The sequence below is a fragment of the Leucobacter edaphi genome (assembly GCF_016522535.1).
Taxonomy (GTDB): domain Bacteria; phylum Actinomycetota; class Actinomycetes; order Actinomycetales; family Microbacteriaceae; genus Leucobacter; species Leucobacter edaphi.
Genome location: NZ_JAEHOI010000002.1, coordinates 453512 through 511182, shown reverse-complemented (window position 1 = coordinate 511182; position 57671 = coordinate 453512). Strand labels below are relative to the sequence as shown.

Below are 57671 nucleotides of genomic sequence, written 5' to 3'. Positions count from 1 at the left end.
CCTCGCGCACAGTGCACCCGGCGTCCATCGTGATCATGTCGATCCGGGGCACCATGACCTCGCGAATCGCGGTGTCGCCGAACTCGACGATCGAGTGGATGTACTCGCGATCGTCGTCCTCGAGCAGGGACTGCTCGGCCGCCTGATCGACCATCGACAGGAGCTGCTGCTCGTCTCGGATCCTGGCGCGCCCGGTGCCGCGTCCCGGCGTCACACGATCGCCGAAGCGCATGAGCCCGGTCGCGATCGGGCCGAGGAGGAAGCGGATCGCGCGGATCGTCGGAGCCGCGAAACGGATCACCCCGGCGGGATGGTGGGCGCCGACGGTGCGCGGGCTCGATCCCACGAGAACGAACGAGGTCGCCGTCATCACGAGCGTCGCGATGAGGAGCGTCAGCCAGATCGGCTCGAGCGAGTAGGAGAGCACGAGCGTGATGAGCACCGCAGACAGCGTCTCGCCGAAGACGCGGGCGAAGCCGAGCGCGTCGACGTGCCTGGCCTCGTCCTCCGCGATCGCGCGGATCGCCTTGCCCGTGCGCGGCGACTCCTCCGCGAGCGCGAGGAGTTCGGCCCGCGACATGACGCCGAGCGCCGCGTCAGCGGCGGCGAGCAATCCGCCGATCCCGAGGAGCACCGCCGCGGAGGCGAGCAGCAGGATGGCAACGGGAAGGCTCATCGGCCGCGCTCGCGCACGCTGAACGACAGGATCAGGTCGCGCTGGAGCCCGAACATCTCGGCCTCCTCGTCGGGGGCCGCGTGATCAAAGCCGAGCAGGTGCAGCATCCCGTGGGTGAGCAGAATCGCGATCTCCTGCTGCAGGTCGTGCCCGGCCGCGTCGGCCTGCACCTGCGCGACCTGCGGACAGATCACCAGATCACCGAGCAAACCGGCGGGCGTTTGCGCGTCAACTCGACCGGGTCGCAGCTCATCCATCGGGAAGCTCAGGACGTCGGTGGGCCCGGGAAGGTCCATCCACTGCACGTGGAGCCGCTCGATCGCGGCCTCGTCGACCAGCAGGACCCCCAGGTCCGTTTCCGGGTGAACGTGCAGCGACTCGAGCACGAAGGAGGCGAGCCGCTGCAGGCGCGCCTCATCGACCGCCCCGTCGAATCCGGACTCGTTGTTGATCTCGACGCTCATGCTTCGCTCCCCTGTGCTGCATTTCGTTGCTCGGCCCCGCCGCGCGCCTCGTGCGCGCCCGCGTGCGCGCGCTCGTCGTACTCGGCGTACGCGTCGACGATCCTGCCGACGAGCGAATGGCGGACGATGTCGTCTGCCGTGAGATCCGCGAAGTGGATGTCCTCAACGCCGCGGAGGATCCGATTGACCACGCGTAGACCGCTCGCGGCCTGCGGCAGATCAACCTGCGTAATATCCCCGGTCACGACCATCTTCGAGCCGTAGCCGAGGCGGGTGAGGAACATCTTCATCTGCTCGGGGGTGGTGTTCTGCGCCTCGTCGAGGATCACGAACGACTCGTTGAGCGTGCGTCCGCGCATGTACGCGAGCGGCGCGACCTCGATCGTGCCGTTTGCGAGCAGCTTGGGGACGACGTCGGGATCCATCATGGAGCCCACCGCGTCGAACAGCGGCCTCAGGTAGGGGTCGATCTTGTCCTCGAGCGATCCGGGGAGATAGCCGAGCCGTTCGCCGGCCTCGACGGCCGGTCGCGTGAGGATGATCTTCGCGACCTCGCGGCGCTGCAGCGCCTGCACGGCCTTCGCCATCGCGAGATAGGTCTTGCCGGTGCCAGCCGGGCCGATCCCGAACACGATCGTGTTCGCGTCGATCGCATCGACGTAGGCGCGCTGACCCGCCGTCTGCGGGCGAACCGAGTTCCCGCGCACGGTCAGGATCGGCTCGCTCAGCATGCGCGAGGCTCCTGCGCCATCGCCCTCCTGGATCATGCGGGTGACCTCTCTCACTTCGTTCCGGCTCACGCCGCCTCCCTGCTTGGCATGCTGCAGCAGCTCCTGCACGACGGACTCCGCCGCGAGCACGTCCCGCGCGGGGCCGCGCAGGGTGAGGACTTCATCGCGCGCGTGGAACTCGACGCCGGGATGGGCGCCCTCGAGTTCGGTGATCAGGCGGTCCCGATGCCCGAGAAACGCGCCGACGTCGACGCCCGAGAGAAGAACCGTGCGCTGCAGGGGTGGATCGGACGGGGCTGTCGACGCCTCGTCTGCGGAGTGTTCACGCACCAACGAGCGATCGCTCCTCCAGGTCGCCAGCGAGCACGTGCGCGTGCACGTGGAAGACCGTCTGGCCCACCGAGGCTCCCGTGTTGAAGATGAGCCTGAAGTCGCCGTTCGCGTGCTCTGCCGCGAGCCGCTTCGCGACCTCGACCATTTCCGCGAGCGTCTCCGGCTCCGCCGCGGCGAGTTCCGCGACGTTCTCGTACTCCGTGGACTTCGGGATCACGAGAATATGCACGGGGGCCTGGGGATTCATATCGGGGAAAGCGATCACACGATCGGTTTCGGCGAGGAGTTCGACCGGGATCTCACCCGAAACGATTTTCCCGAACACGGTCTCTGCTGCCATGTCTCCAGTCTACGTCAGACGGCTCGAGCGGTTCGCGCCGCGCGAGATGAACCGCCGTTTTCTCAGTGACCACGAATCGCTCGCGGTAGGCACCGACGAGCAGCCGGCACTGCGAGGTCACGGCGCTCGCCGAGGAGTAGCAGAACAGCGTGACCGGGAGCAGCACCCACTGTAAGAGCATGCCGAGCCACCGATGCGGGGGGACGCCCTCGGGCCGCTCGGGAAGCAGCAGGATCGTGAGCGGGATCGCGGCGAGCAGCCCGACGAGCGCCACCCGCTGGGTCGCGGTGGAGGCCTCGGGGACCAACGTGATCACCCGCTCGGCATGGATGGCGGCGGCGCCGATCGGTTCGGAGAGCTTGACGACGAGCACCGGGAGCCAGACGCCGAAGGCCAGCATCGGGGCGAGCACCGCGAGCGTGACGTGCGATTCGAGCAGCTGCAGGAATCGCAGCAGCGTCGCTCCGCGCGGGGCGAGGCGCTCGCGCGAGAGCAGCCGGACGCCGACGTAGGGGACGTCCGACGCGCCGTACGCCCACCTGCAGAGCTGGTTGAACTGCACCACGAGCGTGCGCGGGAGCGAGTTCGCGAGCACAGCGTCCTGCGTGATCGACAGGTGGATCGGCACGACCCGGTAGTTCCCGCCGAAGTGGAAGTAGCTGCGCCAGTACTGGTGGCCGTCCTCGACGATCGTGCGGCGGCTCCAGAAGTCCATCTCGATGAGCGCCGAGAGCGGCTGCGAGTGGGAGGCGAAGTTGCGCAGGGCGATGGGCCGGACCGTGGAGATCAGGTTCCAGATCGAGTTGCTCGCGGCGACGAGCCGCGCGGGTGCTGGCGCGTGCCAGACGTTGCCGACGAACAGGGAAATCGGCTGGAAGGAGACGCGCAGCGGATCCTCGGCCCGGACGAATTCGTAGCTGACGGCGTCGAGATATCCCTGCGAGACTTTGTTGTCGCAGTCGAGCGTCGTCACGATCACGTGGTCGGGCCGGATCCCCTCGGAGGTGCACCACTCGAGCAGGTGCTCACCCGCCCAGCTGATATTCGCGCCCTTGCCGGGGATCTCCTCGACGAGGTCGGCGGGATGCTCCACCGTGAGGAAGGCGTGGAAACGCGATCCGTATTCGCGCTCGAGATCGCGGGCGACGCGCCGCATCTCCGCGCCGCCCCGCTCCTCATGGGCGAGGACGACGACGATGCGTTCCGCGCCGTGCGCGGTCCGCAGCAGCGAACGGACGGAGGCCTCGACGATCTCGCGCGGCTCGTTGTAGGCGGCGATGATGACCGCGTGCAGCACCTCGGACGGGGCGAGCACCCGCCACGGATCGGCGTCGATGCGGTCGAGGAGTTCGTCGAGCCCTTTTGCGTAGGGCGCAGGGAGCCGCAGCGAACGCTCCTGCGGGCGTTCCTCTCCGCTTCGCGCCAGCTCGATGTGCTCCTCGAGCTGGCGGAGCACGCCCCGCCAGTCGATGCTCTCGGCCAGGCGGAGCCTGCGGTAGCCCCGCACGGAATCCACTCCTCCGCGGATCGCCCGGAAGAAACCGATCGCGACGAACGCGAGCACGAATGCGCCACCCCAGGCCGGATCGATCGCCGAGAGCACGACGGCGATGATCGGGATCCCGAAGGTGACGAGTGCCGGGAGCATCTCGAGGAACCGGTACAGCCGGCGTCTCGGTCCCAGCGGTAGCTCAATGTCGTGCACGCCCTCTTGCCAACCCTTCGTAGCCCGGGCCGGCGGGCGTTGTCTCCCGGCGGCTTGAAGCATCTTTCACGCTAGGGATGCAGAGCGACGGCAGGGTGAACGCCAGGTAGCAAGGGGCTGAGAGGTCGCCGTGTGGCTGCGGGGCGAATCCCCCGGGTGGGCGGGAGCGGACCCGCGGTTCTACCAGCGGCCGAGCGCGGAGTTGAGGACCGCGAGGGCCGCTGGACCGGCTGAGGAGGTGCGCAGCACGGTGTCGCCGAGCACGAGCACCTCGGCCCCGGCGCTCTCGAGCGCATCGAGCTCCTCATCAGCGAATCCGCCCTCGGGACCCACCACCAGATAGACCGCGCCGATCGCGGCATCGAGGCCGCGTGCGAGGCGCTCGGTCAGGCGCTTTCCCCGCCGGGGATGGAGCGCGATAACGAGCGCGTCACCGCCTGAAGCGATCGCCTCAAGCTCCGCGATGCCGACCGGGGCAGACACGCTGGGAATTTGGTAACGAATGGACTGCTTCGCCGCCTCACGAGCGATTCGCGCCCACTTCGCGACCCCGCGCTCCACCTTCTCCTGGCCGCCGCCGCGACCGGACCAGCGTGAGACCGACCGAGAGGCCTCCCACGGGATGATCCGGTCCACCCCGAACTCGGTTGCCTGTTCGACGGCGCGCTCGTCGCGATCGCCCTTCGCGAGCGCCTGCACGAGCACGAGTTCCACCCCGGGAGGCCGGGACTCCTCCACGCCGTCGAGCTCGACCACGAAGCGGTCCTTCGCCACGGAGGTGACCGGACCCGCCCCGATGATCCCCGCGCCATTCCCGACGAGGATCCGCTCCCCCTCGCGGAGGCGACTCACGCGAACCGCGTGCCGCGCTTCCTCGCCGAGCACCTCGACGCGGGATCCCGGCCGAAACGCGTCGAGCGGAAGATCCTCGCGGTAGTAGAGGTTCGCCACGGCTCGACTAGCCCTGGCGGAAGAAGCGGTCGCGGATCTTCCCGAAGAATCCCTGGTGGAACTCGCCCAGATGCGGCGGCTCGTCCTTGCGCAGCGCGGCGAGCTGGCGCACCAGGTCCTTCTCGCGACCCGAGAGCTTCGTCGGGGTGACCACCTGGACCGCGATCTTCAGGTCGCCCCGCGTCGTGGTCCGGAGACCCTGGATGCCGCGCCCGCGCACCGTGATCATGTCGCCCGACTGCGTGCCGGGCTCCACCTCGACGACCGCCTCGCCGTCCAGCGCGGCCAGCTTCGCCTCGGTGCCGAGAATCGCGTCTGCCATGGACACCTGCATGGTCGCGAGGAGGTCGTTGCCATCGCGGCTGAACGTGTCGTGGTGCATGACGCGGAACTCGATGAAGAGGTCGCCGTTCGGCCCGCCACCGGGCCCGACCTCGCCGCCGCCGCGCATCTGCAGGCGCGTGCCCGTGTCGATCCCGGACGGGATGTCGATGAGCATGGAGCGGCGCTCGCGCACCCGTCCCTTCCCACCGCACTCCACGCACGGGTGCTCGATGATCGTCCCGTACCCCTGGCAGCTGCCGCACGGGTGCATGGTGAGCACGTTGCCGAACAGCGAGCGCACCTGGCGCTGCACCTGGCCCTGCCCCTGGCAGACGTCACAGGTGACCGGGTGCGTTCCCGGCTGGCAGCAGCTGCCCTCGCACACGCTGCAAAGCACCGCCGTGTTCACGGTGATCTCGCGCTGCACGCCGAAGATGACCTCATTGAGCTCGACATCGACGCGGATCATCGCGTCGTCGCCGCGCTCCGAGCGGGACCGCGGGCCCCGCTGGCCACCCCCGCCGCCGAATCCGGCGCCGAAGAACGTCTCGAAGATGTCGCCGAAGCCGGCGGCTCCGCCCTGGCCGCCGCCCATGTCGTAGCGCTGCCGCTGCTCGGGATCGCTCAGCACGTCATAGGCGTGAGTGACCGACTTAAACTGCTCGGCCGCCTCCTCGCTCGGATTGACGTCGGGGTGGAGTTGGCGCGCCAGGCGCCGGTAGGCCTTCTTGATTTCCTCGGGCGTCGCCTCGCGCGAAACGCCCAGGGTCTCGTAGTGATCGGCCAAGTCGGGGCTCCTCAGATGTTCGTCGTGTGGTGAAGGTGGTGCGGCGTGCCGGTCTGCCGGCGCCGTGGTCAGTGGTCCGCGTCGAGTACGCGGTTGAGATATCGCGCGACCGCGCGAACGGCGGCGATGTTGCCGGCGTAGTCCATTCGGATCGGGCCGAGAACGCCGACCTTCGAGGCGAAGCTGCCGGCTTCCTCGTAGTTCGAGGCCAGCACCGCCGTGGTCGGCAGGCCGTACGCCTCATTCTCACGGCCGATCGATGCCGTAACGTCACGGCCGTCCTGAACGAGCTCGTCGAAGAGCTTCAGGAGGGTGACCTGCTCCTCGATCGCCTCGAGCACAACGGGCAGGGAGGTCACGAACCCGCCGGGGCGCGAGAGATTGGCGGCGCCCGCCACCGCGATACGATCGCCGCGGTTGGCCTGGAGCTGTGCGATGACCACCTCGATGACGCGACCGACGAGCTCCGCCTCATCGGGTTCGACGTGGTCCCCGATCTCGCCCGCGAGCTCGCCGAGCCTCGCGACTGCGCCCTCGACGTCCACGCCGACGGTGGCCTCCGCGATCCGTTGCTTGAGCCCGTGCACCCACGCCTCCGTGACGCGGGCAGCGGGGAGCTGCGCGAACTGCTGCTCGACGACGCCGTTGCCGAGGATCAGCACGCTGAGCACGCGATCCTCGGTGATGGGCACTAGCTCGATGCTGCGCACGACCGTGCGGCGCATCGACGGATACTGGGCGACCGCCACCTGGTTCGTGAGCTGCGAGAGCATCCGGACCGTACGTCCCATCACGTCATCAAGGTCGCTGGACTCGCCGAGAAAGCGCTCGATCGCTGCGCGCTGCGCAGAGGTGAGCGGGCGCGCCCTCGCGAGCGTATCGACGTACAGCCGGTACCCCTTGTCGGTCGGAACACGACCCGAAGAGGTGTGGGGCTGCGCGATCAGCTCGTCCTCCTCGAGCAGCGCCATGTCGTTGCGGATCGTTGCGGCGGAAACGCCGAATCGGTGGCGCTCGACGATGGCCTTCGACCCCACGGGTTCGTTCGACGAGACGAAGTCGTTGACGATCGCGTGCAGAACGGCAAGACTGCGTTCAGAAACCATCGATCCTCTCCGTTCTCGCGAATTGCATGGGCCACACGACTGGCACTCTCGAATCCCGAGTGCCAAGTCTAGCGCAGGCGGCATGCCCCGCCCTGTGCGTTTTCGGCGCGCCGCGGCCGGGTCAACCCAGCAGCGAGTGCACGACCGTGTCAGCGAGCAGCCGCCCGCGCAGCGTCGGCACCAGCCGACCCCTGATCGCGGCGCGCCCGTCGAGGAGCCCGTCGGCGATCAGATTCGGGATCGCACGGCGCTCCTCGGCCGTGAGGACGTCCGCTGACAATCCGTCCGCGATCCTGGTCTCGAGGAGCACACGCTCCTCCCGGCGCTGTTCCGGGGTCAGGATCTCCCTGGCGTGAGCCGGGGAGATCCCCCGCGCGATCCGCTGAGCGTACGCCCCGGGGTGCTTGACGTTCCACCAGCGCACCCCACCGACGTGGCTGTGCGCGCCAGGCCCGGCTCCCCACCAGTCCTCGCCGGTCCAGTAGGCGAGATTGTGCCGGGACCGCGTCTCCGGCGTGCGTGACCAGTTGCTGATCTCGTACCAGCGGAGTCCGGCCTCAGCGAACTTTCGTTCAGCGAGCTCATACATCTCCGCGTGCAGATCGTCGTCGGGCGCCGCCACCTCACCGCGCCTGATCTGCGCCGCCAGCTTGGTGCCCTGCTCGATGATGAGGGCGTACGCGGAGATGTGATCGGGGTCGCACGCGAGGGCGGCGTCGACCGAGCGCTCCCAGTCTGCGAGAGACTCCCCCGGTGTCCCGTAGATCAGGTCGACGCTCACCTGGAGGCCCGCCTCGCGTGCCCACTCGACGACCTGCGGGACGCGCGACGGCTCGTGCGTGCGATCCAGCGTCCGGAGCACGTGAGGAACCGCAGATTGCATGCCGAAACTCACCCGAGTGAACCCGGCCGCAGCCAGGGCGCGCAGGTACTCGGCGTCGACCGAGTCCGGATTCGCCTCAGTGGTCACTTCCGCGCCGGGCGCCAGCTCCCACTGCTCGCGGATCCCGTCGAGCATCCACGCCAGGTCGGAGGCCGGCAGCAGCGTCGGCGTGCCTCCCCCGAAGAACACGGTGGAAACGGGCCGATCAGGGACTCCGGACTCGGTGAGCACGCGGCCGCCGAGCTCGAGTTCGCGACGGAGCTGCCCGGCGAAGTCCTCGCGCCGGGTCCCGCCGAGCTCACTCGCGGTGTAGGTGTTGAAGTCGCAGTACCCGCAGCGGACCCGGCAGTATGGCACGTGAACATACACGCAGAAGTCGCGATCAGCGGCCCCTTCCGCGGCGGTCGCCGGGAGGGTTCCGTCCTCGGGTGCCGGCTCGCCCTCAGGCAGGACGCTCGGCACGGCAACCTCCTGAACTCACGGACGCTTCTTCGAGGGGCGACGCTGGTGGGCCTGCGGGATCGGCCTCGCGGTTTCCTGGGCAGCAGGCGGCGTCGCAGGCTCGGCCGGCTCCGGCTCGGAGACGCCAGCGGGCTCGTCCGATCCGGCCGGCTCATCGCGCGCGGGCTCGTCCGCAGGAGCGGATTCGTCGACGGGAGCGGAGTCGGCAGACGCTTCCGGCTCGGTCTCAGATTCCGGCTCCGGCTCAGACACTGCCTCAGACGCCGACTCGGGCTCCGGCTCAGACTCCGGCTCCGAGGCGACCTCGGTCTCCTCGGTCGTTCCCGCTTCGAATTCCTCGGTCGACCCGGAAACAGTCTCGCGCTCGCCGTCGTCCGCGGCGGCGGAATCAACGACCGCCGCTGGCTCGGCCTCAGACGCATCGGCTTCCGCCTCGTCGACCGCCTCATCGGGTGCGGCGCCTTCGGCTTCCGCGGGATCGTCCTCCGCGAGATCGTCCGCCGCGAGGTCCGCCTCCGCGTCGCTCGGGCTGTCCTCCGGCACCGGTGCGGGCGACTCGGAAAGGTCAGCCTCCTGGTGTTCGTCCTCGACCGTGCTCGAGGCGTCCGCCTCGATCGGGCAGTCGGCGGCGTCGTCCTCGGCTTCCGCGCCAGCGGAGCGCGGAGATTCGCTGTCGTCCGGCCCGAGTGCCGCTTCGGCCTCAGTCTCAGTCTCAGTCTCAGTCTCAGACCCGGTCCCGGGCGTCGCCGCCGTCTGCGGGTCGCCCTGAGGGTCCTGGCTGTGGGAGTCCGTCGAGTCTTCCGCCTCGGCCGACGACTGCTCCGTCGCATCTGCGTCGTCGTCCAGCACGAGGATCGCCGTGACGGCCTCGGGTTCCTCGGCCGTCTCAACATCGGGCGCTGGCGCGTCGGTGTCCTCGCGCTCGCCGATGAACTCGATGTTCACGGTTTCGGGATCCGACTCCTCGCGGTCCGCTCGATCATCGGCCGGAGTGGCCGCGGCATCGGCGGACTCGGGAGCGACTTCCGTAGCCGACTCGGCCGGGAAGGCCGCGGCATCGGCGGTTTCGTGTGCGGAATCGGCGGTTTCGTGTGCTCCTGCGGCCTCCTCCGACCCCTCGCTCCTGTCCGAAGCCTCGTCGGGCTGCACCTCAGCGGCGAGACCCGCTGCGACTTGACTCGTGAGGAGGCCCGGCGCGAGCGCGTTGAGCTGCCGCTTCACGGCCTCGAGCGCGGTCTTCAGATCGGATCGGGCCTTGAGCCCGAGCAGACCGTTGCGCGGCGCGCTGAGGAAGCCGCGGGCGACGGCCCAGACGGTATCGTCTTCGCGCTGCTCGACGAAGAAGAGCTGCTCTCCCACGGCGCCGTTCTCGTCGGAAGTGCCCCACGCGAATCCGCTGCGGCGATCCTCGTCGATCACGTAGATCACCAGGATGCTGCGATCGGGCTGATCATCGCCGCGGAGCACCGCCGTGGTTCCGGAGGTGATGTAGGGCTCACCGTCCGGACCGAACTTGTCCTCCGACTCGGCGATGCCCTGGGCGCGGCCGTCGGCGTCGAACTCGAGCCCCTCGTAGTCGGCCCCGCGTCCGCGCACGACCTCGGTGACCTGCAGGCCGCCTCCGCGCTGCGCGCCCCAGGTCATGAGGAGGCTCGATGCGAGCAGGTAGCGGTCGGCGCCGCTCCCGAGCCGCAGCGTCTCCTCGTAGGGCGTGGTGCCCTCCGGCGGGTACCGGACGATATCGGCGGTGCGGGTCGCCCCGACCGCCGCGTACGAGACCGGCATCTCGACGTGGGTACTGCGGCGCTTGATCGGCTCCTCGCTCACTTCTTCGCCGATTCCTTGCCCTCGACATCGCCCGAGAGGGCGGCGATGAACGCCTCCTGCGGGACCTCGACCCGACCGACCATCTTCATGCGCTTCTTGCCCTCCTTCTGCTTCTCGAGCAGCTTGCGCTTCCGGCTGATGTCGCCGCCGTAACACTTGGCGAGCACGTCCTTGCGGATCGCACGGATCGTTTCGCGCGCGATTACCCGCGCGCCGATCGCAGCTTGGATCGGGACTTCGAACTGCTGGCGCGGGATCAGCTTGCGCAGCCGCTCCGCCATCATCGTGCCGTAGTGGTAGGCGTTGTCGCGGTGCACGATCGCGCTGAACGCGTCGACCTTGTCACCCTGGAGCAGGATGTCGACCTTCACGAGATCGGCTTCCTGATCGCCCATCGGCTCGTAGTCGAGGCTCGCGTAGCCCTGGGTGCGGCTCTTGAGGTGGTCGAAGAAGTCGAACACGATCTCGCCGAGGGGCATGCTGTAGCGGAGCTCGACGCGCTCGCCGAGGTACTCCATCCCGAGCAGGCTGCCACGCCGGCTCTGGCAGAGCTCCATGATGGCGCCGACGTAGTCCTTGGGAGCCAGAATCGCGGTCTTCACGACGGGCTCGCGCACGGCAGCGATCTTCCCGTCGGGGTACTCCGAGGGGTTCGTGACCGTGACCTCCTTGCCGTCGTCGGTCGTCACCTCGTAGATCACGCTCGGCGCGGTGGCGATGAGGTCGAGATCGAACTCGCGCCGCAGTCGCTCCGAGATGATCTCGAGGTGCAGCAGGCCGAGGAAGCCGCAGCGGAAGCCGAAGCCGAGCGCGACCGACGTCTCGGGCTCGTACTGGAGCGCAGCGTCGGAGAGCTTCAGCTTGTCGAGCGCCTCACGCAGGATCGGGTAGTCGCTGCCGTCGAGCGGGTACAGGCCGGAGAACACCATCGGCTTCGGATCGGTGTACCCGGGGAGCGGCTCCTCGGCGGGGTTCATCTTGCCGGTGATCGTGTCGCCGACCTTCGACTGGCGCACGTCCTTCACGCCCGTGATCAGGTATCCCACCTCGCCGACCGAGAGCCCCTTCGAGGGCACCGGCTCGGGCGAGGAGACGCCGATCTCGAGCGCCTCGTGATCGGCTCCCGTCGACATCATGCGGATCTTCTCGCGCGGCGTGAGCCGGCCGTCGATCATGCGCACGTAGGTGACGACGCCGCGGTACGAGTCGTAGACGGAGTCGAAGATCATGGCGCGAGCCGGCGCGTCGGCGTTGCCGACCGGCGCGGGGATCCGCTCGACGACGCGGTCAAGGAGCTCCTCGACACCCGCGCCCGTCTTGCCCGACACCTTCAGGATGTCGTCGGGATCGCCGCCGATCAGGTCCGCGATCTCGCGGCTTACCCGCTCGGGATCCGCGGCCGGCAGGTCGATCTTGTTGAGGACCGGAATGATCTCGAGATCGTTCTCCATCGCAAGATAGAGGTTCGCGAGCGTCTGCGCCTCGATGCCCTGCGCGGCGTCGACGAGCAGGATCGCGCCCTCGCACGCGGCGAGTGATCGCGATACCTCGTAGCTGAAGTCGACGTGACCAGGGGTGTCAATCATGTTGAGGGCGTAGGAATCGCCCCCGACGTCCCAGGGCATGCGCACCGCCTGGGACTTGATCGTGATCCCGCGCTCGCGCTCGATATCCATGCGGTCGAGATACTGCGCCCGCATCTCGCGGTCGGGCACCGTGCCGGTGACCTGCAGCATACGGTCGGCAAGCGTCGACTTGCCGTGATCGATGTGCGCGATGATGCAGAAATTACGGATCTTCGCGGGGTCGGTCGACGCCGGTACAGGAGGGTTCACGCTGCGTGGAGACATTGCCAGCCATTATTCCATAGAGCGCGGGATCACCGGGCCTCAGCACGCGGTTCACGCTCGTGACCTGGGATGACTTTTGACAGACTGGGGGGATGGCACAGGTAGCAGCGCTGTATCGGTTCCCCGTCAAGGGCTTCACGCAGGAGTCCGTCGACGAGCTCGTCATTCAAGAGGACGGGCGTGTGCGGGGCGATCGGGCCTTCGCGTTCCGCTTCGCGAACGGGCTCGAGCCTCGCGAACGGGAGGGCATGCGAGTGTGGGCGAAGTCGAAGGGACTCACGCGCATGGAGTTCCCCTCGCTCGCGCGCCTGCGTCTGCGGCTCGACACCGAGGCGGAGCGGATCAGGATCGACGGCCCCGACGGCCCCCTCGTCGAGGCGGACCTCTCCCCCGCGGGCCGCGAGCAGCTCGCAGAGGCCGTGACCGCGTTTCTGCGGGGCAGCGAAGACGGCGATCAGCTCGCACGGCCGGGCAGGCTCCCCCTGACGCTTCTCGGCGAGGTCGCTCAGTCCGAGTTCCAGGACAGTGCCCGCGGATACGTGTCGATGCACGGGCGCGGCAGCCTCGCGGCACTCGGCGAGGCGCTCGGCCGCGAGATCTCGGATCATCGCTTCCGCTCCAACATCGCCGTGGACGGGCTCGCCCCGTGGGAGGAGATCGGCGAACTCTCGGGCGTCCGGATCGGCGAGGTCGAGTTCGTGGCGGAGAAGCCGATCGGCCGCTGCCTCAACACGCACGCGAACCCCGAGACGGGCGTGCGCGACGCCGAGGTACTCAGCACCTTGACCCGCGTGTTCGGGCAGCCCCAGCCCACCTTCGGCCACTTCCTGCTCCCCCGCGCCGGCGGCGGCACGATCCGCGTGGGCGACACGGTCGAGCTTCTCTGAGTTCCTGCGGGATCGATCCCGCGGATTCTGCTAAGATTGGCTCTTGGCTTGCGTGTGGCTTATCACCACACACCCGCGGGGTGCCCTCTCTCGCCGCGCGGAACACCAGTTCATTTCACTATTTGTTAGGACACTGCTTCACGTGGCAAACATCAAGTCGCAGATCAAGCGCATCAAGACCAACGCCAAGGCGACCGAGCGCAACCGCGCGGTCAAGAGCGAGCTCCGCACCGCGGTGCGCGCGACCCGTCGCGCCATTGCGGCCGGCGACAAGTCGGTCGCTCAGACCGAGCTGAAGGTTGCGAGCCGCAAGCTCGACAAGGCCGTCTCGAAGGGCGTCATTCACAAGAACCAGGCTGCGAACCGCAAGTCGAAGCTCGCGACCCAGGTCGCCGCGCTCTAACTCGCTCCGGCCGTTCCGGCCCGCAGTGCTCTGACCCCCGGGTGTCGGACCGAATCATTCGGTCTCGACCCCGGGGGTCAGTCGTTTGCGCGCGCGACGGTGGACATCGAGAAACGGGCCCGCACCCGGCAGTTCGCCGAGTGCGGGCCCGTGTGCAGTGCCGGCCGTTGGGACTAGGAAATGATCTGTCCGCTTCCGGAGTCGAAATGGCGAGTCTCGAACCCGCCACACGTGTCCGACGGCACCGAGACGGTCAGCCTCGTGCTGTGGGATGACGAATTGTTGCCGAGCTCGTAGCTGAGCGCGTACCCGGGGTGCTTGGCACGCACGTCCGCCAGGGCCTGCTCGATCTGGGCGGTGACGTTCGCCTCGACATCAGCGATCTGGTATTCGCCCTGCACCTTGCCGTCGACGTAGTCGCCTGTGCTACGCGCCCGGTCGGCGTCGCTCAACCAGATCCAGTCGGTGCTGAGCCCCTCGGGGAGCTGCTCCCCGGCCGGCACCTTCCACCTGATCGCCTGGGAGTGCGAGTCGGAGACGACGTAGGTGAAGGTGGATCCCTCTCGCGCCCAGTCGGCGGGAACGCCAGCGTACGTCCAGCTCGTGCTGCCATCGGGCAGGGAGGTGCTGGTGAAGCGGAAGTCGCTCGCGCTCTTGTCCTCCCAGTCGATGGGGGTCGGGGTGCAGACGCAGGGAACAGCGGTCACGGTGAAGGTCCAGCTCGTGGCCACTCCGCTCGGGAAGGTGGTGCCCCGCTCGGGGGCGGCGGTGATCGTCACCTGGTCCCCATCAGTGGTGCGCTCGTACGTGACGCCCGCAACGGTCGGAATGATCACCTCGGGCACGACACCGCAGTCCACCTCGCTGAGACGCGGAGCCTCGGGTGTGACGGGCGTCGCGGGAGTGGGCTCCTCGCTCCCCGGCTGTTCCGGCGCTTCAGGGGTGGCCGGCGTGTTGACCGCGGGGGCCGCCGGCGTTGCGGGAGCGGCCGGCTGCGCGGGCTGGCAGTCTTCCTGACCGGCCGCTGCCTGCGCCGGCGCGGCCGAAATCACCGGGCTGATCAGGAGAGCCCCGGCAAGCGCGAGTGCGCCGATTCCCATCGCGACGGAGCGATGACGGCGATGGCGGATCATTGCGAGCGCCATGACCGCGACAGCCACAACGACGAGTCCCCCGGCAAGCAGCAGGAGAGACCCGCCCCCCGAGGCTCCCGTTGCGGCAAGTACACAATCTGAATTTTTCAACACCATATAAAGTTACACTACGACACGTAGTAGTAACCAATCCCACTGCGCAGGCCTCAGGGCGTCGATCCCGCAGCAGGCTTCGCGGGTGCCGATATCGGTACCCGCAACGTCCGAGCGCTGCGAGCGGAACCACCACTGTGCGGAAGCCGGATGCAGTGAAGCGGCCCGCGCCCGGATCGCATCCGTGCGCGGGCCGCCCGATTCTCCACGGCGACGGCGGGTTAGGTCAGCGAGTAGCCAGCCGCGTAGCGGTACTGACGCGTCTCAAGTGCGCCGCAGCTGTTCACGGGCGCCGTGACCGAGAGGTCAAGAACCTGCTGGGCGGTGCGGGTCCCGGTCCAGAAGGAAAGGTCGTCGCGCTCGTACTTCACCTTGTTCATCTCAAGCGCCTCGACCTCCTGGCGCTTCACGTCGATCCGGGGGTCTTCGAGCTTGAAATCTCCGTGGAGGAGACCACCTGCGTACGTTCCGTTGCCGCTCGTCCGCTCGGTGTGGATAAAGCTCGTCCACGCTGCGGTGAGACCGTCGGGGAACGGCGTCCCGAACGGGACCTCCCACTTCAGCTGCTCGTAGAACATGTCCGAGTACTCGAAATTGAAAACGGCACCCGACTGCGCCCATCCGGACGGGACCCCGGCAATCGTCCACCGAGAATTCCCGTCGTTGAGTTGCGTGACGGTGAAGCTCAGGTCGAACGCCTCGCTGTCTTCCCAGTCAATGGGTGTCGGCGTGCAGGCGCAGGGCGTTGCGGCGACGGTGAGGGTCCAGCTGGTCGCCGCTCCGCTCGGGAAAGCGTAGCCTCGTTCGGGGGTGGCGGTGATGGTGACCCGGTCACCCTGGGCGGTGCGCTCGTAGATCACACCGGCGACGGTGGGGACGATGACCTCGGGGGCGGTGCCGCAGTCAACCTCGCTCAGGCGCGGAGCCTCGGGCGTGACGAGGGTCGCGGGAACGGGCTGTTCCGGCGCCTCGGGTTTCGCGGGGGTGTTCGCCGCAGGCTGTGCGGAGGGAGCGGGCTTCGCGGGCTGGCACTCCTCCGAACCGGAGGCGGCCTGTGCTGGCGCCGCCGAGAGTGCCGGGCTGATGAGCAGCGCGCAGGCGAGCACGAGCGCTCCGACACCCATCGCCACGGATCGATGACGGCGATGACGGATCATTGCGATCGCCAACACAGCGACAGCCGCGACCACGAGCCCCCCGGCGAGCAGCAGGAGGTGTCCCCCATCGGACGCCCCGGTTGCCGCAAGTACACAATCTGAAGTTTTCAACACGATCAAGAAATTACACTACGGAACGGCCATTTTCGTAACGAAACTCGAAGCCCGTGAGGGGGCCAGGCTTGGGCTAGTGGTGTCCCATTCGAAGCCTATCCATCGGCCATGAGGGGCCGACGAGTCCTCGTCGTATCGCTCCTGATCAGGGGCCGGATCGAGGACGAATTTCGCGCCGGTCGACTCGGACCCGGCTTCGGTGCGGCAGCGCCGAAGCGAGGCTAGCGGGTTCGGGCACGGCCGCGGCGTGCCACGTGGAGGAGGTATCTTTCGAGCGCGTATTCGGGGGCTCGTGATCCGCCTTTGAGAAGCCATTCGGTTTCGGCGGCGAGGTCGATCGTGCGGGCGAGGTCCTCTTCGCGCCACGGCCCGACTTCTTTGCGGGCCCGGTCGATCTGCCAGGGCGCCATGCCGAGTTCTCCTGCGAGCTTGCCGCTCGGCCCGCTGGCGCCGTAGACGCGAGCCATAGCCCGCACCTTCATGTTGAGGGCGGCGAGGATCGGGATCGGGTCGGTGCCCGTGGAGAGCGCCTGGCGGAGGAGTACGAGCGCCTCGGCGCCGCGGCCTGCGGTGGCGGCGTCGGCGACGCGGAACGCGTTGGTTTCTACGCGCCCCTCGGTGGCGCGGGTGACCTCGGCCTCGCTGATGCGGGTGCCGACGTCGGAGACGAGCTGGGCGACTGCCCCGGCGAGCTCGCCGATGCCGCCGGAGTATGCGGCCGCGAGCATGCGCGCGGCGCCGGGCGTGACCTGCGCGCCGAGCCGGCGAAACTCGGTCTGGACGAAGCCGAGGCGCTCCTGATCCTTCTTGAGTTCGGGGCAGGCGATCTCAATCGCGCTGCCCGCTCCCCCGCGGACCAGATCCAGCAGGGCCTTGCCGCGGTTGCCGCCCGCGTGCCGGAGCACGAGCGTCGTGTCCTCCGCGGGCTCGGCGACGTAGCGCTTGGCGTCCTCGAGGAACGCGTCCGAGCACTTCTCAACGGCGTCGACGCGGATGAGGCGCGGTTCGGCGAACAGCGAGGGGCTCGCGATCGTGAACAGCTCACCCGCGGTGTAGGACGCCGCGTCGACGTCGTGCACCTCGAGGGCCGGATCGTCCGCGAGGAGCGCCGCGCGGATCGCCTGCCCCGCGCGATCCGCGAGAAACGCCTCGGGACCGCTCACCAGAACGACCGGAGCAGGATGCGCCTGCGACCAGTCCAGCGGGGTGATTTTCGCCTTCGCGCCTCGTGCTGCTGCCACGGGACAAGCCTACCGGGAGCCGCCGACACGGACGGATCCGCACAGCCTCAGGCCGCGCAGTTACTCGCAGGCGAGCCCGTCGCCGTCACCGTCGCCGCGGAACCCTGTGCCGTACTGGAACCAGTTGTAGGCCCCGCGCTCCTCGGGACGGTCGCGGTTGAATGGCCCGGTCGGATTGCCATTCGGGTTGCGCTTGAGCGCCGAGCACGAGCGATACTCCGTGTACCACGCGCCATCTTCCCACTGCGTCGCCCCGGCGGGCGGAGGAGGGGTCGCGGTGCCCGGTTTCGGCTGTTGCGTCGGCGCGGGAACGGTGGGCGGCGGCGCTTGCCCGTTCGCCGCGCAGGCCGTGGTGACCACCCGCTTGTTTGCGTCGAGCGTTGCGCGGCCGAGCGATCGGTAGAGCTGCTCGTTCGGGTGGGTGGGATACCCGTCGCGCGAGTCGTAGCGGGCTACGGCGTTGCCGGCCTCGAGCTGCGCCCTGCCGATATCGACGCCGGAGGCGGTGCGCACGGTTCGGAGCAGCCGACCGTGCCGATCGGTATTGTCCTGGCCGGCGGGCAGATCGAGGGTGACCGGGTCCCCCGCGGTGAGGTGTGTGCGGATCACCGCGGATGCGTCGCGGTATCCGCACTCGCCGCGCTCAGGAGTATCGATCCCGATGATGCGCACGGTTCCCGCGCTCGTTCGGATCGTGTCCCCGTCGACGACCGACCGGAATTCCACCGTGGTCGTGTCTGCCGGGGCCGGTGCTTGCGGCGGGCTCGTGGGCACCGGTGACTCCTCGGACGCGTGTTCGCTTCCCGCGTCGAGCTCCCCGCCGCCGGGGCCCTCGGCTTCGGCACCATCCGCTGCCTGCTCGCCGGGGAGACGATCCGCCACCGCCTGCTGCTCGGCATCCGTTTCGAGGCAGGCGGTGAGTGTTGCACTGCCAGCAACGAGGAACGCTCCTGCAAATAGAACCCCAATGACCCGCCTGATCGTGAGTTTTTGCCGGATGCTGTCTTTATTTCGCTGCACCGCGACAGCCTATCGCGAGACCTGCGACGAAGCGGCACCCGGCGTTGATGGGGCTGAATGGCCCCGCCCCGGGACGGGTGCGGCACGTACTCGTCCCGGCCGCCCTGCGCGCCATCGGGGTGCTCCACCCAGACGTCCAGTGCCCCGGAGCGTCCGCTCACCGCGATACTGCCGTACTGATCCGTGCGGAGCGCCCGGATCCCCGCGCGCGCCAGCCCCTCGAGCGCACCTCGTGTCGGGTGTCCGTAGCTGTTGTCCGCGCCCACCGAGATCAGGCCGAGGGCCGCGCCGCTCGCCTCGAGCACGCGCGGATCCTGGTCGGAGGAGCCGTGGTGGGCGACCTTGACCACATCCGCGGCGAGGTCCGCCCCCGCTCGGAGGAGGGCGCGGTGCTGCTCCCTGCCGGAGTCGGCGAGCATCAGGGCGGTGAGTCCGTCCACGCGCACCCGCATGATCTGACTCGCCGCGTTCGTCTCCGCCGGAGTGGGAGTTTCCGGGGGCGCAAGCACCTCCCACAGGATGCCGTGCTCGGCGCCATCCGATGGCAGGCTCCCCGATCGGCCCGCGTATCCCTGCGTGAACGGGAGCGCGAATCGCTCGAGCTGGTTGACCAGCGGCCGCCGATCCAGGTGCTCCCGGCTCGGGATCGAGATCATCGCCCGCGCGCAGCGGTCTGCCACCGCGGGCAGTGCGCCAACGTGGTCGCGGTCGTCGTGCGTGAGCACGAGGAGCTCGATGCGGTCGATCCCGAAGCGCTCGAGACAGCGGGTCAGCTTCTGCTCATCATCGCCGGTGTCGACGAGCATCACCGGTCCGCCCGGGCCGCCCCCGCGGAGCGCGACAGCATCGCCCTGCCCGATATCGCAGGCGACGATCCGCCAGTCGCGGGGCGTGGAGAGGGTCGCGGTGAGCGGACCGACAACGGTCGGTCCGGCGAAACCACCGATCGCGGCAGCCGCGAGAGCCGCAACGACCGCCAGGCGCAGACCGCTCAGCAGTGGCGTCGGCATCCAGGGGCCACGGCCCAGGAGTCCGGCACGCCGCACCAGGTGCGCACCCCAGCCGCTCACCACGATCCCCACGAGCAGGGCGGCCCCTCCCCACCCTCCCGGCCAGGGAATCCGCGCGAGGGGAAGCGAGCTCGCCACCTCCGCCGTCGCGGTGACCCACCGCGACGCGAGCGCCGCGAGGTGCAGCAGCGGGAGTGCGCAAGCCTCCGAGATCGGAAGAATGACGGCCGCGAGCAGGCCCAGCCCGGTGCCGAGTGGCGCCGCGAGACCGGCAACCACGTTGGCGACCACACCGGCCAGGGGCAGCCCGTCGTCCAAGGTCAGCAGGATCGGCGCAACGGACAGCTCTGCCGCCATTGCGACGACGAGCGGCTTTCGGATCGCGGCCGGGAGGCGAACGAAACGGGCCATTCCGGCGTCGAGTCTCGGCACGAGCAGCAGGATCCCGCCGGTCGCCGCAACCGACAGCCCGAATCCCGGCGCAAGGGCCTGCCACGGATCCGCGGTCAGCAGCACGAGGATCGCCGCCGCGAGCGCCGGAAGGGAGTGCGGGGCCCTCCCGCCGAACTGCGCCACCAGCAGCACCGCAGCCATGACCGCGGCGCGCTGCACGCTCTGATCAGGCCCCACGAGTGCGATGAATGCCGCGAGCACGATTCCCGCGCAGAGGATCCTGGCCCGTCTCGGAACGCGGAGCCAGGACAGGCACCAGACAGCGGTCCCGGTGACGAGCGCGCAGTTGGCTCCGGAGACAGCCATCAGGTGCAGGAGGGACGTCGCCCGTAGTTTAGCCTCGGTGTCCGCTGAGACGAGATCGGTGTTCCCGATCGCGAATCCCGGCACGAGCTGCGCCCCGGGTATCCGCTGAGCAGCGGTGACGAGGTCGCTCCGGACCCCCTGCAGCCACTCGGACACCGCGGCCTCGACGCGATCGGCCCAGCCCTGATCCAGCCCCGATCCCGTTCCTGCGCGGGACACCCGCGTAGCCCGGATACCGAATGCGTGGGCCGACTGCGGCTCGAGTTGCACCACCGTCCCTTCGATCAGGATTTCGTGCCGGGCCCGACGCTGTTCCAGGCCGGCGCCCGCGCGTCCTGCGCGCGTCCTGCTGGCGGCTCGCGTTCGCGTGGCGACGACCCTGGCGCGGACGCTGCGAACCACACGATCGCGGGCACGTCTCCGGATGCGGTTGCGATGCGGCCCTGCACCGTGACCCGGCGCCGACCCTGCGCGCCTCCCGGCGCACCCGGCTCCGTCCCGCGAGGGTCCGCGCTCGCCGCCCGCACCCGGGGATAGCTCACCACCGTGACGGAGAATTCCGCTTGACGATGCTCTTGCGCCGCACTGGCGAGCCCGGGATCGGCCCGCACCTGCTCCCCCGCATGCACTCGGCACCCGAGGACGAGCAGGACCCCGACGGTCACTGCGAGGAGCCGCAGAGGCTCCCGGCTGCGACGGAGCGCGAGCACGCAGAGAGCGAGCGCGCCCGCCGCGCCCAGCATCGCGAGCCAGAGGCCCGATCCTGGCGCGCACACGGCCAGCGCGCAGGCCGCCCACCCGACGAGTGCCGGGGCGAGGAGCCGCCACTGGCCATGAGGGAACACGCGCCCCTCGCGGTCTGCCGCACCCTCGGAAACCGCGCTCACACGACGACCCGTTCCCGGAGTCGTTCGAGGAGTTTCGCCCCGATCCCGGGGACCTCATCGAGCTGATCAACCGACTGAAAGCCGCCGTGCTCGGTGCGCCAGGCGATGATCCGTTCCGCGAGCGATGGCCCGATGCCGGGGAGCTGCTGAAGCGACTCGGCGCTGGCCGCGTTCAACGCGATCGGCGCGGCACCGGCACCCGGGGCGACGCCCCCTCCTACGTTGCCGTCCCCGAGGCGGGGCGCGCTCGCCGCACCGGCCGCTGCGGACTCGGCGTTCGGGACGAGGAGCTGCTCGCCGTCGACCAGGGGCCTCGCGAGGTTCACCGCGCCAAGCTCAGCGGCGGGCCCCGGCCCGCCGGCCGCGGCAAGCGCGTCCGACACCCGGCTGCCCGCGGGTAATTCCACGACACCGGGACGCGCCACCTCGCCCACGACATGCACGAGGAGGCGTTTCTGCGCGGAGGGCTCGGGCGCGGACTTTTCCCCACCGCTCACGCGAGAGGCGCCTTCCGCGGCCCCCTGCTGCTCGGCGTGCCTCCCCTCCTCACGCGCCTGGACTCCCTGCGCCCCCGCGGGCGCCTGTCCACCACCGTTCATGAGCGTGATGCCAACCGCTCCGGCGACCGCGAGCAGGAGGACCGCCACTCCCGCGGACACGGGCACCCCGATCGCACGTTTCACCCGGTCACGGAGTCGCTCGTCGGGTTCGAGCCGGACCTCCTTCCGAGCGGAGACATCCGGGGCGCTGGGGCGCCGCTCGCCCCAGCGCGCGCGGTCGAGCACCGCTTCGCTCGTGAGTGGCGCCCGCGCGGCGTCCTTCTGGGCGTCAGCGGAGTCAGCGGTGCCGCGAGGCGGTGGTTTCCAGGGCATGTCGGAACCGTACGCCGGGCCGACCCCCGAGCGCGGCGCACCCCAGAGCACGGTGGACAACTCTGCTTGCGGGCGCCGATCGGGCACCCTGTGGACGAAGTTCCGCGGGCTCGCTGCAGCGCCCAGAGGCAGGCCCCACACGGGAACGGCGCCCACCGACCAACCGTCGATGAGCGCCGAAACCGCTGATCGCGGTCGCGAAGTGCGCGCTTACGCGGGCTTCGTCGCGATGCTCACGATCTTGGGTGCGCGCACGATCACGTTGACGATCTGGCGATCGCGGACAGCGCGCTGCATGCCGCGCGAGGCGCGGGCGAGCGCCTCGGCCTCCTCGGCCGTGATCGAGGCGGGGACGGTGATCTTGTCGCGTACCTTGCCGTCGACCTGCACGACCATCGTGACCTCGTCCTGCACGAGCAGCTCGGGGATCGCGGCGGGCCACTCGGCGAGCGCGACGGTCGGCTCGTGGCCGAGCTTCGCCCACATGTCCTCGGCGGCGTACGGCGCGAACAGCGACAGGATCATCGAGATCGCCTCGGCCGACTCGCGCACGGCCGGATCAGCGATTCCCGCGCCCGAGTCGATCGCCTTGCGGGTCACGTTGACCTGCTCCATGAGTCGCGCGACCACGACGTTGAACTTGTACGCCTCCACGAGCCCGGGGGCGTCGGCGAGGAGGTGGTGCGTCGCGCGGCGGAGCGCGGTGTCGCCGCCGTCGAACGAAACGCCAACGGGCGCGCCGCCGTGCTCGATGTCGTCGGCGATACGCCAGGCGCGCGCCAGGAACTTCGCAGAGCCCTGTACCGAGACGTCGGCCCAGTCGATGTCGTCCTCCGGCGGGCCGGCGAACGCGAGCGTCACGCGCAGCGCGTCGGCGCCGTGCGCCGACAGCTCGCTCGCGAACTCCACGAGGTTGCCCTTGGACTTCGACATCTTCGCGCCGTCCTGCAGCACCATGCCCTGGTTGAGGAGCGCGGTGAAGGGCTCGTCGAAGTCGAGGTAGCCGAGATCGTGCAGCACCTTCGTGATGAAGCGGGAGTAAAGGAGGTGCAGGATCGCGTGCTCAACGCCGCCCGCGTACTGGTCGATCGGGCCCCACGCGTTGACGAGCTCCGGATCGAAGGCCTGCGTGTCGTCGTTCGCGGACAGGAACCGCAGGTAGTACCAGGAGCTGTCGACGAAGGTGTCCATCGTGTCGGGATCGCGCGTCCAGGTGCGGCCCGTCTCGGGATCCTCGACCGTCGCCCACTCGGTCGCCGCGCCGAGCGGCGAGCTGCCCTTCGGCTTCAGGTCGAGGCCCTCGGAGGCCGGCAGCTCGACGGGAAGCGAGGCCGGATCGACGGGCTTCATCTCGCCGTCCTCGCCGTGCAGGATCGGGATCGGGGTGCCCCAGTAGCGCTGGCGGGAGATCAGCCAGTCGCGCAGGCGATACGTCGTGGTGGCGCGGCCCGTGCCGCGGGTCTCGAGCAGCTCGATCGCCTTTGCGATCGCTTCGGCCTTGGGCAGGCCGTCGAGCTCGCCCGAGTTGACGAGTGCGCCGTCGCCCGAGGTGGCCACGCCGCTCTCGGCGGGATCGGGCAGTGCCGCGCCGTCCTCGTCGCGCACGTCGACGACCACCCGCACGGGCAGCTCGAACTTCAGGGCGAAGTCGAGGTCGCGCTGATCGTGCGCGGGAACGGCCATGATCGCGCCGTGACCGTAGTCGGCGAGCACGTAGTCGGACGCCCACACGGGGATCCGCTCGCCGTTCACCGGGTTGACCGCGAAGTGATCGAGGAACATGCCCGTCTTCTCGCGCTCGGTGCTCTGGCGCTCGATCTCGGTCTGCTTCTGCGTCTGCGCGAGGTAGTCCTGGAACTGCATGCGGACCTCGGGCGAGGCTCCCGAAGCGAGCTCTGCGGCGAGATCGGAATCCGGGGCAACCACCATGAACGTGGCGCCGAACAGGGTGTCCGGTCGCGTCGTGAAGACCGGGACCTTCTCCTCGCGCCCCTCGATCTCGAACTCGACCTCGGCGCCGCGCGAGCGGCCGATCCAGTTGCGCTGCATGTTGAGCACCTTGGCGGGCCAGGCGCCCTCGAGCCGGTCGAGGTCGTCGAGCAGGCGATCCGCGTAGTCCGTGATGCGGAAGTACCACTGGGTCAGCTTCTTCTTCACGACGAGCGCGCCGGATCGCTCCGAGGTGCCGTCCGCGAGGACCTGCTCGTTGGCGAGCACGGTCTGATCCACCGGATCCCAGTTCACCCAGCTCGCCTTGCGGTACGCGAGGCCCTTCTCGTACATCTTGAGGAACAGCCACTGGTTCCAGCGGTAGTACTCGGGGTCGCTCGTGTGGAGCACGCGGCTCCAGTCGAAGGACGGCGCGTACAGGCGGAAGCTCGCCTTCTGCTGCGCAATGTTCGCGTAGGTCCACTCGCGCGGGTCGACGCCGCGCTTGATCGCCGCGTTCTCGGCGGGGAGGCCGAAGGAGTCCCAGCCGATGGGGTGCAGCACGTCGTAGCCGCGGCCGCGCCAGTAGCGCGCGAGCACGTCGCCGAAGCAGAACGCCTCGGCGTGCCCCATGTGGAGGTCGCCCGAGGGGTACGGGAACATGTCGAGCACGTACTTGCGCGGCCGGCCGGTGCCGAGGCCCTCGACCTCGAACGGCTTGAGCTCGTCCCAGACGGGGAGCCAACGCTCCTGGATCGCCCTGAAGTCGTAGCCCTCGGCGTCACGCCCCTGCTGCTCGGTCACACACACCCCGTTCTCGTTTCGGCGCTCGCCGGAGGGCGGCACACACCCGACCAGGATACCGCGAACGGGCGCCCTATTCGGCCGCCGAATCACCGCGCAGCGCGGCGACGAGCGAGCGGGCCTTCAGATGTTTCTCGTCGAGCTCGCGCAGGGGCGCGGAATCGGCCGTGATCCCGCCACCGGCGCCGATCAGGATCCGTTCGCCGCGCAGTTCGACACTGCGTATCGTCATCGCGAGCTCCGCGTCCCCCGAATCGTCGATCCAGCCGAAGCATCCCGAATACAGGCCCCGCGGCCCGTCCTCGAGCCCCGCGAGGATCTCGACGGCGCGGCGCTTCGGGGCACCCGTCATCGATCCCCCGGGAAAACACGTGGTCAGGGCGTCGAGCACGGTGTTTTCCCCGGCGAGACGACCCGCGATCGTGCTGACCAGCTGGTGCACGTGGGGATGCGATTCGACCCTGAGGAACCCCTCGACCCGCACGCTCCCCGGAGCGCACACCCGTCCTAGGTCGTTGCGCATGAGGTCCACGATCATCAGGTTCTCGGCCGCCTCCTTGGGATCCGACGCGAGCTCCGCCGCGAGCGCGTCGTCGCGCACCGGATCCGGGTCCCGGGGCCGCGTGCCCTTGATCGGGTCCGTCCGGATCTCGCGACCCGAAACCGAGAGGAAGCGTTCGGGACTCGCGGACACGAGCGCCCGGTCCCCCGCGACGATCACGCCGCCCCGGATCGCGGGGCCCGCCGCGCGCAGCCGATCGAAGACGTCGAGCGGTTCGCGTCCGCCGCGCGCCGTTCCCTCCAGCGTGTCCGTGAGGCAGAGCACGTAGGCGTCGCCGTCGCGGATCGCGCGCAGGCACGCGTCGATGCGGGCGAGGTAGTCGTCGTCCGTGCTGCGCCAAGCGAGGCCGCCGGTCGGTTCGTGCAACGACGCGCGAGCGGCGCTCGAGTCCGGGCCGAGCTCAGGGCCGAACTCCGGGCCGAACTCCGGGCCGGACTCAGGGCCGGTCGCCGCGCCCGGCTCTGCTCCAGACCGCCCGACCGACATCGCGCCCGCGCCGCCCATCCCCCCGCGCATCCCCAGCCGCTCGAGCACGACCGAGTGACGGCGACACCAGGAGTCGATCGCCGCGTCGCTGTCACCGCGCAGCTCGACGGTTCCAGCGTCGTGATCCACCGCGATCACGCAGTCGAGGCGCAGCGCGATCCCCGTCGAGCACGCGTCTCCCTGCTGGGTTTCGGGGGTCTGATCGGGCTCTCTGCCCGACGCCATGAGGGCAACGCCGAACTCGTAGGCGAGCGCGACGACCCAGCCGCTCGCGAGCCGGCCTCGCCCGCGGGTCCACGCGGGCGTCTCGCACCTCGCGAGCTCCCCGCTCAGCCCGTCGAGGAACGCACGTTCCTGCCCAGGCCAGCACTCGCGCACCTCGGAGGCGACGCCGAGCACACTCACCCGAGGCTCGCCCGGAGCGGGGCGTTCGCCGTCGAACCAGCACCAGTGCTCCGAGGCCTCCGCGAGAGCCCCCGCGATCGCGCGCGTGTCCGCCGCCACCGGGAGGCTCCGGCGAGCTCGCGTATCGTCACGGTTCCCCACCCGTCAACAGTACCGGCGCTCCTCCTGTTACTCTCGCGGAATGGACAGGGCCAATCTGGGCGATCGCGACGGCGAGCTGCTGCTCGCGGATTCCTTCCGCGTGTCCGTTCGGGATGGCAGACCGTCGGTCAGGGGGCTCACACGGCATCTCGGACGCCTCACGGCGGGGGCCGTGCGGTTCGGGGTCGACGACGGCGAGCGGCTCGCCTTTCTCGGACGCGCCCGCGAGGAGATTGCCGCGTTCGGTGCTGGGTTTCCCCGCCTGGAGATCCGGGCGGCCCGCGGCGGGGCCGACGCGTCGTCTTCAGCCTCCGCACCGTTCCTCGCGCTTGTGCTCCGGGAGCTCCCCGAACTGGGTGAGACGGTCGATCTGCGCTCGATCAGGCGTGAGGCTCCCCCGCTCGCGAATCTCAAGGGGCCGCTGGTCAGCGCTTATCGGGAGCTCAATCTGGAGGCCGGAGCCGAGGCGCTGCTCTGCGACCCCGATGGCAGCGCCCGGGAGGGGACCACGACGGCACTGCTCGCCTGGGACGGCGACACCCTAATTCGATCCGCCTCGCTCGATCGCGTCCAGTCCGTCACCGAGGCCCTCGTCTGCGATATCGCCGCGGCGCAGCGGCGTCCGATCACTGCCGCCGCGCTCACGCCGGCGCTCCTCAGCGGCGCGGAGCTGTGGGCGGTCAACGCGCTGCACGGAATCCGCGCCGTCCGGAGCCTCGACGGCCGCGTGCTTCCCGCGGGGGACCGAAACCGCCTCGCCGAGTTCCGGGCGGCGCTGGACGAGCGGTGGGAGCCTCTGCGGATCCGGTGACGCGGAACCGGAACCGGAGGCTTGGCCGGTGGCGCCGTGCGAGCGGTGCCGCTATGGTGCGGGCATGAGCACACGATCTCGCGGGAGGACCGGGCGTTCCTCGAAGAGGGTCTGGGTCCTCGCGCTCGCAGCGCTGCTCGTGCTCTCGGTTCCGGGCTGCGCCATCGGGGTCGGCATGGTGAACAACGCGAACGCCGCGCAGCTCACCTCCCGGATCACCGCGCTCCTGCCCGCTGAGGACGCGCGAGTACTCGACTCCTTTTCCGAGGTCGGCCGATGGGCTCCCGCCGGGAACGGCACGCAGTATCTTGCCGGAGTGATCGTGGAGTCCGATCTGGCGCGCGAGGAACTCGCGGAGCGGATGCGGAGTCTCGGCGATGAGGCCCGCCCCGAACTCCGGCTCTCGGTTACCGGGGTTTCCGACGCGGAACTGACCGAGTCACACCGGATGAGCGCGCTCAGGGAGCGCATCTCGCGCGTGGGCGCGGCCCCGAACCGCTTCGTGATCTCCACGATCGAGTCGCCGGACTCCTCCCTGCTCTCCGGGAGCGATATCCGCGGGCACTAGCGCAGAGTCCCGCTCAGGCCCGGCGCGCCTGCGCTTCGAGCCTGAGCGTCGCTGCCGGGATCCCCTCGGGAAGTTCCGTGTGGGTGATCAAAATCACCGCCCGATCGGCCGGGACGGCCGAGAGCAGGTCGAGGAGCAGCCGATCGGCCACTTCGCGATCCACACCTGCCGTGGGCTCGTCGAGCACCACCACGGGGAAGTCGGCGAGGATCGCGCGGGCGAGACCGATGCGCTGCGCCTGTCCCCCGGACACGAGTGCACCGTGCTCGCCGACGGGCGCGTCCAACCCGCCACGCTCCCGTGCCCACTCGGCGAGGCCGACGCGATCCAGCACGGCGACCAGTTCCTCGTCGCTCGCGCGCTCGCGCGCGAACTTGAGGTTCTGCCTGAGGTCGGCGTCGAACAGGTGGGGCGTCTGTTCGCACAGCCCCACGACCGCACGAACCTGATCCCCACGGAGGTCACGCGCTTCAACGCCCCGGACGCGGTAGGAACCGCGGTACTCGAGGAACCGGACGAGCGCAAGCGCGAGCGTGCTCTTTCCGGCGCCGCTCTCCCCCGTCACGACGAGCGTCTCGCCCGGCGCGAGCGTGAAGTCGAGCCCCGAGATCGCATCGTGTTCGGCTCCGGGATACCGTGCCGCGAGCCGTTCGACCGCGACAAGCGGAGCCGTCTCCTCGAATACGGGCGCCTGATCAGCCAAATCGCCGTCCTGCCCCGCCGCGGGCTCACCCGCGGAAACCGGCGCAGGGATCTCCGCGGGGAGCGGCGTCTCGGTCAGGGCAGCGACACGATCCGCGCTCGCGCGCACGGCGCGGCGGGCGACGAGCGCCGCCGGCACCTGCGCGAAAACCTCGAACACCGCCGCGGGAACCACGACGGCCGCGGCGAACAGCGGCCCGGAGAGCGTGCCCCCGAGCGCTGGCGCGAGGAACAGCAGCGTCGCGAGCGTCGCGAGGCCCGAACCGAGCGTGAGGAGGGCGGCGGTGAGCCCCGCGGTCTTGGCCCGCCGCAGCTGAACCTCGACGAGGTGACGCTCGGCGGCCGCGATCCGTTCACGCTGCCGGGCCTGCGCCCCGAACGCGACGAGCACCTCGGCCGCGGAGAAGCGTTCCAGGATCGCGTCGACGAGCGCGGCACGCGCGGCGCTCAGCGCGCGGTCCGACTCGCCGGACTGGCGCGCCGCGAGACGCGCCGCCAGGAACCCGCTCACCGCGAGGAACACCGTCAGGATGAGGGCGGCGAGCGGGGAGATCAGCGCGACGACGATCACGCTCAGACCGGTGACGATGCCGCTCACCCAGAGCGGCTGGCGCACGCGGAGCGGCTCGTCCTGGAGCTGATCGACGTCGTCGACGAACGCCGCGAGCACTTCCCCTCTTCGGTGCGATTCGATCGCCCCGGGAATCCGAGGGATGAGCGACCGGAACGTTTCGGCGCGGAGCGTGGCGAGCTGGGCGAGCGCGGCGTCGTGGCTCGAAATGCGTTCGGCGTAGCGGAATGCCGCGCGCCCGATGGCGAGGGCGCGCACGCCGACAATGGCGAAGGTGAGGTGGAGGATCGGAGGCTGCTCCCCCGCGCGGACGATCAGCCACATGCTCAGCCCGAGCAGGCCGACCACGCACGCGTCCGCGAGGATCCCGAGGAGCGCACCGGGAAGGGCACGCTTGCGGCGCGGAAGCGCCCGCCGGAGCACGGCGTCTCGCATGGGCTCCGTGACCAGGGATTCCGTGGTGTTTGCACTCATCCGTTCGCTCCGATCCGGACGACGCGGTCCGCTGCTTCGAGCACGGCATCCCGGTGACTCACGACGAGCACGGGGCGGCCAGCGGTCGCCTCTGCCCGCATGGCCGCGCAGATGACGGCCTCGCTGTCGGCGTCGAGCGCTGAGGTGGGCTCGTCGAGTACGAGCGCGGAGCCCTCGTGCGTCCATGCGCGATAGAGCGCGCGGGCGACCGCGATGCGCTGCGCCTGTCCGCCCGATACCCCGGAACCCGCAGCTCCGAGCACGAGATCGGGGTCGAAGCCCGGCAGCCCGGCAGCTTCGAGCGCGCGGCGCACGCGCGCCGGGTCGGGGCTCCCGGACCCGAGCGCCACGTTCTCCGCGATCGTGCCCTGGAGGAGGCCGGGACGCTGGCCCGCCCACGCGATGCCAGCGGGAGCGCTGAGGCTGCCAGCCGCCGGGGCGAGGAACCCGAGCAGAGCGGCGATGATGCTGGACTTGCCCGCGCCCGAGGGGCCGGCGAGCGCGACGACCTCACCGGGCGCGACCGTGAGCGAGACCGGACCGACGACCTCGCGGCCGCCGCGGTCGATGCGGACATCCGCGACGCTGAGGCCGCCCGCCGTCGCGGAATCGGGAGCTGCCGGATCGGCCGCGAGGCCGTTCTCGGCCCGCCCGCCCGTGGACACCGGAGCGCCGCCCGCGGGCGACCCCTCCCCGTTCTCGATGATGTCGAACACCTCGCCGGACGCCGCGAGTCCCTCGGTCGAGGCGTGGAATGCAGCGCCGACCTGGCGAATCGGGATGAACACCTCCGGCAGCAGCAGCAGCACGAACAGCCCGAGACTGAGCGGGAACTCCCCCGCAACGAGGCGCGTTCCGACGGTCACCGCGACGAGCGCGATCGAGAACGTGCCCGCGAGGTCGAGCACGAAGCCCGAGAGGAACGTGACCCGCAGCACCTTCATCGTGCGCGAGCGGTACTCGTCCGTCTCCCCCTCGATTCGCGCGGTCTGCCGGTCCTCGCGTCGGAAGATCCGCAGCGTCGCGAGGCCAGAGACCGCGTCGAGGAACGTGGCCGAGAGCCGCTGCAGCTGTGCCCACTGCCGATCCTGCACCGCCTGCGTCGCAAGCCCGATCAGGATCATGAAGACGGGGATGATCGGGAAGACGATCAGCACGGTGATGCCGCTGACCGGGTCGGCGATGAGCACGGCGACGACGAGCACCGGCGTCGCGATGACGGCGAGCAGGAGCTGCGGCACGTACCCCGAAAAATAGCCGTCGAGCGCGTCGAGCCCGCGCCCGAGCGCGGTGGTGAGCTCGGAATCGGAGCGCGAGCCGTCTCGAAGCGGAGACCGCGTGTCGAGCGCGTCGAGCGCGGCGGCCCGCAGCTCCGACTTCACCCGAACCGCGCCGCGCGCGGCGACCACGTCCATCCCCCAGCCGGCCACGGCGCGAACGACGAGCGCCGCGAGCGCTCCTCCCACGAGGAACGGCACCTGATCCGGGCCGTACGCGCCCTCGGCGACGCGGCCGGCGCCCCCGCCCTCGCCGCCGAGCACCGGGAGCACGAGCGTCGCGAGGGCATTCGCGAGGAACCAGCTCCAGGCCAGAATGGCGAGCGTCCGGACGAGACCGAGCAGGGCCCCGAAGCCAAACACCCCGCGCGCCGCCCGCGCATAGCGAAGCAGTCTCGGATCGAAGGGTTTCACAGCGCTCCCGAAGTTCAATCGCCGCGTTCAACGGCGCTTCCGGCAGTCTACGTGCGACTGCCGACACGGACGTGATGGGGCGCGGAGCGAGCGGGAAGGGCCCCCGGCGCCAGTGCGCCCGGGGCCCTTCCGAAACGACGATCGCACGATCGCCGACTCCGCGCGAGCGGATTTCCGACTAGTGCGCCTCAGCCGGGATGGCGTCCCGGGAGAGCCGCTTGCGGAAGATCCAGTACGTCCACGCCTGGTAGGCGAGCACGAGCGGCATCACGATGAGCGCGACCCAGGTCATGAGCTCCAGGGTCTTCTGCGAGCTCGCAGCACCCTCGATCGACATGGAGTACGCCGGGTCGATGCTCGAGTGCATCAGGTTCGGGTACAGCGCCATGAAGATCGCGAGCAGCGCGAACACGATCGCGGCAGCGTTCGCGGTGAACGCCCAGCCCTCGCGGCCGGCGAAGTTCGCGAGCCAGCCGCCGATCAGGGCGACCGCAGCGATGGCCGAGCAGGCGATGATCGCCCACAGGGTCTCGCTCTGGAGGTGCTGCAGGATCGTCCAGATCAGGAAGGCGGCCCCGGCGACGATCGCCGCGATCCCCACCTTCGAGGCGAGCTTCCGCGCGTTCTCACGCATCTCACCCATGGTCTTGAGCGAGATGAACACGAGGCCGTGCGTGAACACGATCAGGGTGACCGTGATTCCGCCGAGCAGGCCGTACGGGTTCAGCAGCGTGAGGAGCGTGCCCTCGAAGAGCCAGCCGCCGCCGTCCATCGGACGGATCGGGAGCCCCTGGGCGAGGTTCGCGAACGCGACGCCCCACAGGAGCGGCGGGAGCAGCGAGCCCCAGAAGATGAACTGGTCGTACCAGCGCGTCCACTTCTCGCCCTTGCCCTGGTGGCGGTACTCGAAGGAGACACCGCGCAGGATGAGCGCGACGAGGATGAGCAGCAGTGCGAGGTAGAAGCCCGAGAACATCGTGGCGTACCACTCGGGGAACGCCGCGAAGAGCGACGCGCCCGCGACGATGAGCCAGGTCTCGTTGAGATCCCAGACCGGGCCGATCGTGTTGATCAGGAGCCGACGGTCGGTGTTGTCCTTCCCGAGGAACGGGAGCGACATGCCCACGCCGAAGTCGAAGCCGTCGAGCACGAAGTACCCGATCAGCAGGACACCGACGATGAAGAACCAGAGTGTGGTGAGTTCCATTGCCGTATCTCCTAGTAGACCGTTGCGAGCTTGTCGTGATCCGGTTCACCGGACTCTTCGTCGTGCGTGATCTCGGCCGGACCCTCGATCGCGGCCTTCTTGATGAGCTTGAACTCCACGACCGCGAGTGCGCCATAGACGAGCGTGAACACCGCGAGCGAAACCGCGACTGCCCAGCCCGGCACTCCGGGCGACACTCCCTGTTCGGTGGTCATCACCCCGAACACGATCCACGGCTGGCGGCCCATCTCGGTGAAGACCCAGCCGACGAGCGACGCGAGCATCGGGATCGGGGCGGTCCAGATCGCGACCTTCCACACCCACTTCGGCAGTTCCTTGTCCTTGCGGGTGATCCACAGGCCGACAGCGGAGACGAGCGCGGCGAAGGCGCCGAGGCCGATCATCCAGCGGAATGACCAGTAGGTGACCCAGATGATGGGCGCGAACTGGCCGTCCGTCGGGCAGGTGAGCATCGCGTCGGCGCCGCAGTACTGCGCCGTGTACTCGGCCTGCAGGTCACGGATGCCCTCGACCGTGCCGTCGAAGGTGCCGTTCGAGAGGAACGACAGGATGTAGGGCACGCGAACCGAGAAGATCTCGTGCGCGCCGTCCGGCGTGCCGAGGCTGAAGATCGAGAACGACGCGTCCTTGCCGCTCGCCGTGTTGTAGAGCGCCTCAGCTGCGGCCATCTTCATGGGCTGCGTCTGCGTCATCACCATGCCGAGGGAGTGGCCAGTGAGGCCGACGCCCAGGAAGCCGAGGATGTTCGTCCACGCGCCGAAGCGGAGCGCGGTGCGCATCTCGTCGACGAACTGACGGCGCTTCAGGTGGTACGCGGCAACCGCGACGATCACGGTGCCGGCGAACATGATCGCCGCGAAGATCGTGTGCGGGAACTGCGTGAGCGCGACCGGGTTGAGGAGCACCGCGACGATGTCGGTGAGCTCGGCGCGACCCTTCTCCGGGTTGAGTTCGTAGCCGACCGGGTTCTGCATGAACGCGTTCGCCGCAAGGATGAAGTAGGCGGAGAGCACGGTACCGATCCAGGTGAACCAGATGGTGAGCAGGTGAATCTTCTTGGGGAGCTTGTCCCAGCCGAAGATCCAGAGGCCGATGAATGTCGCCTCGAAGAAGAAGGCGATGAGGCCCTCCATCGCGAGGGGGGCGCCGAAGATGTCCCCGACGAAGCGGGAGTAGTTCGACCAGTTCATACCGAACTGGAACTCCTGCACGATGCCGGTGACGACTCCCATCGCGAAGTTGATGAGGAAGATCTTGCCGAAGAGCCGGGTGAGGCGCAGGTACTTCGTCTTCCCGGTTCGCACCCACACGGTCTGCAGAATCGCCACGAGCAGGCTCAGACCGATGGTGAGTGGGACGAAGATGAAGTGGTACAGCGTCGTCAACCCGAATTGCCACCTGGCAAGGCTGAGTGGATCGAAGAACTCGTTCATGTATCGCTCCAGAACGAAAGGAGCCGCGCCCCGCTAAGGGCTGCACTCCCTTAGTGAGGTCCGCCACGGAATATCATTTCCGCCGGAGCTACCGATCGGCGACCGGCTAGGTCAATTCTAGTGACTCTGGGAGTTCCCTGCGAGTTTGCCTCGACGTCGAACTACATTTGTCTCGGAACAAAGAGAAGTTCAGTCCGGATACCTCCTGGTCACGGGGCATTTCCCCAGATCCCCTGGACAGAGAGAATTTTCACGCGCCAGTCACGGGAATCGGCGTGGTGGCCTCCAATACACTCGGACCGATGACCGACCTGCTGCAGCACCTCATCGAGATCGTGCGCGATCTCGACCCCGTGTTGCGCACGATCATCGCCGGGATCGGGATCATGCTCGAGACCTCGATCTTCATCGGCCTCGTCGTCCCCGGAGACACCGTCGCACTCGTCGCCGCCGTCGGCGTCACCGGACCCGGGGAGTTCGTCGCCCTCGTCGCCGCGCTCATCATCGGGGCCCTCATCGGCGAGAGTGTCGGGTTCCTCCTCGGCAGGTGGTTCGGCCCTCGCCTGCGGGCGAGCCGGCTCGGCCGCAGACTCGGCGAGGAGAAGTGGCGCGTCGCCGAGCACTATCTCGGCGAGCGCGGCGGCGTCGCCGTGTTCCTCTCCCGCTTCCTGCCGGTGTTCCACTCACTCATTCCGCTCACCGCGGGAATGGCTGGCATGCGCTATCGCCGCTTTATCTCCTGGACCGCCCCGGCGAGCTGCATCTGGGCAATCGTCGTCGTGTCGCTCGGATCGGGAACCGCGATGGGACTCGACCAGCTCGCCGGCAGGGTCAAGGGCGCCGGCTTCATCGTCATCGGCGTGGTCGTGGCCGTGGTCGTCACGCTGTGGCTGCTGAAGCGCCTCCTCCTCAAGCGGGAGCAGCGCCACCTCAGCGTGAGGCCTGAGGTCGAGGCGGCTCCCGAGGAGGCCGCGGCGGCGCCCGCCCCCGCCACGGACGCCGCTGCGATCCACGGGCAGGATCACTCGGCGGGAGCGGATCCGGCGGCGACCGACCCGAACTCCGGCGGCACTCCGACCGGCCCCTCGGATTCGCGGGCGGCAACGCCCTAGACTGGACGGGTGACTTCTCCGCGCCGCCCCGAGAACCGCCCCTCCCTGGCGTCGCGCCTCGAGGATTGGGTGCACCTCCGACGCTCACGTCGCGCCATCAAGCGGGGCAAGCGCCCAGCGGTGATCCCCTACATCGGCTACGGCTCGACCGAGTGGGTGCGGGTCCTCGGCCGCGTCCTCTATCTGCGCCCGCAGACCCGCGAGCACACGCGCTTCCGCCCGGACGTCGCAGCGGTGTCCCGGGTTCGCGGGTGGCGGACCTTCACGAGCCTCTCCGTCCCCCACCAGAAGGTCCGGGTGCTCATCGACGGAACCTTCGTCGCCGAGGTCACCGCGGACCGCGGCGGCGTCGTGGACGCGATCGTCCCCGTCTCGCTGACCCCCGGCTGGCACACCATCACGATGCAGACCGCCGACAGCGAGGCCGTCGACGCACCGGTCAACATCGTCGACCCGAAGGCGGAATTCGGCATCATCTCGGATGTCGACGACACGATCCTGATCACGGCGCTCCCCCGCCCCGCCGTTGCCGCGTGGAACAGCTTCGTCCTCGACGAGCACGCCCGCTCGGCGACCCCGGGCATGGCGGTCATGCTGGATCACCTGGTCGCCGAGCATCCCGGCTCGCCGGTGCTGTACCTCTCCACGGGCGCCTGGAACGCTGCGCCCGCGCTGAGCCGCTTCCTCGCCCGCAATCTGTACCCGATGGGTCCGCTGCTGCTCACCGACTGGGGCCCGACGCACGATCGCTGGTTCCGGAGCGGCAGGGAGCACAAGCGCCGGGAACTCAAGCGCCTCGCAAGCGAGTTCCCGTCGGTGAAGTGGGTCCTGATCGGCGACGATGGTCAGCACGACGAGTCCCTGTACCACGAGTTCTCGACGGCGCACCCGGAGAACGTGGCCGCCGTCGCGATCCGTCAGCTCTCCGTCGGCGAGGCCGTCCTGCAGGGCGGACGGTCGAAGGCGCGCCTGAACCGGCGCACGAGCGGCGTCCCGTGGATCTACGGCCCCGACGGCGCGACCCTGCGCGAGGAACTGCGCAAACTGGGACTTCTGTGACCGAACCCACGCCGACCACGCGCCCGTGGAAGCGATTCGAACGGGATCTCACCGGGCGGTTCACGGTGCAGGTGCGGCCCTCCTGGCTGCAGCTGGCGAAGGCGGCCGCTGCAGCGATCCTGACGTGGTTCGTGTGCGGGGCGATCTTCTCGGAGCAGCTCCCGATCTTCGGCGCGATCGCCGCGCTGCTCGTGATGCAGGACAACATCGATCTGTCGCTCACGCGCGGGATCGAGCGCGTCGTCGGGGTGCTTCTCGGCGTATCGGTCGCGATGGGTGCCGCCGCCCTGTTCGGCCCGCAGTCGTGGCTCTTCATCCTCGCGATCATCGTGGCGATGGCCGTTGGCTGGCTGCTCCGCATGACCCCGTCCTCGGCGAACCAGGTCGCGATCAGCGCGCTCCTCGTGATTGCGCTCGGCGGATCATCGCTGAGCTACGGAGTCGAACGCCTGATCGAGACCGCGATCGGTGCGACGATCGGCGTGCTCATCAACATGTTCGTCGTGGCTCCCGTCCGCACCTCCTCGGTGCGGGTCGCGATCACGGAGCTCGCGACGCACTCGGCCCAGGTGCTCAACCGGATCGCCGACGCCCTCGCCGAACCCCGCGATGCCGCCTGGCTCGCCACGATGCTCGCGGAGGCCCGCTCCCTGCAGGAGGAGCGCTCGCGCACGCACCGGCTCATCCGGACCGCCCGGGAGAGCCTGCGCTTCAACCCGCGCAGCAGAAGATACCGCCAGGATCTCGCGGCCGACGACGAACTCTTCCAGCGCCTGCAGCCGATCGTGACCCAGGTCATCGGGATGGCGCGCGCCCTGAGCGACAACTACGACCCCGATATCGTTCGGGATCCCTCGGTCGTCGGGATGGTCGAGGAGATGCGGCGCGCGGCGCGAGACCTCGAACGACTGGTGACGCCGGTGTCCGAGCCCGAGGCGCAGGAGCCTCCAGCGCTCACCACGCCGTTCACGATCACGCAGCCCAATCCCGATCACTGGGTGCTGATCGGCTCGCTCATGGAGGATCTCCGCCGCGTACGGGGACGGATCACGGGCGAACTCGAATAGACGCGAACGGGCGGGAGGCATCTCGTGATGCTTCCCGCCCGTTCAGGCCTGATCCGGCGGAGGTTTAGGCCTCCAGCGCCGCCTGCACGTCGAGCGTGATGGTGACGTCGGAACCGAGGAGGAGGCCGCCCTTCTCGAGGGGAGCGTTCCAGGTCAGACCGAAGTCCTCGCGCTTCACGACGGTGCTCGCGGTGAAACCGGCCTTGTAGTTGCCGTAGGCGTCCTCGCCGAAGCCGCCGAACTCGAACGTGAAGGTGACGGGCTTGGCAACGCCGCGCATGGTGAGGGTGCCGTCAACCAGGAAGTTGCCGTTCTCCTCGCGGGCGCCGGTGGAGACGAAGGTGAGCTCGGGGAACTCTTCAGCTGCGAAGAAGTCGCCCGTGCGCAGGTGCGCGTCGCGGTTCGGCTCGTTGGTGGTGACGGAGGCCACCTCTGCGCTCGCCTTCACCGACGAATCGAGCGGGTTCTCCGCCGTCACAAAGGTCGCGTCGAACTTTTCGAACTTTCCCTTGACCTTGCTGATCGCGAGGTGACGGACCGAGAAGCCCACCTCAGTGTGCGCGGGGTCAATGGTCCAGGTGCCTGCACGGTAGCCGGGGATCTGCTCAGCGGTGATGGTCATGCGATGCCTTTCGTCGGTGATGTCGCGTTCAGAATAGGACAACTATTACATGCAAACGAATATTCCCGAGTTTTTGAAAAAACTTTTCGGCGCGCCGGAAAGGCCCGGGACCGGGTACGCAGGGCATCTGAACCCGGCAGTCAGGAATCCGGTGCGCTCGGCGCGGCGCGGCACGCCGAAGGGTCCGCGGAGACGGCGAATCCCCCGCCCGCGTTCACGCAGCTGAGTGTCTAGCGCGGGCGGCGTTTTGCGCTCTCGCGCGCGCGGCGCACGGTCTCGCCGCCGTCTTCCTGGGCGGCGGGCGCAAAGGAGCCGTACCGACGACGAGCCGCCTCACCGATGAGAAAATCGCTGATCGCAGGGTTCTTCGGCAGAAGGGAGCCGTGCAGGTAGCTTCCGATGACGTTGCCGGTGCGCGCGCCCTCGAGACCGTCATCCGGGTTGTTCCCAGCGCCCTGACGCACCGTTCCGAGCGGCTCGGATCCGGGGCCGAGACGCGTGTTGCCGCTGTGGTTCTCGTACCCCACGATCTCCCCGAACTCCGCCGAGTCGAGCACGATGTTGCCGATCATCCGCTCGGTTCCCCCGCGCGTCTCCACATCCAGCACACCGATCCCTGCGAGTTCGTCGCCCGTGTGCGTCACGAAGCGGTGACCGAACAGCTGGTACAGCCCGCAGATCATGAGCATCGGCGTGCCGTCCGAGGCGAGCGCCCGCATCTCGCTCGCGCGAGCCTGCAGATCCCTGGCGACCCGGCCCTGCCCGGAGTCCTGGCCGCCGCCGCCGATGACGATATCGACCCGATCGGGCAGCGGATCACCGGGGTTGACCTCGACCACGACCGGAGCGTATCCGTGAGCGCGGGCCCGGCGCGACAGGGCGAGCACGTTCCCGCGATCGCCGTAGATGTTCATGTCGCGCGGATAGAGCGAGACGATGACGAGTTCGCGGTCGTGAGCGGTCACCAGATGTCCTCCACGTCGGTGAGTTCGGCGAGCGCGCGACGCAACTCGAGCATCGCCGTGTAGGTGCAGAAGATGCGGCGCGGCGTGTTCGGCGTGCGGTCACGGAAGCCGGCGAGGGCGCGAGCGAGATCCTCCTCGACGTGCGCGACGGCGACGTCGTCGTGCTCGAGCCGCAAGGCCATGTCCCAGGCGCGCGTGCCGCTCACCGTGTCGACCCCGTCCTCGGCGAGCGAGCCGAAGTCCACGTCCCAGAGCCACGACATGTCGCGACCGTCGGCGTACTGGTCGTTGATCGCGATCATTGTCGAGACCCCGCCGGAAGCGAACGAAGCGAGCCCCAGACGGAACCCCGCGGGGTTCTTCACGAGGACGAGCTCAAGCGGCTGGCCGTCGAGCTCGAGCTGCTCACCCCGCCCGAACGCGGGTCGCACCGTCGACAGCGCCGTGACGAGCGCGGCTGTCGAGGGCTCCGGGGCGCGCTCGGCGTGCTTTCCGGGCAGCGGTCCCGCCGCAAAGATCATTCGAACCGTCGCGAGCGCCGCCGCGGCGTTGAACGTGTTGTAGAGCCCCTCGAGCCTGAGCCCCGTCGCGTGGTCGACGTCATCGACGCGGAAGACCGCGGTGTGATCGCCCAGCCCCGTCAGCGTGACATCCGCCGGGCCGCGATCCTCCGCCGTCGCCGAAGCGCCCGCGTGGAAGTCGTCGTCGCTCGGGAATGTCGCGAGCAGATCGTCGGAAAGGCCGAACGAGAGCACGCGAGGCTGGCCGCCGCCGGCGCGCTCAGCGGTCCGTTCGCCGATCGCGCGGACGAGCCGGTCCTCGCGGTTGACGACGACGCCCTCGGTCGTCGCGTCAGCGATGCGCTGGAGAAAGCCTGCGGTCGTGTCGATCTCGCCGAATCGATCGAGCTGGTCGCGAAGCACGTTGAGGAGCAGCGTGAAGCGCGGCGGCACCCGGTCGATGAAGTACATCGCGTGCGCCTCGTCGAGCTCGAGCACCGCAATATCGGCGTCCAGCTTCCCGGTCGCCGAGCACTCCTGGATGGCTGCGGCCACGACGCCGCGCGAGAAATTCGATCCCGTGCGATTTGTGAAGACCCGGAGGCCCTCGGCCTCGAGCATCTCGACGACCATCTTCGTGGTGGTCGTCTTCCCGTTCGTGCCGCTCACCGCGACGACGCCATAGGGCAGGCGGCCCAGCACCCGGGCGAGGAACCCGGGATCGACCTTTTCGACCACCAGCCCGGGGAGCGCGGAGCCGCCCCCGCGCAGGCGCGCGGCGGCGCGGACCGTCTTGCCGATGGTCGCGGAGATCAGATCACGCATGCGCTCAAGCCTAGCGGCGGGTCAATCGGCGGCGTGACGCCCACGCGGTTCTCCGCGCAGTTCACGAGGCAGCAATTCGGGTCGCATCTCGCGCGTGCGCTCGATGCTGCGTTCACGGCGCCACGCTGCGATCGCGGCGTGATTCCCGCTCAGCAGCACCGGGGGAACCTCGCGGCCGCGCCACGAGGCGGGCTTCGTGTAGCTCGGATACTCGAGCAGGCCGTCCTCCTCGTGCGACTCCTCAACGAGGCTCTCCGGGTTGCCGACGACGCCGGGAAGCAGTCGCCCGATCGCCTCGATCATCGCGATGGTCGCCACCTCTCCCCCGTTCAGCACGTAATCTCCGAGACTGACGAGCCGGACGCGGCCCCGCTCGGCGTACTCCTCGAACACCCGCTGATCGATGCCCTCGTAGCGGCCGCAGCCGAACACGAGGTGCTCCTCGGTCGCGAGTTCGCGCGCCATGCGCTGATCGAAGACCTGGCCGGCCGGCGAGGGGAAGATGATGAGGGGCGCCTCGGATCCGTCGATGATCGCGTCGAGGGCCTCACCCCAGGGTTCGGGCTTCATCACCATGCCGGCGCCACCGCCCGCCGGGGTGTCGTCGACCGTGCGATGACGATCGTGCGCGTGATCGCGCAGATCGTGAACCGCGATGTCGAGCAGCCCCTTCTGCTTCGCCTTGCCGAGCAGGGAGAGCTCGAGCGCGTCGAAATAGCCGGGGAAGATCGAGACGATATCGATCCGCATCAGGCGGGATCCTCGGGGGAATCCGCGGGATCCTGCGCGGCGTCGCCGCCCGGCGCCGGACGGGCGACGACCGCCTCGGACTCGTCGAAGAGCCCGGCTGGCGGGGTCACCGTGACGACGCCGGCCTCGAGGTCGACGCTCGGCACGATCTGCTCAACGAACGGGACGAGCACCGGGCCCGACGGGGTGTTCACGGTGAGCAGGTCCTGCGCCGGGAAGTGCTGCACTTCGGCGACCGTGCCGACGACGGTGCCGTCCCGGACGACATCGAGTCCCACGAGCTGGTGGTCGTACCAGGCGTTTTCTTCCTCGCCCGCTTCGACAGCGCTCTCGTCGATCCACAGAATCGCGCGCACGATGCTCTCAGCGGCGGTGCGGTCGGGAAGCTCCTCGAAGAAGCCGACCGGAGACTCGTTGAACCAGCGGAGCTCGCGCATCGTGATCGTGCGGCCGAACCACTCGGAGTCCTCGGGCACCTGCAGGTGGAATACCGCGCCGGGGACGAAACGCAGCTCGGGATTGTCGGTGAAGAGCTCGAGCTTGATGCCGCCCTTGAGGCCGTGAGGCTTCGTCAGGCGGCCGACACGCAAACTCCCCGCCCCGCTTGCGGGACGGGGAGCTCGAGTCCGCTCACGGGAGTCCGCCATCAGGCGCCCTCTCCGGAACGCTCGTCGGTGTCCACGACGTCGACGCGCACGCGCTCGCCCTCGGCGAGTGCCGAGACGACGGTGCGCAGCGAGGACGCCGTACGCCCGCCGCGGCCGATCACGCGGCCGAGATCACTCGGATGCACGCGCACCTCGAGGATCTCGCCACGGCTCGAGCCCTTGGCATCGACGCGGACCTCGTCCGGGCGATCGACGATCCCCCGGACGAGGTGCTCAAGCGCGTCGGAGAGCTGGTGCTCAGACAAGGTCTTTAGGCCTCGGTCGTCTCGGCAGCGGCCTCTTCAGCCGGCGCCTCGGTCTCAGCGGCTTCCTCGGCGGGCGCCTCTGCCGGCTTCTCGGCCTTGGGACGGAGAACGGTCTTCTTCGAGGCGTCGGCCTCGAACGCGGCCTTGGCCTCGGGGGCCTTCACCTGCGACTCGGTCGAGCCCTCACCGGTGAACTTGCCCCAGTCGCCCGTGAGCTTCAGGATCGCGGCGACCTGCTCGGTCGGCTGGGCGCCGACGGAGAGCCAGTACTGCGCGCGGTCCGAATCGACCTCGATGAAGGAGGGGTTCTCGGTGGGGTGGTACTTGCCGATCTCCTCGATGACGCGACCGTCGCGCTTGGTGCGCGAGTCGGCGACGACGATGCGGTAGTAGGGCGCGCGGATCTTGCCGAGGCGCTTGAGGCGAATCTTGACGGCCATGGAGGACTCCTTGGTGTGAATTGGTGTGACGCCGCTCCGCACACGGCACGATGAGGCCGGGACGAGGGAGCGGAAGCCTGACGCGCGGGTCGCGCGGACCCTTCAATTCTGACAGATGAAAGCCCTTCAAGCAAACTTCGTTGCGATCAGGGGTTTTATCGACTTATCGTGACGAATCGGTCCCGTTTTCCAGCGCGATCCGGAGTTCCAGAGCCCGAAAAAGGCGCTCAGCGACGTCGCCCTGGTGGATCCCGTCGTGCTCGTATTCATTCGTCACCCAGGCGTGCAATCCGCCCACGCGGGACTCCGTGTCGAGCGAGAGTTGCGCGTCGACGTACAGGTCATCGAAATAGACGGCAGCCTCCACCGGGACGGTGTTCGCCGCGAGCCGCTCCGTGTCGTAGAGGTCCAGCGGCCGCGCGCCAGCGTGCAGGGCGTGCACACCGGCCGCGTACGGTCGCAGCGCCGTGATCTCGTCCACCATCCAAGGGAAGGCCATCTCGCCGGTGAACCGCAGCGGACGCGCGTCCTCGGCGAAGTCCGGGTTGCGCTCGAGCACCCGCTGGGCCGCCCACTCGCTGGGTCCCGGCCCGTAGATCGCCTCCTGCAGCGCGATGTACAGGGGCGCGTCCGCGTGGGAGGTCGCGTGCTCCATGAACACGAGGAAGGCGTCGCTGAGCCGGGTCTCCTCGGCGTCTGCGAAGGCCTCATCCAGGATCCAGTGCACCCGGTCGAAACCGACCGCCATCCCGAAATCGAAGCCGAGGCTCTGGAAACGGCGCACGGTGAGGCGATCGCCGCCCGGAAGCCGAATGTCCTCGGCCGCGAGCAGATCGGCAATGCGGTCCACCCGGGCCTGCAGGTGCGGGAAGCGGGCGAAGAACTCCTCGTTCTTGCGCCTCGCCCTCGGGAACGTGCGCTCGTAGACGGTCTCCGGATCCGGATCGATACTGGGCAGCCCGCCGGTCACCGCGGAGGCCACGATCGCCTCGGGGGCGAGCGAGAGATAGTTGAGGGTGATGAAGCCCCCGTAGCTCTGGCCGATCGTCCACCACGGACGGCCGCCGAAGTGCACGCGGCGCAGCTCCTCGAAGTCTCGCACGATCGAATCGGAGCGGTAGAGGGCGAGGCGATCGGCCGCTTCCTCGCCCGAGAGCGGCGCGAACTCCGCGGCCGAGACGGGGGTGGAGCGCCCGGTCCCGCGCTGGTCGGGATACACGACGCGGAAGCGCTTCAGCGCCGCGTCGAGGAACGGCGTCCGCCCCAGCGGCCTGGCGCCCTTTCCACCGGGTCCGCCCTGCAGGTAGACGATCGCCGGCAGCTCCTCGAGCGTCGCATCGCGCTTCGCGGGATCGATGAACTCCCGTGCGAAAACCCTGATCCGCTCCCCCTCGGGGTGCGACCAGTCGCGCGGCACCTCCGTCCAGAGATCCCGTGCGAGCATGTCCTGCCCGACCTGGTACCAGTCTCCGACCGTGTGGGACATGCTTCCTCGCTTCTCCTGGGTGCTCCTGTTGCGACGTGCGTGGGTGTGACGAAGGCCCTAGCGGAGTCCGCCCTTGCCGAGCATCTGCTGCAGCTTCGCGAGCTCCTCCTCGCTCGGTGCCTGCGCGCCGCCGGCTCCCAGGCCGAAGCCCGAACCCGAGGGCTGGGCCGCCGCCTTCGCCGCGACCCCCGCGTCCTGCTGCGCTCGCTTCGCGGGATTGCCCGAGCGCTTCGCGCCCTTGCCCTTGGTCTGAACCTTCTTCTTCCCGCCGTGGCCGCCCATTCCGGGCATCGGCCCCATTCCGGGGATCTGCGGAACGCCGCCGCGGGCGACGGTCTTCATCATCTTCGAAGCCTGCTCGAAGCGCTGCACGAGCTGGTTCACGTCGGTGACGGTCATCCCGGAGCCGCGGGCGATGCGGAGGCGGCGCGAGCCGTTCAGGATCTTCGGGTTGGTGCGCTCGTCCTTGGTCATCGACTGGATGATCGCCTCGGTGCGGAGGATCTCGCGCTCGTCGAAGTTGTCGAGCTGGTCCTTCATCTTCCCCATGCCGGGGAGCATGCCCATCATCTTCTTGATGGATCCCGCGCCGCGGAGCTGCTGCATCTGGCCGAGGAAGTCGTCCAGCGTGAACTGGTCCTTCTGGATCTTCTCCGCGACCTTGCGGGCTTCCTCCTCGTCGAACGCGCTCTGGGCCTGCTCGATCAGGGTCAGGATGTCGCCGAGGTCGAGGATGCGGCTCGCCATGCGATCGGGGTGGAAGGGCTCGAAGTCGCCGAGCCCCTCGCCGGTCGACGCGAAGAGGATCGGCCGGCCGGTCACGCTCCGGATCGAGAGCGCGGCGCCGCCGCGCGCATCGCCGTCGAGCTTCGTCAGGACGACGCCCGTGAAGTCGACGCCCTCCTGGAAGGCCTGAGCGGTGGCGACGGCGTCCTGGCCGATCATGGCGTCGATGACGAAGAGCACCTCGTCGGGGTTGACCGCCTTGCGAATGTTCGCGGCCTGCTGCATGAGCTCCTGGTCGACGCCCAGCCGTCCGGCGGTATCGACGATGACGAAGTCGTAGTGCTTCGCCTTGGCCTCGGCGACGCCGTCGCGCGCGACCCGCACGGGGTCGCCGACGCCGTTGCCCGGTTCCGGGGCGAAAATCGCGACGCCGGCCTGCTCGGCGACGACGCCGAGCTGCGTGACCGCGTTGGGGCGCTGCAGGTCGCTCGCCACGAGGAGGGGCGTGTGGCCCTGGTCCTTGAGCCACTTCGCGAGCTTGCCGGCGAGCGTGGTCTTACCGGCGCCCTGGAGGCCGGCGAGCATGATGATCGTCGGCGGGTTCTTCGCGAACTGGAGTCGCCGCTGCTCCCCTCCGAGGATCGCGACGAGTTCTTCGTTGACGATCTGGACGACCTGCTGCGCCGGGTTCAGCGCCTGGTTCACCTCGTCGCCGAGCGCCCGTTCCCGGACCTTCCCGGTGAACTCCTTGACGACGTCGAGCGCGACGTCGGCCTCGAGCAGGGCGCGCCGGATCTCGCGGACCGTGCTGTCCACGTCCGAGGCGGACAGCTTGCCCTTCGAGCGCAGATTCTTGAAGGTGTCCGTCAGCCGCGCGGACAGATTTCCGAAAGTAGCCATGATGCCCCCGATTCTACCGTGACGACGCAGCCCTTTCGGGGCACCCGGGCCGGAACTCGCCCACGCGGATCGCGTCGGTCGGCTTCCGGCCCGGGCTTGGCGGGTCTAGGACTCGTAGTCGTAGAAGCCGCGACCGGCGCCCTTGCCGAGCTTGCCCTGATCGATGTACTCGGTCTTCACGAGTTCCGCGAACGCACGCATCTCGGGATCGGCGCTGTCCTTGTTGAGCTGGTAGGGGGTCATCATGCCGACGATGTCGTAGATCTCGAAGGGTCCGGCGGGCGCCCCCGTCGCGATCTTCCACGTGCGGTCGATGTCAGCCGGCGATGCGACGCCGCGGACCAGGAGCTTCGCGGCCGCGCCGAGGAACGGGACGAGCAGGGAGTTGAGCACGTATCCCGGCTGCTCCCTGTGAATTCGGATCGGCACCATCCCGATTTCCTCGGCGAACTGGGCCACCGCCTCGAACGCCTCGGGCGAGGTGCCCTCGTGCCCCATCACTTCGCCCGTGTTCTTCGCCCACACCTCGTTTGCGAAGTGCAGGGCGAGGAACTTCTCGGGGCGGCCGCTGAAGGGGGCGATGTCGCTGGGCAGCAGCGTCGAGGAGTTCGTGGCGAAGATCGTCCGCTCCGGAGCCAGCTCGCCGACGCGCTCCCAGGTCTGCTGCTTGATGTCCAGTCGCTCGGGGACGGCCTCGATGACGAGATCTGCGTCCGCGAGGGCGTCGGCGAGATCGGCGGTGGGCCGGATCCGGGCGACCGCAGCGTCGAGCTTCTCGGGGGTCGCATCGGGCAGGTCGCGCAGGTACAGCGGCTTCAGGTATTCCCAGCGAGCCGGCAGCTTCTCGAGCGCCTCCTCGCTCACGTCGTAGGCGACGACATCCTTTCCGGAATACGCGGCCTGGAAGATGATCTGGGAGCCGAGAACGCCGGTTCCGAGGACGGTGAGATTCTGCATGTTCGAGCCCTTCTCGAGAGATTCCGCCTGATGGGCGGCCGAGCCGATGCGATCGCGCGGTTCGGGATCGCCGGTACTCCCCGGTCTACTCCCCCGGTTCGGTCTCCGCACGGGAATTTCGCCCGGGGCTGAAGTTGCACACTCGGCCCCGAAGTTCCGCGCGCAGGCGTCGACTTCACCGCCGAATTCTGCGGGCGGATCAGGACCTGAGGCCCGCTGCCCCGCGTGTGATGCTGGCCGTTAGCCGACGAGCTGCTGGGCGAAGACGTGCGGGGTGAAGCCCGTGAGGTCGGAGATGCCCTCGCCCTGGCCGACGAGCTTGATCGGCAGCCCGGTCGTCTGCTGCACCGCGAGCACGAAGCCGCCCTTTGCCGACCCGTCGAGCTTCGTCAGGACGAGCCCGGTCACGCCGGCGTGCTCGATGAAGGCCTCCGCCTGCGCGAGGCCGTTCTGCCCCGTCGTCGCGTCGAGCACGAGCAGGACCTCGGATACCGGAGCGAGCTTCTCGACGACCCGGCGCACCTTGCCGAGCTCGTCCATCAGGCCACCCTTCGTCTGCAGGCGGCCCGCCGTGTCGATAATCACGATTTCGTAACCTTCATCGATCGCGCGCTGCACCGTCTGGAACGCGACCGAGGCCGGATCCTGGCCCTGCTGCTGGGGCTTCACGATGTCCACTCCCGCGCGCTCGGCCCAGGTGGCCAGCTGCTCGACGGCTGCCGCGCGGAACGTGTCGGCCGCTCCCACGAGGATCTTCTTGTCGAAGGCCCTGAGATAGTTGGCAAATTTCCCGATCGTCGTGGTTTTTCCGACGCCGTTGACGCCCACGACGAGGATGACCGCCGGCCGCTCCGACAGACGGAGCGTGGGATCGTAGGCCGCGAGCCGCTCCTCGATCGCGTCGCGCAGCATGCGACGCATCTCCTTCACCTCGGTGACCCGGTGGCGCTCGACCTCGGCGCGGATCTCTTCCAGAATCGATTCCGCGACGTCCGGACCGAAATCGGCGGTGATCAGCGCCGTCTCAAGATCGTCCCACGTCTCGTCCGTGATGAGTTCCGGCCCGCTGAAGATACTGCGGAACGCTTTCGAGAAGGACCAGGATCGTTCAGCCATGCCCCGATCCTATCGCCGAGCCGCGCCCGGCCCGGCTCCTGGCGCGGCGGACACCATCCATTCCGATACGATCTACCTGATAATCCCCACTTTCAGCGTCGATGGGAGCTCGGCGCGCACGTGACCACGGAGGCACCGTGACCCGAACCCATTCCCCGACGATGAGCGTCGGCCGCCCGAGGAGACTCGTCGGCCTGGCCCTCCTCATCGCCGCGCTCGCGATGACGCTCGCGAGCGTCCTCATCCCCGGCACCGCCCGCGCAGCGGCCGATTGCGCCCCCAGCGCAACGACCGCGTGCATCCAGGGCATCATCAAGACGAGCGCCGGTGATCCCGCAGCCGGCGTCGGCCTGGACCTGAGCGGCGCGAGCGCCGACCAGCAGACGAAGACGGACGACACCGGGCGCTGGTCCTTCTCGGTCGACACGGGCGGCGACTACACCGTCACGGTCGACAAGGCGACGCTCCCCGCAGGCCAGTTCCTGAAGAGCGCCGACAAGCGCGAGGTCTCCGTGGAGCTCTACAACAGCGCGAGCGCCCTGTTCCCGCTGACCGACACCGAGTCGGGCGCGGCCGCGGGCGGCGAGAGCACCGGCGGCACCGAAACCGGAGCGACGCCCGGCGCCGAGACGGGCGGCCAGCAGCCGGCCCAGACGAACCAGCAGGCCACGGGCGGCGGCGAAGCGGCCACCACCTCGGCGGACGGCGCCGGCTTCTCCTGGCCGCGCTTCTGGCAGCAGTTCGCCTCGGGCATCCGGATGGGCCTCCTCCTCTCCCTCGCTGCCCTCGGCCTGTCGCTCGTCTTCGGCACCACGGGCCTCAGCAACTTCGCCCAGGGCGAGATGCTGTCGCTCGGCGGAATCTTCGCCTTCGCGATCATGCAGCTCACGCACAACATCTGGCTCACCGGCCTCGCCGTGGTCGTCATCATGGCGGCCGTCGGCTGGTTCCAGGACGCCGTGCTGTGGAAGCCGCTCCGCAAGAAGCGGCTCAGCCTCATGCAGATGATGATCGTGTCGATCGGCCTGTCGATCGCGCTGCAGAACCTCATCCAGTTCTTCGTGGGCGCCCAGGTGCTCCGGATCGACAACAGCACGCCGAAGACGATCACGATCCTGGGCGTCACGCTCACGGTGCAGTCGTACGTCGCGATGGGGATCGCCCTCCTCGCGGTGATCGGCGTCGGCCTCGCGCTGAAGTACACCAGGTTCGGGCGCGCCACGCGTGCCGTCTCCGACAACCCTGCACTCGCCGAGGCCTCAGGAATCGACGTTGACCGGGTCATTCGACTCGTGTGGACCGCTGGCACCGCGCTCGCCGGCCTCTCGGGCGTGCTGCTCGGGCTCGTGCTCAACGGGGTGGCCTGGAACACCGGCTGGTCGTTCCTGCTGCTCCTGTTCGCGGCGGTCGTGCTCGGCGGCATCGGCACCGCGTTCGGCGCGTTCATCGGCGCCATGATCATCGGCCTCATCGTCGAGATGGCGAACATCTGGCTCCCTGGCGATCTCAAGCATGCCGCGGCGCTCTTCATTCTCATCATCGTCCTGCTCGTTCGTCCGCAGGGCATCTTCGGCCGCCGCGAGCGGATCGGTTAAGGGGGGAACGTCATGGACTTCTTCACAGGACTCCTGGAGTCAATGCTCCAGACCGCGCTCTCGCCGATCACCGCCGCGTTCGTGCTCGCCGCGATCGGGCTGAACATCCACTTCGGCTTCACGGGCCTCATGAATATGGGCCAGGCGGGCTTCATGCTCGTTGGCGGGTACGGCTTCGTGATCTCGACGATGAACGGCGTCCCGTTCTTCCTCGCGATCCTCATCTCAATGGCGGCCTCCGCGCTGTTCGCGCTCCTCCTCGGCATCCCGACGCTGAAGCTCCGCGGGGACTACCTCGCGATCGTGACGATCGGCGCTGCGGAGATTCTCCGCATGGTCGCGAGGCTCGCGAACCTCACCCCGATCACGGGCGGCCCGAGCGGCATCCAGAGCCCCCGCTTCCGTGAGGAGTTCAACGCGCTTTCGCCGCTGCCGGAGGGACGCACGTCGATCCTCGGACTCGACTACATCAACACCGGAGTCGACGACTGGTGGTCGCGGATCGTCTCCTGGGGCCTCGTCGCGCTGTTCCTCCTGATCACCTGGCTGCTCATCCGCAGCCCGTGGGGTCGGGTGCTGAAGGGCATCCGCGAGGACGAGGACGCGGTCCGCAGCCTCGGCAAGAGCACCTTCTCCTACAAGATGCAGGCGCTCGTGATCGGCGGCGTGATGGGCGGCTTCGGCGGCATCGTCATGGCGCTTCCCGCGGCGATCAACCCCGACGGCATGGGCCGCGCGACGACGTTCAATATCTGGATGATCATGCTGCTCGGCGGTGCCGCGACGATTCTCGGCCCGCTGCTCGGTTCGATCCTGTTCTTCGTGGTGCGCCTCGTGATCACGAGCGTCGCCGCGCAGTTCGTTCCGGCGAGCGTGCTCAGCGCCCAGCAGACCGAGGTGCTCTCCTGGGTACTCATCGGCGTGCTGCTCATGCTGCTCGTGATATTCAGACCGCAGGGCATCCTCGGCAACAAGAAGGAGCTGTCGTTCAATGTCTGATCAGGCGAACTACCCGTACGACCGGGCGGCGCTCCGCGCGGAGCTGCGCACGCTCGAGCAGCGACCGGGCGTCTCGAAGCCGGACCCGATCCTCACCGTCGACAACATGCAGCGCCGCTTCGGCGGGATGACCGCGGTCGACGTCGAGCATCTCGAGGTGCAGCGCGGCGCAATTACGGCGCTCATCGGCCCGAATGGCGCTGGCAAGACGACGTTCTTCAATCTGCTCACCGGTTTCGATCGCCCGTCGAACGGCGCCGGATCTGGATCGGGCAAGGCCGGCTGGGCCTTCGAAGGCCGGGCACTCGGCCGCACGAACGCGACGAAGGTCGCGCGCGCCGGCATGATCCGAACCTTCCAGCTCACCAAGGCGCTCAGCCGCATGACGGTCCTCGAGAACATGCTGATCGGAGCGAACGATCAGCCCGGCGAGAACCTGTTCGTCGGGCTCGTGAAGCCCCTCTGGGCGAAGCGGGAGCAGGAGAACATCGAGCGCGCCGACGAGCTGCTGAAGCGCTTCAAGCTCGACGCGAAGCGCAACGACCTCGCGGGGGGCCTCTCCGGCGGCCAGAAGAAGCTGCTCGAAATGGCCCGCGCGCTCATGGCGAATCCGTCCATGATCATGCTCGACGAGCCGATGGCTGGCGTCAATCCAGCGCTCACGCAGAGCCTGCTCGAGCACATCCAGAGCCTCCGCGACGAGGGCACAACGGTGCTGTTCGTCGAGCATGACATGCACATGGTGCGGCACATCTCCGACTGGGTCGTCGTGATGGCGCAGGGCCAGGTGATCGCTGAGGGCCTGCCCGAGGAGGTCATGACGAGCAAGGCCGTCGTCGACGCCTACCTCGGCGCCCATCACGATCGGGATCTCGGCGACGATGACGTGCTCACCACCGGCGTGATCCGCGCGATCGCCGAGGAAGTCGCTGAAGAGGTCGAGGAAGAGGAGGCGGCGCGATGAGCGATTCCACCACCGTCATCATGCGGGCCGATGGGCTCGACGCGGGGTACCTGCCCGGGATCAACATCCTGAACGACTGCTCGCTGGAGGCCCGCGAGGGAGAACTCGTCGGCATCATCGGGCCGAACGGCGCCGGTAAGTCGACCCTGCTGAAATCGCTGTTCGGGCTCGTGAACATCCGCAAGGGAACGGTGACGCTCAACGGCAAGGACGTCACCGGGCTGCGCACGAATCAGCTCGTCCGCGAGGGAGTCGGCTTCGTCCCGCAGACGAACAACGTGTTCCCGTCGCTCAGCATCGAGGAAAACCTCCAGATGGGCCTCTTCCTGAAGCCCAGGGAATTCGCCGCGCGCGTGAGCGAGATGTGGGAGCTCTTCCCGATGCTCGCCGACCGGCGCAAGCAACTCGCCGGCTCGCTCTCGGGTGGTGAGCGCCAGTCCGTCGCGATGGCGCGCGCGCTCATGATGAAGCCGAGCGTGCTGCTCCTCGACGAGCCGAGCGCCGGCCTCTCCCCCGTGCGCCAGGACGAGACGTTCATCCGGACGCGCCAGATCAACCGGACGGGCGTGACGATCATCATGGTCGAGCAGAACGCCCGTCGTTGCCTGCAGATTTGCGATCGCGCCTACGTGCTCGATCAGGGCACGAACGCGTACGAGGGCACGGGCCGCGAGCTCGCGGAGGATCCGCGAGTGATCGAGCTCTATCTCGGCACCCTCGCGGCCGATGTCGAGGCGAAGGCCGCGGAGGAGACCGGGGCGTAACCGCGGTCCACTGCACGAACCGAAGGCCGGCCGGGAACACTCCCGCGCCGGCCTTCGGTCTGCTCCGATCGACTAGCCGACCAGGATATCCGGCAGTGCCTTCCTGAGCAGCAGGTGGTCCAGTGAGATCCGGCCGGCTCCGGCCGCCGCGAGGGCCAGTGCGGCCGCGCCGAGCAGCGCAACGAACTCGATCCCGCCGCTCTGGACCCAGAATCCGAGCGGGGCGTGCACGGTGACGATCGCGCCCAGCATGTCGAGCGTCAGCAGCAGCGCGACGATCCGCGTCAGCCCGCCCAGGGCGAGGAGAATGCCTCCGACGAACTCGAGGATCGCGATCGCGGGCGCGATCAGGCCCGCTGCCGGCACCCCCATGTCCTCGAATGACGCGGTCGTGCCAGGAATCGTGAACTCGAAGAGTTTCTGCCCGCCGTGCGCGGCGAAGATCACGCCAGCGGCGACCCTGAGGATCAGCAGTCCGAGGGAGATTCGGGTGGTCGGATGAGTTTCGTTGGTCATCGGCTCACTTTCATTCAGCTACAGTTGTCTCCGTTTTGCGGGAGTCATCCGAGTGTAGAAGTGAGATGGGACGCGCTTCTGAGACTCCGCGGATCCGCCGGAAGTTCCCGGAATACTCGGCGGGCGAAGCACGCTTACGAACTGCCTTTCCGCGCGAAACTCACCAGGCCGTGAACACTCGGTGGCCGAGAGGGAGCCTGGCGCGCCAACGCGAACGGGCGGCCCGCCTTCCGACGAACCGCCCGCTCACAGAGGTGAGGTGAGTGCTTAGCCCTCGATCTCGCCCTCGGCCGCCGGCGTGTTGTCCGCGCCGAACTTGTAGATGCCGACGAGCGCGGTGGAGGGGTCGTTCTTATCGTTCAACGGCCCAATGCCCGCCTTGCCCGCGTACTGGATCTCCTTGCCGTCCTTGACCAGCTTCACGCAGTCCGCGAAGGACTCGCACTTCTCGCCGCCCTTGGCGCCGGACACGGCGGCCAGGTTCGCGCGGATCGTCTCCGAATCGGCCGAGCCGCCCTTCTCCGCAGCGAGGGCCACGAGCACGAGCGCGTCGTAGGTCTCGGGGGCGAAGTTCAGGCTCTTGCTCGCGTCCTTGTCGACCGCGACGAGCTCCTTCTCGAAGTCCGTGCCAACGGTGCGGCCCGGCGTGGTGCCCTGGGCGCCCTCGAGCAGGCCCTTGTCGAACTCGGGGTACGGCGTGGTGTTGCCGTCGACCAGGTACAGCTTCTTCAGGTCGAAGCCCTGCGCCGCGAGCTCGGGGATGATCTGCTTCGCCTCGATGTAGCTGAGGATCGCGATCGCGTCCGGCTTCGTTGCGAGCACCGCGGAGACCTCGGACGAGAATGCGGTCTGGCCCTCGGGGAACTCCTGTCCCTTACCGGTGGCGCCGTACGTGACCGTCGAGCCGTTCTTCTCGAGGGTCTTCTCGAGGTTGTCGCGAAGGCCCTTGCCGTAGTCGTTGTTCAGCGCGAGGATGCCCACGCTCGCGTGGCCGTCCTTGATGATGAGGTTGCCGAGCGCGCTGCCCTGGACCGTGTCCGGGGCGATCGTGCGGAAGTACAGCGGGTTGATGCCCGAGAGCGCGATACCGGTGTTCGAGGGCGAGCCCATGAGGATCCCGGCCTCGGTGAGCTTCGGCATGGCCGCGTTCGTGTTGCTCGTGCCCATTGCCCCGAGGACGAAGGCCGGCTTCTTCTTGATGATGTCGTCGACGCTCTTGGCGATGACGGTCGGGTCGTTCGTGTCGCCCTCGTTGCCCTCGACGACGAGGTTGACGTCGTTTCCGAGAACGCCGCCGGCATCGTTGATGTCCTTCATCGCGAGCTTGAGCGCGGCCTGCGGGCCGTAGATGAGGTGTTCGAGCGCGCCGGTCTGCGGCAGCAGCGAGCCGATGTTGAGCGTCGTCTCCTTCTGGGAGCCGCTCGATTCGCTCGTTCCCTCCTTCTTGCCGGAGTCTCCGCCGGAGCAGCCGGTGAACACGAGCGCAGCGCTCGCGAGAAGGGCGATTCCGCCCAGTGTCCGTCGTGCGTTCTTCTTCATGAAGGCCGCCTTTCTGCGAGTCTGATGCCGCACCTATGCGGCATTCAGCACTGAGCCTATCGAAACTGACTGTTTCATCTGAATCGAGCGACTGCGGATCGCAAAGTCGTTAGATTCTCGTGATGAATTTGCTCGGAAACCGCGTTGATCGGGGGTTCGCCTCGCAGATCAGTCGTTCTCGCCCTCGCGACCGATCCGCTGTCCGACCACGGCGGAGATCCCGTCCTGGCGCATCGAGACGCCGTAGAGCGCGTCGGCGATCTCCATCGTTCGCTTCTGGTGCGTGATCACGATCAGCTGCGAGCTCTCCCGCAGCCGCTCGAACACCTGCAGCAGGCGCCCAAGATTGGCGTCATCGAGGGCGGCCTCGACCTCGTCCATGATGTAGAACGGGCTCGGGCGCGCCTGGAAGATCGCGATCAGCCAGGCGACGGCCGCGAGGGAGCGCTCACCGCCGGAGAGCAGCGAGAGACGCTCGACCTTCTTGCCTGCCGGCCGCACGGACATCTCGATGCCGGTGCTCAGCAGATCGTCCGGCGTCGTGAGGGAGACCTCGCCCGATCCCCCCGGGAACAGAATGGGGAAGACCTCCTCGAACGCCGCGCGGGTGTCCTCGAATGCCGCGGCGAAGATCCCCTGCATCTTCTCGTCGAGCTCGCTGATGATCGCGAGCAGATCCGAGCGGGTCTTGGTGAGATCGCGCAGCTGCTCGGAGAGGAAGAGGTGGCGCTGCTCGAGCGCGGCGAACTCCTCGAGCGCGAGCGGGTTGATCCGGCCGAGTTCGGAGAGTTTCTTCTCGGCACGAGCGAGGCGGCGTTCCTGCTCCGCGCGCACGAAGGGACGGCCGGCAGGCGGCTGGGCCTCGTCCGCGGCAGCCGGCTCCCCCGCTGTGGCCTCGCCGCGCGCCCCGCCAAGCGCCTCGGCGTCGTCGCCGTCAGCGGCCTCGCAGGCATCGGCCGAGCCGGCATCGGGCGCGCTCCGGTCTGCGGCGCCGCGCTCGTCGCCCGTCAGACCGAGCTCGGCGGCGAGCTGGCGCTCGAGATCGTTCTCGAAGCCGTCGTCTTCGCTGGCGTCTTTCGCGGCCGGCGTGATGCTGCCGCTGGCGGCGTCGGCGGCGGCCTCGCGCTCCGCGTCGATTTCCGGAATGAGCTGATCCGGGCCAAATTCTGCGAGAAGCACATCCTCGACGAGTCCGAGCTCGTTTCCGGATCGCTCGAGCAGCGCGGAGAGCTGCAGCTTGCGCTCGTAGCTCTTGAGCTCTGCCCCGTGTACGCGGTCAGTGAGGGACTGCAGCTTCCGCCGCAGCTCCGATTCCTCTGACCGCAGCAGCGTGAGTTCCTGACTGTGCCTGGCTCGCTCCTGCTCGGCCGCCTGCTGCGCGAGCCGGGCCTCGGCGAGCGAGCGATCCGCGGCGTCGAGAACCGCGGGAAGCACTGCCGCGACGTGCTCGGCCTGCGCCACCTGGCGCGCGCGCAGCACGGCCCGACGGGCGGCCTCCTCCGCGGCGCGGCGCTTCGCCTCGTACTGCTCGCTCAGGCTGTCGCGGCGCGCGAGCCCGGCGCGGGCACGCTCGCGCGCCGTTTCCAGGGCGAGACGCAGCTCCATCTCGACCGCGCGGGCGCGCTCGAGATCCTCGAACACGCCGTCGCGCGCGCTCGCGTCGAGGATGGGACGCGGCTCGGCCTCGGCGTCGCGCAGGGCCCGCGCCGCGCGCTCGGAATCGGCCTCGGCCTCGTCTCCCGACCCCGAAACCGAGGCGAGCGCCTGCTCGGCGCGCCCGGCCTCCGCCTGCGCCGATTCGGCGCGCGCGAGCAGGCGGTTCCGCTCCTTCGCGTACTCAGCGAGGCGCGCGTCCGCGGCACGGAGCTCCGTGTAGGCCTCCTGGGCCGCGGTCTTCGATCGAGCAACCGAGGAGCGCAGCTCATCGAGTTCGGCCTCGGTCCCCGCGATCAGGGTGACGACCTCGGCGAGCCTCGCCTCGGCCTGCTCGAGTTCGGCCCCGAGTTCGATCCGCGACGGCGCGGCGTCCGTTCCGCCACTCAGCGTGAACTCCGTGATCACCTCGCCGGCCCGGGTGACAACGGCGAAGCCGGATCCCGGCGCGGCCTGTCGCAGCGACTCTGCCGCGGCGATCGCCGCGCCGAGATCCTCCGCGAGGAAGCTGCGCGTCAGCAGGCCGCGCACACCGGCCGGCGCATCGACCAGGAGCTCGGTGATCGGCGTTGCCCCGGGAGTCGCCACGCCGAGGTCCTCCCCGCTCGTTCCGCCCCCGACCACGATGTTCAGGCGTCCGAGATCGGAGTCCCGCGCCGCGTCGAGTGCCGCGCCTGCCGCGGCCGGCGACTCCGCGAGCAGCGCGTCGGCGTAGGCGCCGAGCGCCGCAGCAACCGCGGCCTCGTCACCCTCAGTGACGCGGATCCGGTCGGACACCCGGCCGTCGATCCCCGCAGCGCCCTGTTCGAGCAGGGCCCCTGACGCGTCGCGGAGGTCGAGGGAGCGGGTGAGCGCTTGCACGCGCGCGGCGAGACCCGCGCGTTCCTGCTCAAGGGCGTGCAGACGCTCCCGCGCCTCGTCGCGCCCCTGCTCCGCCTCCGCCTGGCGCTCCTGCGCGGCGCGATAGGCATCATCCAGGCCAGCCTCGGGCGTCTCCTCCGCGTGTTCGCGCTCCTCGAAGGCATCGAGCTCGGCCTGGGCTTCCTCGGCGCGCTGGCGAGACTGCGCAACCGCTTGCTCGCGCCGAGCGATCTCCTGCGAGACGGCCTGCAGCTTCTGCGCGGCGGCCTCGGCCCGTCCTCGGAGCTGGGACAGTTGCAGATCGTGGCGCGACACGAGTTCGCTCTGGGCCGCGATGTGCTCGTCGATCGCGTCGAGCGCGCGCTGCGCCTCGCGGGTCTTCGCTCCCGCCCGGTCCCACTCCTCTTCGGCGGCCGGGATCAGAGCTTCCAGCCGCGCGGCTTCCTCCGCGGCCTCGGCGACGCTCGCCTTGCTCACGCCCGCTGGACCCTCCCCCGATTCGGCCTGTGTCGCCAGGAAGGTGAGCCGCTGCTGCGTCTGTGCGAACAGTCCGCGCAGTTTCGATTGGACCGACTCGAGGCCGATCGTGATCCGACGGGCGGCATCGAGCTCGTCGCTCTGCTGCTCCTGCTCGAGTCGCTCGATCCTGAGCTGCTTCTGCTCCGCCTGCTCCTGCAGCACGATGCGCTCGGAGTGCCGCTCGGACTCGTCTTTCGCGAGCTCCGCGAGTTCGCCCCGGAGACGGGCCACATCGTCGGCCAGCAGCCGGGCCTTCGCGTCGCGCACCTCGGCGGCGATCCCCTGTGCCGCGCGGGCGACCTCGGCCTGCCGTCCGAGCGGTTTGAGCTGCCTGCGAATCTCACCCGCGAGATCGTTGAGCCTGGTCAGGTTGGTTTCCATCGCGTCGAGCTTGCGGAGCGTCCGCTCCTTGCGTCGCCGATGCTTCAGGATTCCTGCGGCCTCCTCGATGAAGCCGCGGCGATCCTCAGGGGTGGCCCGCAGCACCGCGTCGAGCTGTCCCTGCCCGACGATGACGTGCATTTCACGCCCGAGCCCCGAGTCGCTGAGGAGTTCCTGCACGTCGAGGAGACGCACCGAGTCCCCGTTGATGGCGTACTCGCTCGAGCCGTTGCGGAAGAGCGTCCGGCTGATCGTCACCTCGGTGTACTCGATCGGCAGCGCGCCGTCGCTGTTGTCAATCGTGAGTTTCACCTCGGCGCGGCCAAGCGGGCCGCGGGTGGAGGTGCCCGCGAAGATGACGTCCTCCATCTTGCCGCCGCGGAGCGTCTTCGCGCCCTGCTCGCCCATCACCCAGGCGAGCGCGTCGACGACGTTCGACTTCCCCGAGCCATTCGGCCCGACAATGGCGGTGACCCCGGGTTCGAACTGGAACGTGGTCGGCTGCGCGAAGGACTTGAAGCCCTTGAGCGTGAGGCTCTTGAGATGCACGCCGCTCCTTTCCGTCGCGTTCCCGACCGGGTGTTCCACGACGGATCCCCGC

The 57671-nt window shown here is 69.0% G+C and carries 49 protein-coding genes (1 of these 49 cut by a window edge); 11 read left to right on the top strand and 38 right to left on the bottom strand.

What is annotated here, in order from left to right:
- The 11 genes from JD292_RS03710 to lepA all read right to left on the bottom strand — a co-directional run.
- On the bottom strand, positions 1-676 hold the 5' portion of the coding sequence (locus JD292_RS03710; RefSeq protein ID WP_200131367.1) for a hemolysin family protein. It extends 623 nt beyond the left edge of the window; the window shows 676 of its 1299 coding nt (coding positions 1-676); it begins with the start codon at positions 674-676; its stop codon lies beyond the left edge, outside the window.
- Positions 673-1140: an rRNA maturation RNase YbeY gene (gene ybeY / locus JD292_RS03705; RefSeq protein ID WP_200131366.1), complete on the bottom strand. Its 468-nt coding sequence runs from the start codon at positions 1138-1140 to the stop codon at positions 673-675. The genes JD292_RS03710 and ybeY overlap by 4 nt, the downstream gene beginning before the upstream one ends.
- Positions 1137-2204, bottom strand: coding sequence for a PhoH family protein (locus JD292_RS03700; RefSeq protein WP_439649260.1), 1068 nt, complete (start codon positions 2202-2204; stop codon positions 1137-1139). The genes ybeY and JD292_RS03700 overlap by 4 nt, the downstream gene beginning before the upstream one ends.
- Positions 2194-2544, bottom strand: coding sequence for an HIT domain-containing protein (locus JD292_RS03695; protein WP_200131365.1), 351 nt, complete (start codon positions 2542-2544; stop codon positions 2194-2196). Before JD292_RS03695 ends, JD292_RS03700 begins: the two co-directional genes overlap by 11 nt.
- Positions 2504-4249 (bottom strand): glycosyltransferase family 2 protein, encoded by a 1746-nt coding sequence (locus JD292_RS03690; protein WP_200131364.1) that lies wholly within the window; start codon positions 4247-4249, stop codon positions 2504-2506. Before JD292_RS03690 ends, JD292_RS03695 begins: the two co-directional genes overlap by 41 nt.
- A gap of 180 nt (positions 4250-4429) precedes the next feature.
- Positions 4430-5200, bottom strand: coding sequence for a 16S rRNA (uracil(1498)-N(3))-methyltransferase (locus tag JD292_RS03685; protein ID WP_200131363.1), 771 nt, complete (start codon positions 5198-5200; stop codon positions 4430-4432).
- Between the two features lie 7 nt (positions 5201-5207).
- A complete protein-coding gene (dnaJ, locus tag JD292_RS03680; protein ID WP_200131362.1) occupies positions 5208-6311 on the bottom strand; it encodes a molecular chaperone DnaJ in 1104 nt (367 codons plus the stop codon).
- Between the two features lie 68 nt (positions 6312-6379).
- Complete coding sequence (gene hrcA, locus JD292_RS03675) at positions 6380-7417, bottom strand: heat-inducible transcriptional repressor HrcA (RefSeq protein ID WP_200131361.1); 1038 nt, start codon at positions 7415-7417, stop codon at positions 6380-6382.
- Positions 7418-7538: 121 nt separating this feature from the next.
- The gene (hemW, locus tag JD292_RS03670) at positions 7539-8762 is read right to left on the bottom strand and encodes a radical SAM family heme chaperone HemW (protein WP_200131360.1); all 1224 of its coding nucleotides are present in this window, start codon (positions 8760-8762) and stop codon (positions 7539-7541) included.
- 15 nt (positions 8763-8777) lie between these two features.
- Positions 8778-10589: a DUF1990 domain-containing protein gene (locus JD292_RS03665; RefSeq protein ID WP_369411132.1), complete on the bottom strand. Its 1812-nt coding sequence runs from the start codon at positions 10587-10589 to the stop codon at positions 8778-8780.
- Positions 10586-12439: a translation elongation factor 4 gene (lepA, locus tag JD292_RS03660; RefSeq protein WP_200131359.1), complete on the bottom strand. Its 1854-nt coding sequence runs from the start codon at positions 12437-12439 to the stop codon at positions 10586-10588. The genes JD292_RS03665 and lepA overlap by 4 nt, the downstream gene beginning before the upstream one ends.
- Before the next feature lie 92 nt (positions 12440-12531).
- Here lepA and JD292_RS03655 point away from each other — a divergent pair, with 92 nt between their 5' ends.
- Positions 12532-13326 carry an MOSC domain-containing protein gene (locus JD292_RS03655; protein ID WP_200131358.1) on the top strand — a complete coding sequence of 265 codons (795 nt, stop codon included), beginning with the start codon at positions 12532-12534 and terminating at the stop codon, positions 13324-13326.
- A 142-nt stretch (positions 13327-13468) separates the two neighbouring features.
- Positions 13469-13729, top strand: a complete 261-nt coding sequence (gene rpsT, locus JD292_RS03650) for a 30S ribosomal protein S20 (protein WP_200131357.1) — start codon at positions 13469-13471, stop codon at positions 13727-13729.
- Positions 13730-13902: 173 nt separating this feature from the next.
- Here rpsT and JD292_RS03645 read toward each other — a convergent pair whose 3' ends face one another.
- From JD292_RS03645 to JD292_RS03610, 9 genes are all read right to left on the bottom strand, one after another.
- The gene (locus JD292_RS03645; RefSeq protein ID WP_200131356.1) at positions 13903-14979 is read right to left on the bottom strand and encodes a hypothetical protein; all 1077 of its coding nucleotides are present in this window, start codon (positions 14977-14979) and stop codon (positions 13903-13905) included.
- A gap of 218 nt (positions 14980-15197) precedes the next feature.
- Positions 15198-16133, bottom strand: coding sequence for a hypothetical protein (locus JD292_RS03640; protein WP_200131355.1), 936 nt, complete (start codon positions 16131-16133; stop codon positions 15198-15200).
- 335 nt (positions 16134-16468) lie between these two features.
- Complete coding sequence (holA, locus tag JD292_RS03635) at positions 16469-17488, bottom strand: DNA polymerase III subunit delta (protein WP_200131354.1); 1020 nt, start codon at positions 17486-17488, stop codon at positions 16469-16471.
- A 60-nt stretch (positions 17489-17548) separates the two neighbouring features.
- Complete coding sequence (locus JD292_RS03630) at positions 17549-18097, bottom strand: hypothetical protein (RefSeq protein WP_200131353.1); 549 nt, start codon at positions 18095-18097, stop codon at positions 17549-17551.
- Complete coding sequence (locus tag JD292_RS03625) at positions 18094-20496, bottom strand: ComEC/Rec2 family competence protein (protein WP_369411131.1); 2403 nt, start codon at positions 20494-20496, stop codon at positions 18094-18096. Before JD292_RS03625 ends, JD292_RS03630 begins: the two co-directional genes overlap by 4 nt.
- Positions 20497-20561: 65 nt before the next feature.
- Complete coding sequence (locus JD292_RS12425; RefSeq protein ID WP_369411130.1) at positions 20562-21164, bottom strand: hypothetical protein; 603 nt, start codon at positions 21162-21164, stop codon at positions 20562-20564.
- Positions 21161-22036, bottom strand: coding sequence for a ComEA family DNA-binding protein (locus tag JD292_RS03620; protein ID WP_233613265.1), 876 nt, complete (start codon positions 22034-22036; stop codon positions 21161-21163). The genes JD292_RS12425 and JD292_RS03620 overlap by 4 nt, the downstream gene beginning before the upstream one ends.
- 210 nt (positions 22037-22246) lie before the next feature.
- The gene (gene leuS / locus JD292_RS03615) at positions 22247-24811 is read right to left on the bottom strand and encodes a leucine--tRNA ligase (protein ID WP_439649259.1); all 2565 of its coding nucleotides are present in this window, start codon (positions 24809-24811) and stop codon (positions 22247-22249) included.
- Positions 24812-24842: 31 nt separating this feature from the next.
- Entirely contained in the window at positions 24843-26321 is a 1479-nt protein-coding gene (locus JD292_RS03610) for an anthranilate synthase component I family protein (RefSeq protein WP_369411128.1), read from the bottom strand.
- A gap of 82 nt (positions 26322-26403) precedes the next feature.
- Between JD292_RS03610 and JD292_RS03605 the strand changes: the two genes are divergently transcribed.
- Together JD292_RS03605 and JD292_RS03600 are read left to right on the top strand one after the other, a co-directional pair.
- Positions 26404-27174 (top strand): aminotransferase class IV, encoded by a 771-nt coding sequence (locus tag JD292_RS03605; RefSeq protein WP_200131350.1) that lies wholly within the window; start codon positions 26404-26406, stop codon positions 27172-27174.
- 64 nt (positions 27175-27238) lie between these two features.
- Positions 27239-27742 carry a hypothetical protein gene (locus JD292_RS03600; protein WP_200131349.1) on the top strand — a complete coding sequence of 168 codons (504 nt, stop codon included), beginning with the start codon at positions 27239-27241 and terminating at the stop codon, positions 27740-27742.
- Positions 27743-27755: 13 nt separating this feature from the next.
- On the opposite strand, the gene cydC is transcribed toward JD292_RS03600, so the two are convergent.
- The 4 genes from cydC to JD292_RS03580 all read right to left on the bottom strand — a co-directional run bounded on the left by cydC (position 27756) and on the right by JD292_RS03580 (position 33841).
- On the bottom strand, positions 27756-29489 hold the full coding sequence (cydC, locus tag JD292_RS03595) for a thiol reductant ABC exporter subunit CydC (RefSeq protein WP_233613263.1): 1734 nt from the start codon (positions 29487-29489) through the stop codon (positions 27756-27758).
- Positions 29486-31180: a thiol reductant ABC exporter subunit CydD gene (gene cydD / locus JD292_RS03590; RefSeq protein WP_200131348.1), complete on the bottom strand. Its 1695-nt coding sequence runs from the start codon at positions 31178-31180 to the stop codon at positions 29486-29488. The genes cydC and cydD overlap by 4 nt, the downstream gene beginning before the upstream one ends.
- Before the next feature lie 178 nt (positions 31181-31358).
- Complete coding sequence (cydB, locus tag JD292_RS03585; protein WP_200131347.1) at positions 31359-32387, bottom strand: cytochrome d ubiquinol oxidase subunit II; 1029 nt, start codon at positions 32385-32387, stop codon at positions 31359-31361.
- Between the two features lie 11 nt (positions 32388-32398).
- Positions 32399-33841, bottom strand: coding sequence for a cytochrome ubiquinol oxidase subunit I (locus tag JD292_RS03580; protein WP_200131346.1), 1443 nt, complete (start codon positions 33839-33841; stop codon positions 32399-32401).
- 302 nt (positions 33842-34143) lie between these two features.
- On the opposite strand from JD292_RS03580, the gene JD292_RS03575 reads away from it, so the two are divergent.
- Genes JD292_RS03575 through JD292_RS03565 form a run of 3 tightly spaced genes read left to right on the top strand, consistent with a single transcriptional unit; the run spans position 34144 to position 37079 of the window.
- Positions 34144-34953 carry a DedA family protein gene (locus JD292_RS03575; protein WP_200131345.1) on the top strand — a complete coding sequence of 270 codons (810 nt, stop codon included), beginning with the start codon at positions 34144-34146 and terminating at the stop codon, positions 34951-34953.
- 9 nt (positions 34954-34962) lie between these two features.
- Entirely contained in the window at positions 34963-36012 is a 1050-nt protein-coding gene (locus JD292_RS03570) for an App1 family protein phosphatidate phosphatase (protein WP_369411127.1), read from the top strand.
- Positions 36009-37079, top strand: a complete 1071-nt coding sequence (locus tag JD292_RS03565) for an FUSC family protein (protein ID WP_200131344.1) — start codon at positions 36009-36011, stop codon at positions 37077-37079. The genes JD292_RS03570 and JD292_RS03565 overlap by 4 nt, the downstream gene beginning before the upstream one ends.
- 64 nt (positions 37080-37143) lie before the next feature.
- On the opposite strand, the gene JD292_RS03560 is transcribed toward JD292_RS03565, so the two are convergent.
- The 11 genes from JD292_RS03560 to ftsY all read right to left on the bottom strand — a co-directional run bounded on the left by JD292_RS03560 (position 37144) and on the right by ftsY (position 47279).
- Positions 37144-37701, bottom strand: a complete 558-nt coding sequence (locus JD292_RS03560; RefSeq protein WP_200131343.1) for a YceI family protein — start codon at positions 37699-37701, stop codon at positions 37144-37146.
- A gap of 230 nt (positions 37702-37931) precedes the next feature.
- Positions 37932-38615 carry a type 1 glutamine amidotransferase gene (locus JD292_RS03555; RefSeq protein ID WP_233613451.1) on the bottom strand — a complete coding sequence of 228 codons (684 nt, stop codon included), beginning with the start codon at positions 38613-38615 and terminating at the stop codon, positions 37932-37934.
- A 47-nt stretch (positions 38616-38662) separates the two neighbouring features.
- Entirely contained in the window at positions 38663-39991 is a 1329-nt protein-coding gene (locus JD292_RS03550) for a Mur ligase family protein (RefSeq protein WP_200131341.1), read from the bottom strand.
- 21 nt (positions 39992-40012) lie between these two features.
- Positions 40013-40741, bottom strand: coding sequence for a tRNA (guanosine(37)-N1)-methyltransferase TrmD (gene trmD, locus JD292_RS03545; RefSeq protein ID WP_200131340.1), 729 nt, complete (start codon positions 40739-40741; stop codon positions 40013-40015).
- Positions 40741-41388 (bottom strand): ribosome maturation factor RimM, encoded by a 648-nt coding sequence (gene rimM / locus JD292_RS03540; RefSeq protein WP_200131339.1) that lies wholly within the window; start codon positions 41386-41388, stop codon positions 40741-40743. The genes trmD and rimM overlap by 1 nt, the downstream gene beginning before the upstream one ends.
- Positions 41388-41654: an RNA-binding protein gene (locus JD292_RS03535; protein WP_200131338.1), complete on the bottom strand. Its 267-nt coding sequence runs from the start codon at positions 41652-41654 to the stop codon at positions 41388-41390. Before JD292_RS03535 ends, rimM begins: the two co-directional genes overlap by 1 nt.
- 5 nt (positions 41655-41659) lie before the next feature.
- Complete coding sequence (rpsP, locus tag JD292_RS03530; protein WP_200131337.1) at positions 41660-42094, bottom strand: 30S ribosomal protein S16; 435 nt, start codon at positions 42092-42094, stop codon at positions 41660-41662.
- Between the two features lie 163 nt (positions 42095-42257).
- The gene (locus JD292_RS03525; protein ID WP_200131336.1) at positions 42258-43580 is read right to left on the bottom strand and encodes an alpha/beta fold hydrolase; all 1323 of its coding nucleotides are present in this window, start codon (positions 43578-43580) and stop codon (positions 42258-42260) included.
- A 57-nt stretch (positions 43581-43637) separates the two neighbouring features.
- Positions 43638-45206: a signal recognition particle protein gene (gene ffh, locus JD292_RS03520; protein WP_200131335.1), complete on the bottom strand. Its 1569-nt coding sequence runs from the start codon at positions 45204-45206 to the stop codon at positions 43638-43640.
- Positions 45207-45311: 105 nt separating this feature from the next.
- Positions 45312-46163 (bottom strand): 3-hydroxyacyl-CoA dehydrogenase, encoded by an 852-nt coding sequence (locus tag JD292_RS03515; RefSeq protein WP_200131334.1) that lies wholly within the window; start codon positions 46161-46163, stop codon positions 45312-45314.
- A gap of 240 nt (positions 46164-46403) precedes the next feature.
- Positions 46404-47279 carry a signal recognition particle-docking protein FtsY gene (gene ftsY, locus JD292_RS03510; RefSeq protein ID WP_200131333.1) on the bottom strand — a complete coding sequence of 292 codons (876 nt, stop codon included), beginning with the start codon at positions 47277-47279 and terminating at the stop codon, positions 46404-46406.
- Positions 47280-47416: 137 nt separating this feature from the next.
- Here ftsY and JD292_RS03505 point away from each other — a divergent pair, with 137 nt between their 5' ends.
- From JD292_RS03505 to JD292_RS03490, 4 genes are read left to right on the top strand one after another with little or no spacing between them, the layout of a single operon-like run.
- Positions 47417-48874 carry a branched-chain amino acid ABC transporter permease gene (locus JD292_RS03505; protein WP_369411125.1) on the top strand — a complete coding sequence of 486 codons (1458 nt, stop codon included), beginning with the start codon at positions 47417-47419 and terminating at the stop codon, positions 48872-48874.
- Between the two features lie 12 nt (positions 48875-48886).
- Positions 48887-49873, top strand: a complete 987-nt coding sequence (locus tag JD292_RS03500) for a branched-chain amino acid ABC transporter permease (protein ID WP_200131332.1) — start codon at positions 48887-48889, stop codon at positions 49871-49873.
- Positions 49866-50837 (top strand): ABC transporter ATP-binding protein, encoded by a 972-nt coding sequence (locus JD292_RS03495; RefSeq protein WP_200131331.1) that lies wholly within the window; start codon positions 49866-49868, stop codon positions 50835-50837. The genes JD292_RS03500 and JD292_RS03495 overlap by 8 nt, the downstream gene beginning before the upstream one ends.
- On the top strand, positions 50834-51601 hold the full coding sequence (locus JD292_RS03490) for an ABC transporter ATP-binding protein (RefSeq protein WP_200131330.1): 768 nt from the start codon (positions 50834-50836) through the stop codon (positions 51599-51601). The genes JD292_RS03495 and JD292_RS03490 overlap by 4 nt, the downstream gene beginning before the upstream one ends.
- A gap of 72 nt (positions 51602-51673) precedes the next feature.
- On the opposite strand, the gene JD292_RS03485 is transcribed toward JD292_RS03490, so the two are convergent.
- From JD292_RS03485 to JD292_RS03475, 3 genes are all read right to left on the bottom strand, one after another.
- A complete protein-coding gene (locus JD292_RS03485; RefSeq protein ID WP_200131329.1) occupies positions 51674-52117 on the bottom strand; it encodes a DoxX family protein in 444 nt (147 codons plus the stop codon).
- Between the two features lie 267 nt (positions 52118-52384).
- Positions 52385-53656 carry an ABC transporter substrate-binding protein gene (locus tag JD292_RS03480; RefSeq protein WP_233613257.1) on the bottom strand — a complete coding sequence of 424 codons (1272 nt, stop codon included), beginning with the start codon at positions 53654-53656 and terminating at the stop codon, positions 52385-52387.
- Between the two features lie 168 nt (positions 53657-53824).
- Positions 53825-57619: an AAA family ATPase gene (locus tag JD292_RS03475; protein ID WP_200131328.1), complete on the bottom strand. Its 3795-nt coding sequence runs from the start codon at positions 57617-57619 to the stop codon at positions 53825-53827.
- Positions 57620-57671 lie beyond the last annotated feature (52 nt).

Excerpts from the sequence above, each read along its gene's own strand:
- ybeY (WP_200131366.1), bottom strand. The coding sequence starts at position 1,140 with ATGAGCGTCGAGATCAACAACGAGTCCGGATTCGACGGGGCGGTCGAT.
- JD292_RS03695 (WP_200131365.1), bottom strand. The coding sequence starts at position 2,544 with ATGGCAGCAGAGACCGTGTTCGGGAAAATCGTTTCGGGTGAGATCCCG.
- hrcA (WP_200131361.1), bottom strand. The coding sequence starts at position 7,417 with ATGGTTTCTGAACGCAGTCTTGCCGTTCTGCACGCGATCGTCAACGAC.
- lepA (WP_200131359.1), bottom strand. The coding sequence starts at position 12,439 with ATGTCTCCACGCAGCGTGAACCCTCCTGTACCGGCGTCGACCGACCCC.
- JD292_RS03655 (WP_200131358.1), top strand. The coding sequence starts at position 12,532 with ATGGCACAGGTAGCAGCGCTGTATCGGTTCCCCGTCAAGGGCTTCACG.
- JD292_RS03645 (WP_200131356.1), bottom strand. The coding sequence starts at position 14,979 with ATGGTGTTGAAAAATTCAGATTGTGTACTTGCCGCAACGGGAGCCTCG.
- JD292_RS03640 (WP_200131355.1), bottom strand. The coding sequence starts at position 16,133 with ATGATCCGTCATCGCCGTCATCGATCCGTGGCGATGGGTGTCGGAGCG.
- JD292_RS03620 (WP_233613265.1), bottom strand. The coding sequence starts at position 22,036 with ATGCCCTGGAAACCACCGCCTCGCGGCACCGCTGACTCCGCTGACGCC.
- JD292_RS03605 (WP_200131350.1), top strand. The coding sequence starts at position 26,404 with ATGGACAGGGCCAATCTGGGCGATCGCGACGGCGAGCTGCTGCTCGCG.
- JD292_RS03600 (WP_200131349.1), top strand. The coding sequence starts at position 27,239 with ATGAGCACACGATCTCGCGGGAGGACCGGGCGTTCCTCGAAGAGGGTC.
- cydC (WP_233613263.1), bottom strand. The coding sequence starts at position 29,489 with ATGAGTGCAAACACCACGGAATCCCTGGTCACGGAGCCCATGCGAGAC.
- cydB (WP_200131347.1), bottom strand. The coding sequence starts at position 32,387 with ATGGAACTCACCACACTCTGGTTCTTCATCGTCGGTGTCCTGCTGATC.
- JD292_RS03580 (WP_200131346.1), bottom strand. The coding sequence starts at position 33,841 with ATGAACGAGTTCTTCGATCCACTCAGCCTTGCCAGGTGGCAATTCGGG.
- JD292_RS03575 (WP_200131345.1), top strand. The coding sequence starts at position 34,144 with ATGACCGACCTGCTGCAGCACCTCATCGAGATCGTGCGCGATCTCGAC.
- JD292_RS03560 (WP_200131343.1), bottom strand. The coding sequence starts at position 37,701 with ATGACCATCACCGCTGAGCAGATCCCCGGCTACCGTGCAGGCACCTGG.
- JD292_RS03555 (WP_233613451.1), bottom strand. The coding sequence starts at position 38,615 with ATGAACATCTACGGCGATCGCGGGAACGTGCTCGCCCTGTCGCGCCGG.
- JD292_RS03550 (WP_200131341.1), bottom strand. The coding sequence starts at position 39,991 with ATGCGTGATCTGATCTCCGCGACCATCGGCAAGACGGTCCGCGCCGCC.
- trmD (WP_200131340.1), bottom strand. The coding sequence starts at position 40,741 with ATGCGGATCGATATCGTCTCGATCTTCCCCGGCTATTTCGACGCGCTC.
- rimM (WP_200131339.1), bottom strand. The coding sequence starts at position 41,388 with ATGGCGGACTCCCGTGAGCGGACTCGAGCTCCCCGTCCCGCAAGCGGG.
- rpsP (WP_200131337.1), bottom strand. The coding sequence starts at position 42,094 with ATGGCCGTCAAGATTCGCCTCAAGCGCCTCGGCAAGATCCGCGCGCCC.
- JD292_RS03525 (WP_200131336.1), bottom strand. The coding sequence starts at position 43,580 with ATGTCCCACACGGTCGGAGACTGGTACCAGGTCGGGCAGGACATGCTC.
- ffh (WP_200131335.1), bottom strand. The coding sequence starts at position 45,206 with ATGGCTACTTTCGGAAATCTGTCCGCGCGGCTGACGGACACCTTCAAG.
- JD292_RS03515 (WP_200131334.1), bottom strand. The coding sequence starts at position 46,163 with ATGCAGAATCTCACCGTCCTCGGAACCGGCGTTCTCGGCTCCCAGATC.
- ftsY (WP_200131333.1), bottom strand. The coding sequence starts at position 47,279 with ATGGCTGAACGATCCTGGTCCTTCTCGAAAGCGTTCCGCAGTATCTTC.
- JD292_RS03500 (WP_200131332.1), top strand. The coding sequence starts at position 48,887 with ATGGACTTCTTCACAGGACTCCTGGAGTCAATGCTCCAGACCGCGCTC.
- JD292_RS03495 (WP_200131331.1), top strand. The coding sequence starts at position 49,866 with ATGTCTGATCAGGCGAACTACCCGTACGACCGGGCGGCGCTCCGCGCG.
- JD292_RS03490 (WP_200131330.1), top strand. The coding sequence starts at position 50,834 with ATGAGCGATTCCACCACCGTCATCATGCGGGCCGATGGGCTCGACGCG.
- JD292_RS03485 (WP_200131329.1), bottom strand. The coding sequence starts at position 52,117 with ATGACCAACGAAACTCATCCGACCACCCGAATCTCCCTCGGACTGCTG.
- JD292_RS03480 (WP_233613257.1), bottom strand. The coding sequence starts at position 53,656 with ATGAAGAAGAACGCACGACGGACACTGGGCGGAATCGCCCTTCTCGCG.